Genomic DNA, 57,671 nt, shown 5'->3' with positions numbered 1-57,671 from the left:
TGTGACATCCCTAATTCAGCCACGCGGTTTTCTCCATACTGACGCCAGCGTGGTTCGCCGACGACGATCGCATTGAGTTCCTTGACGCTACCAAGGTTTTCGATGTAGCGGGGATACTCGCCCATGGTCTCTTCGAACCGCCAGTAAACACTTGGCTGGGAATCCAAAACCGAACGAACGTAGGCTTCGCCGATTTCCAGCGGGTCAAAGGCGAGCGACTGGGCCGAAACGAAGTTGTCCTCCGAAGCAGCAAACTTGACGATCACCAAATCACCTCCGTTCTGGGCAGTGATCCGTACCGCCTCACCGGTTTCCAAGTCGATCGGATTTGAACCGGCTCCCTCTCGATACGTTCCCACGGTCGCGCGACCACTGAAAAGATGAACTTCACTTTCACTGCCATTGGACACCAACCCGATCGAACTCAAACTATCAACAAGGACTCGACCCACCGAGGTGTGTACCATGACTCGACCGCGTCCAGAGCTGACCGATTTGATCGTCATGGATCCTTGTAGCAAGTCGAGTTGGCCATCGGCACGAATGTAAAGACTCGCCGGACCTTCGATCCTCGCCAGCGCCTCATCCGAAGTGCCGTCGCCAATCCTCAGCTCGGCGATCCCTTCGACAAGATTGAGCGAGTCGCCTGAGTCCAATGACTCACCGATGGCTGGCGTCGGGTCACTGGAAGGGCGCCACACGCACGCGGTCATGGATACCAATTGTGGGGCTATGGACTCGTGGTGATCACCGCGGGACTGCTCTTTCGTTAGATCCGGAGACGGAAGTCCCATCGTCGCTCTCTCGGTGAACTGTAGCTTAGCCAGTGACCAACCCAGCGAGGCGACGATTAAATAACTCGCCGCGACGACTAGGGGCCAATACGGTTTTGCAAGTCGCTCGGCATGCTGCGTCTCGCTTGAGTTTGGCTGCGGAAGCAAGGAGACCTCGCACCGCGTCGCCGAAACGTCAGCATAGCACGACTTGGTGCCTTTCAATTCATCTTCGAACAGACAAGACAACATTTCAGACATCGGTAGTGAGTCAAACGCTGCCGTGTCGGTGAAGGCACACAACTGATCGAGCAAGCCAGCCGTCTCCGTCGCTCCGTCTTCAGCAAAGACCAATGAGTTCAACTCCTCAATCTCCGCTTCGCTCAACTGCTCTCGTTGTGATCGCAGGATCAATGTTCGAAGTCGTTCCATCGGATCGCTCTCGGAGTTCATGTCAAGACCTCTGTAATTTTTCGTTGAACACACCGCAGTAACAAACCATGTGCTTTACTCAATTCTCGATAGATCGCATGAGACGAACGTCCCGCTGTCTCGGCGATCTGTTCGACGGTAGCACCATCGAAGTACTTTTGACGGATGATCGCGTATTGTGATTTCGGCAATTTTTCTAGGCAGTCGGCCAGTGCCGTCCGACGCTCGCTTAGTTTCGTCGAAATCGGAAGTGCCGCCTCAGCAACCAACTCTAGCGCATCATCGCTGAGAATCTTGATCCGTCCCATCGCCTCGCGATGCTTGAGCGTTTCGTAATGCGCGATGCGACACGCCCACGCGGCAAAGTCGCCCGACGGATCATACTGCGAAAACTTTTGCCACAAGATCATGCAGGTGTTCTGGAAAACTTCCTCCGCATCATCTTGTCGATTCATGGTCAAGATACGAATGAAGCCCATCACTTTGCTCGAATGCATCGCGAACAAGCGAACGAAGTCGTCTTCGGCTAACTGTTTGCTAATGGGTCGCTCCTCGGCGAGTCTACGAGTGCATCGGCTAGTGCGGCGAGAACGAATTGAGGCTGCTTGAACTAATCGTAACCCGATGCGTTAGTTTTGAAGTTGCACTTTTGCCTGTGGCATTGGTTTTTAGTAACCCGCTGCGTAAGCGAGGGATGCTTCATTATCAATTATCCCTCGCTGGCGCAGCGGGCTACCAAGCAAGGTTACTTCGTTCTCGCGGCACTAGGCGCAGTCCAAACAAATGAGATGGCCTAAAAGGATTCCCGCGTCTGATTCAAAATTTCGCGAAAATTTGCCGTGTTTTCTTCAGAAAATCGGGATCAGAAAAAATCGTTCAAAAAAAAGAGAAAGTTTCTGCGCAAAAAAAAGCATGAAAGCCGGGAATCAAACCGTAGGCGAGCGATTGTGCGCCAGACGGCCACTCCGGCTGATCGCCTGCATCGTCCCCTTTCTCTTCTCTGTTACGGAGTTATTTCAATGAAGCGTCATCGTCTTGGATTCACACTCGTCGAGCTATTGGTGGTCATTGCGATCATCGGCGTGCTCGTCGGTCTCTTGCTGCCCGCCGTCCAGGCGGCTCGCGAAGCCGCCCGGCGAATGAGTTGCAGCAACAATTTCAAGCAAATCGGCTTGGCTGTGCACAATTATCATTCGGCGTACAACATGCTGCCAACGCAGGGCACGGGCACTCATGGTCGAGGGACCTCGCCTGGTTCGCCCTCTGCTGTCGGGCTTGGCCAAAATGTTGCGGACGCTCAGCGAGCCACAAGCATCCTGGAGGTAAGCTGGCTCGTCGCGCTGACTCCGTTCATTGAGCAGCAGGCGTTGTGGGAGCAGATCAGTAATCCGTACCGTATCAATGCGACGGCTTCGTTCAACGCTATGGGGCCGACTCCTCGGCGTTCGCTAACTCACCATAACACTGTGGCTTACGATCCATGGGCAACGGACGTCCCAGGGTTTCGCTGTCCGAGCGACCCAGGCGTAGGTTTGCCGGCAAGTGGTCGGACGAATTATGGGGCAAGCATCGGAGATTCGGTGTTTTCTCAGGGTGGTCAGCTTGATGACCGTGGAAATGACGATTCAACGCGGGCCCAGAATACACGCGCTGGCTGCCGAGGATTTTTTGTTCATCGAAATCGCTCCGCTTTTCGCGATGTGCTCGACGGGTTGGCTAACACGATCATGGCCGGGGAGTTGGCGACGGACCTGGGCGACCGGGACATCCGCACTTCTCCGGCTTTGTCAACATTGGGAACGTCGCTTGGGCAAGCAGGTAGCAACCTGAGTTGCGACGGCATGATTGATACGGCCCGTCCACAGTTCTGGGGAACTGGCTATGTCGATGTGACCTACAACGCGAGTACGGGACCACAAGGAGAACAGCGGCGAGGCTTCAAGTGGGCCTATGGGCGTCCCCTGTTTTCGGGCATCACAACGATTTCTCCTCCAAATAAAGCGGTCTGTGGTAGTCGATTTTCAGTGTCCCCGATGATCGCCCCGCCAAGCAGTCGCCACCAAGGCGGTGTTCATGTGCTAATGGGTGACGGTGCTGTCAAGTTCGTCACGGATTCGATTGAAGCTGGCACGCAACCTAGTGCTCATGTCGGTAATGATGCCAACCATCTTGCACCGGGGCTGCAAAGCCCGTTTGGTCTCTGGGGGGCATTGGGTACTCGAGCCGCAAAGGAAACTGAGTCGTTGGAGAATTAATCGATAACGCTTCGGTATTTGTTTCGTTGGGGTGCCCAGTCAGGGCACCCCTTTCTGGTTGTTCCTATCGTGTATTTTTTAGGTCTGTCTTTGATGTTACGTTTTTCACTCGCTTTTTTGTTGATGTGCTGTTCGATGCCTTCGATCGGTTGTGGCTCTCAGGAAGCAACCTCTGGGTTTGACAAGGATGAGCTTGCCAAGTACGCAGAGGAGAATCCGCTTCCATACATTGGCGGCGATGGTGAGAAGGTTGAGGAAATCGAGTAGCAACGATACATTCACGTGCTAGATCTCGACGGGGCCTGGCTTGAGCTCGCAGTCTTGCAAGTGGAACGCTCCCGTGTGCGGGAGCGGATTCGCCCAGCATACGAGATTCTTCTGACCCATGCGTCTGCTCTTTCCTCGTTCTTGGTAGTTGGCATCGTGCAACGTTTCTACTTCTTGTGTTGCATCTTGGTTGTGTCTTCGGTAGCAGCCGTAGCGCAAAACGCTCCATCGGTTTCGATCAAACAACCTAATCTCGAGAGCCAGGATTATGATATCGGTGACTGGATGCGTGACCGTGGGTTCGATCCTTTGTTCAATGGCCAAGATCTCACCGGTTGGCGAAATCCGTACCCGCATGGTGAAGCGAAAGTCGTTGACGGAGAGATTCATCTGAAAGGGGACAAGAAATTCTTTTTGGTGACCGAAAAGATGTTCTCCAACTTTCGCGTCAGTGTGGAAATTCATTTGCCTGAGGGGCCAGCCAATTCGGGGGTGATGTTTCGTTGTCACGTCGATGAGGATGCCGCCAAGAAGGTCTACGGCTACCAAGCTGAGTGCGATGGTTCGGACCGTAAATGGTCAGGTGGGCTGTACGATGAATCGCGGCGAGGCTGGATCTGGCCGAGTACGAAAGGACGCTCAGAAGATCGGTTTCTGAAGCATGAAGCCGAATCCAAGGCCGCCTTTGCTGAACCAACGATCGCAGGTGCTCTGAATCGAAATGGTTGGAACCGATTCGAGATCACCTGCATCCATGACCTCATCACGATCGAACTCAACGGAGTTCAAGCGGTTCGCTTTCGTGACGCCACCGATGCGAGCGGATTCATTGGAATCCAACATCACGGCGAGCAGGGACAAACGTATCGCTTCCGCAATCTGTTCATTAAAGAATTACCTCAAATTCCTGCGGAACAACATGTCTCGCTAACCGAGCAAGAGCCGGTCTCGATCAAACAGATTAGTGACAAAGTTACCCTGATCGACTTTGGCAAAGTCGCGTTTGGAAACATTGTCATGCATGCTCCACCAGGCAACGGTAATGCAATGGTGCAATTTGGTGAGAAATTGAAGGGGGACCGCATCGACCAGATGCCACCAGGAACAGTTCGTTACGGTGCGACCCCGATTCGACTTGGTCAAGAGTTTGGAAACTGGATCGTCCCGACACCGATTGATCCTCGCAATATCCAGCAGGCCGGTTTGACAACATCGAACCCGCCCGCCGTTTTAACACCGCCACAGTGGCAAGCGGTCATGCCGTTTCGCTGGGTCGAAATCGAAGGTGTTGGCAAAGACTATCCGTATGAGTTGATCCGCAGGCGAGCTGCCTTTTCAAAGACTTGGAATGACGAAGCGAGCTCATTCGAGTGCTCGGACGAAACGCTCAATCGCATCTGGGGCCTCTGCAAATACAGCATCAAAGCGACCACGTTTGCGGGTGTGTATGTCGATGGCGATCGCGAACGGATTCCCTACGAGGCCGATGCGTATCTGAACCAGTTGAGCCACTACACAACTGATGATGATGTGAAGATGGCTGCGCGGACGTTTGATTGGTTGATGGAGAATGGGACTTGGCCCAGCGAGTGGGCACCGCACATGGTGTTCATGGCGCACGCCGAGTGGATGTACTCAGGCGACAACGATTGGCTGAAACATCGCTACGAATCTCTGAAAGCCAAAACACTGTTCCATCGCAGCGGCGAGGATGGTTTGGTTCGCAGCAACAAACTGGACCAATCCCGTCACGACATCGTCGACTGGCCGCAAAAAGAACGTGACAAGTTTGTGTTCACCGAGATCAACACGGTCGTCAACGCGTTCCACATCGTAGCGCTCGAGCAAATGGCGGTGATGGCAAGGGCGATCGGAAAGACGGATGACGCGGACGCTTTTGATGCTCGCGTCAAACTTGCAAAAACTGCTTTCCAGAAAACCTTGTTCGACGAAACCGCCGGCATCTATCGAGACGGCGTCGGTACCGACCACAGCAGCATCCACGCGAACTTTTTTCCGCTCGCGTTCGGCTTGGTCCCCGATGACAAGGTCGACGGCGTGCTGGCGTGGCTGGAAAAGAAAGGCATGGCGTGCAGCCCCTACGCGGCCCAGTACTTCATGGAAGCATTGTTCAAAAACGGCTTGGACAAAAAGGCGTTCGAGTTGATCACCGCCGACGGCGACCGCAGTTGGAAACACATGGTCGATAGCGGCACGACGATCAGCTGGGAAGCGTGGGACTTGAAATACAAACCCAACCAGGACTGGAATCACGCTTGGGGCGCGGCACCGGCGAACTTGTTTCCGCGATTCGTGCTGGGCGTGCAAGCGGCCGCGCCGGGCTGGAACACCGCCACGATCCGTCCGTGCCCGGGCGAGTTGACGTTCGCGACCGGCAAAGTTCCGACGCCCGAAGGTCCAGTAGAAGTCCAATGGAACAACAGCGACACGTTCACGGTGACGTTGAAATTGCCCGAAGGCATGTCGGGCAAATTGGAATTGCCAGCCGCCAAAGCCACATCGGGAGTGTTCGCCGACGGCAAACCGCTGGCCGCGACGCGTGTCGCCGACCGCTGGATCGTCAACGAAATGGTCACCGGCACGCTGAAATTGGAGGTCAAGTGAGTTTCGACTCGATGAGAAATCTTCATGCCGCTGGTCTACTTTGGATCGCGTTCGCTTGTTGCGGTTTGACCGCGCGGGCTGAACGTTTGCCCGACATTGTTGTTTACCTTGCCGACGATTTGTCCGCGGCCGACCTGTCGTTGCACGGCGGTGACAGCATCGAAACGCCGGCGATCGATCGCTTGGCCGCCGATGGAATGACGTTCAACCGTGCGTTCGTGGCCAGCCCGTCGTGTGCGGTCAGCCGCGCGGCGCTGTTGACCGGTTTGATGCCGGCGCGAAACGGTGCCGAGGAGAATCACAGTTATCCTCGCGATGGTGTTTTGCGGTTGCCGACGATCCTGAGCAAGCTGGGTTATCAAACGGCCGCCTTCGGCAAAGTCGCTCACTTGCGTAGCGCTCCGGACTATCACTTTGACGTGATCGATGACAAGCAAGAGATCCCGGAGCTGCGCGAATCGGTGACGAAGTTTCTGACGACGCGAACCGACAAACGACCGCTGGCACTGTTCGTCGGCGTCTCGGACCCGCACGTGCCGTGGCCCAGTGAGTCGACGGTCGATCCGCAGTCACTGAAGATGCCGCCGCAACTGCTGGACACGCCGCGCACGCGAGTCCAACGGTCACGCTACTTGCAGGAAGTGAAAGACTTGGACGCATACTTGGGCGAAGTCCGTGACTTGACGGCCGAGCATCTCTCCAAGGACACGTTGTTCGTTTTCTCTAGCGACCACGGGGCCCAGTTTCCGTTCGGCAAGTGGACGCTCTACGACGAAGGCATCCGAGTGCCATTGATCGTCGCGCAGGCCGGGCAGATTGCGGCCGGATCACGAACCGATGCGATGGTCAACTGGATCGACGTCTTTCCAACGCTGATCGACGTTGCGGGCGGCGAAGTGCCGGAAAATCTGGATGGTCGCTCGTTCGCACCGGTCCTAAGTGGCGAAACCGATTCGCATCGGACGCGGATGTTCACGACGCACAGCGGCGACTTGTTGATGAACGTCTACCTCAGCCGCAGCGTCCGAACGGATCGATACAAGTTGATTTGGAACCCGCATCCCGAGTTCGCGTTCACGTCGTACATCGATCTGCTGCTGCGAGAAACCTCGGGCGACTATTTCAAAGAATGGATGACGGCGGCCAAGACGGACGCCCACGCCGCCGACGTGCTAGCGCGGTACTACGGCCGACCGGAGTACGAACTGTTTGACTTGGAAGCTGACCCGCACGAACTCAACAACCTGGCCGGTGACGCAAAACTGGCATCGGTGCAAGCCGAACTGACGGCGGAATTGAACAAGTGGATCAGCGAACAAGGAGACGAGCTGACCGTTTTCCACGAACCGTTACTACTGGATGCACCGGAGACGTGGGTGGCGCGCAAAAAGACTCGCAATTAACACCGCTCCACCCCTCGTTCCCAGGCTCCCGCCTGGGAACGCACTGCCGCCGAGGCTCCCGCCTCGACTTTAGAGCTGACAGCAGGCGGGAGCCTGCAACGCAATGTGTTACCAGGCCTGAGCCTGGGAACAAGATACTTCGCGACACCACTGATTCCAAAATCCGAAATGATCCGCATTTTAACTTTTCGGCTGCTCTCGATTCTCTTCGTGCTGATGACCGCCGGCGTTGTTCGCGCCGACCGTCCCAACGTCGTGTTCTTATTGAGCGATGACCAAGGGTGGGACGATTATGGGTTCATGGGCCATCCGCATGTCCAGACGCCCCAGCTCGACAAACTTGCCCGTGCTGGAATGGTTTACGAACGTGGTTATGTGACCGCCCCGCTTTGTCGGCCGTCGCTTGCCAGCTTGGTCACTGGAATGTATCCGCATCAAACCGGCATCCGCGGCAACGATCCGTTGTTGCCCAGTGGCGTTAGCAGGTCAGAAGAAAAGGACAAGCCGGTCTCGACTGCGTTTCGTAATCGCATGACCGCGCCGATGCTGGATCATCCCTCGTTCGTTAAAGAGTTAAAAGACAACGGATACGCGACGCTGCAAACCGGCAAGTGGTGGGAAGGCAGTCCGCTGGATCACGGTTTCACCGACGCGATGACGCATGGCGATCACTCCCGCGGCGGACGTCACGGTGACCAAGGCTTGAAGATCGGACGCGACACGATGCAGCCGATTTATGATTTCGTGGACAAGGCAGACGCCAACGATCAACCGTTCTTCATCTGGTACGGCGTCTTCCTGCCGCACGCCCCCCACGACGCGCCGGACCGACTGTTCGACAAGTACAAAGACATCGCGCCGAACGAGTCGACCGCGCGGTACTGGGCCAACATCGAATGGCTGGACGAAGGGTGCGGCCAGATCGTCGATCACTTGAAAGAAAAAAAGCTTTACGACAACACGATCTTCGTTTTCACCTGTGACAACGGCTGGGTCGCGGACCCGAAGCGGGTCGGTGGCAGCATCCGATCCAAGCGAGATCCCGTCGAAGCCGGAATTCGCACGCCGATCTTCCTCACGCATGAAGGCACGATCGCGCCGCTGCGAGACAAAACGACGCTGGCCAGCAACATCGACATCGCGACGACGATCCTGGAAGCGTGCGGCATCGAACCGCCGGCAACGATGCAAGGCCTGGACCTTCGCGATACCGAGACGCTCAACGAACGCAACCGAGTCTTCGTCGACATCTACGAACACGACAGCGACCTGGACAAACTCGCGGATCTGGATGACGGGTTGAGGGCCCGCGTGGTGATCGACGGTTGGGACAAACTGATCGCTCGCCCCACCCGAAACGAACTCTACAACTTGGAAAACGACCCCGACGACCGCAAAGATTTGTCGGCCGAAAATCCAGCCAAAGTTGAAAAGCTAAAGAGCATGCTCGACCAATTGGTCGGTCAGGTGACGACGCCGTGAACAAGTCACGTAACCCGATGATGAACATGGACCGACGCAAATTTCTCGAATCGATGACCGCCACCTGTGCCGGCGCGTCGCTCGTTTCTGGTGGCATGCTGTTTCCATCGCTGGCCGCCGCAACCGAAACGTCGGCCGGTGCTCAACACGACAATCGCAAATTCGACGAGCTGACCAAGAGCCTGTTGGTCGATTGGTGTGACGGCATGATCCGGCAACAGATCGACGCGCCCGATGATCCGACGCTGCACGGCGCGCTGGCCTGTCCCGCTTGCACGCACATCCACGGCCGGTGCAGCGACGCACTGTACCCATTCTTGCACCTGGCCAACGTCACCGGCGACAAGAAGTATCTCGACGCTGCCGTGAAAGCCTACGACTGGGCCGAGCATAACGTCAGCCAATCGGACGGAAGCTGGACCAACGACGTCAATCCAAAAGCTTGGCGAGGCACGACGATCTTCGGGGCGATCGCACTGGCCGAGGCGCTTCACTACCACGGCAATGTGCTGGACGACCAGCGCCGTGCTGCGTGGATGAAACGTCTGGACGAAGCAGTCGGCGGTTACCTGTATCGCGACTTCAAGACGGTCGACTTCACCAACCTTAACTACGGCATGACCGGCGTTTACGGTTTTCATCTGTTCGGTGAACTGCTGGACAACCCGAAATACACCGCTCGCAGCGATCAGTTTGCAAAACGATTGAAAGAGTTCTTCACCGAACCGAACAAACTGTTGTGGGGCGAAGGCAAACCGAACAACGGTCGCAGCGGTCGCGGGCTGTTGCCGGTCGACCTCGGTTACAACGTCGAAGAATCTCTCAACGGCGTCGTCTTGTACGCGCTGGCGGTCAACGATACCGAACTGCTGGAGTTGATGACCAAGTCGCTGGCCGGGCACTTGGAATTCATGTTGCCCGACGGTGCGTGGGACAACAGCTGGGGCACGCGTTCGGCAAAGTGGAGTTACTGGGGCAGCCGCACGTCGGACGGTTGCCAACCGGGCTTCAGTTTGATGGCCGGTTACAACCCGGCATTCGGAACCGCCGCGATCCGGAACGCGGAACTGTTGCAGCGATGCACGGCAGGCGGCTTGATCCACGGCGGACCGCACTTCGTTTCGCACGGCGTCAAACCTTGCATCCACCACACGTTCGCTCACGCAAAAGTGATGGCGTTGGTGCAAGACAAAATGCACGCCATGCCCAAGGTTGACGACAGCACTCCGCTGCCCCGAGCGATCGCCAGTGGCGTGAAGCACTTCCCGGAATTGGACGTTTGGCTGGCTGCCAAAGGCCCATGGCGGGCAACCGTGTCGGCCTACGATTCGATCTACGAAACGAAAGGGTCCGGCCCGGTGCAGCAACCGACCGGCGGTTCGCTCGCGGTGCTGTATCACGTCAAAGTCGGCACGTTGCTCGCGTCCAGCATGGCTCGTTATGTCCTGGTCGAACCGCTGAACCAACAACCACAACCCGGCGAGGATTTTCCGCTGACGACGCGAATCGAAACGCGAGTCGGCGATGCTTGGTACTCGAACATTTTCGATCTCAAAGCGGACGTGAAGACGCAAGAAACCGATTCGCAAATTTCGGTCACCGTCAACGCGACTCTGCAAGACGAAGCTCGCAACGTGCTGCCCGGCGACGCTGCCAACTTCAAACTCGGCTACGCGTTCGACAAAGATCAAGTCACGATTTCGGCTGCGACCTCGGGCGAAACGGCGGCCGTCGAAGGCACGTCGCTGATCGTTCCAATCGTTTCACCCTCGGGCGAAACTGTCCGCCAGGTTTCGGATCATCGCATCGAAATCGTCAAATCCGACGGCACGGTCGTGGTGCAATCGAGCGCGGTGCTGACGATCAAAAACGGTGCGGACCATCGCATCTTCAACATGGTTCCAGGGCTGGAAGTCGTTCCGATCATCGTCGAATTTCCCGCGACGGGATCCGGCGAAGTTCGTTGTGAGATCTCGGTGGTTTAGGAACATGCAAAGAACAATACATGAATCGCATGTAGCTAGAAGGGCAGCGCATCCCTTGCCTGCGGCGTCAGCGGCCGGTGCAATGATTTTACCCTCCCTCTGGGTGGCCTGACGAATCGGTGTTAAGACGGGTCAAAAAAGTGGTCGCATCGAGATAAGGTCATAGGAACGCGTTTCAATATTGACAGACCTCAATAACACCATCCGGTATACAAATTCTAAAAATCAGAAAGTCGAAAATGATGCGAAACAAGCGACCATTTTCGCGTTCCAAATCCTTACCGGCTTTACCCAGTTCCGCACCGATTCGTCAGGCCACCCTCTGGGAGGGTCGAGCGAAGCGAGGGGAGGGCTACACGCTGGATTTAGCGCGTAACCCTCCCCGGCCCGAAGCGGGCCGACCCTCCCAGAGGGAGGGTGAAGTTAATCTGCGCGAACAACCAGAGGCTGATGCCACCAGCGGTTTCTGTTTCGTACTCTGAGTCAGTAAACAGCACAAGAAACCATATCAACGACATCCGAAAAACAAACCATGAAACTCTTCATCATCCCACTCGCGGGGATCGTTTCGATTTGGTTCGCCCACCAAGCATCCGCCCAGGACTTGTCATCACCGATCGTTGATCCTGGTCTTGTGTTTGAAGAAGTCGACGGCATCGTTGCCGTGGAAGCCGAGCACTTTGCGGCCCAGGACATTGCCGATGTGCGAGCTTGGTACCGCGTCGAAGAAAACCAAGTGCCGGACGTTCAACCCGATCCTGACGGGCCGCACTTGATGGGTGCCAGCGGTGGCAGTTACATCGAAGCCCTGCCCGACTCGCGGGCAACGCATGACGACAAGATCGTCAACGGCGAAAGCTACTTCTCGAATCCCGGCGCGGCGGGCGTGCTGACCTACAACGTCTACATCCACCATCCCGGTCGCTATCACGTTTGGGTTCGTCACTTGTCGACCGGCTCGGAAGACAACGGGCTGCATGTGGGACTCGATGGCCAGTGGCCGGAATCGGGACAACGTTGGCAAACGACTCAGAAACGCAAATGGGCTTGGGAAAGCCGCCAGCGCACTGACGAAGTCCACACCGGCGTTCGTTACAAGCTGTATCTCGACATCGATCAACCGGGCGACCATCGCATTCATTTCTCGGTCCGCGAAGACGGGTTCGAGTTCGATAAGTTTGTGCTCGCGTCCAACCGCGACTACGTCCCCGATGGCCGCGGCCCCGACCCGGTCGTCAAAACGGGTAACGCTCCCGCGCCGAAAACTCTCTCACGCGGCTACAGCGAACCGCCGATTCCCGCCGGCGAATCGAAGGTGCAAAACGCTGCCAAAGTGGGATACAAGTACCAAGCCAGCCAGTCGCCGCAACCCGCGCTGGCAATGACGCAGCCGATTGCGAATTCGGAACTGGTGTTCAACGAAGTCGGTGGCATTGTCGCGGTCGAAGCCGAACATTTTCTCAGCCAAACAAAGGACGACGTGCGTGCTTGGTTTCGCGTCGAAGAAAACGAAATCCACAACGTCCAACCCGACCTCGACACGCCGCACTTGCATGATGCCAGCGGCGGATCGTACTTGGAAGCCCTTCCCGATTCGCGTTGGTCGCACGGACAAACGCTCGTCTACAACGAAAACTTCTTTGACGACCCGGGACTCGCCGGCGTCTTGACGTACAACGTCCACTTCAGCCAGACGGGCCGTTACTACGTTTGGGTGCGTCACTACTCGACGAACTCCGAAGACAACGGCATGCACGTTGGCCTGAATGGTCAGTGGCCCGAATCCGGCCGCCGTTGGCAGACGATCATCAAACGACGTTGGGCTTGGGAAAGTCGCCAGCGAACCGAAGAGGCCCACGACGGTGTTCCGTTCGAGTTGTACTTGGACATTCCCTCAGCCGGCCAGCACCAGATCCATTTTTCGATCCGCGAAGACGGTCTTGAGTTTGACAAGTTCGTGCTGGCCCTCGATCGCGACTATCGGCCCGACGGACTCGGTCCGACATCCGCCGTCCACACCGGCACCGCGCCGCCACTGAAAACGCTGTCAGCAAGCTACGTTCAAGCCGACATGCCCGACGCCGCACCGACTCCGCTGGCCGCCTTGCCCGAAGCAACGGTGCGAGTGCCCGCGCCACAGTTCACCATTGACGGCAGTGATTTCTATGTCGATCAAAAGACGTGGCTGGCCATCAACCCGAACCAGGCCAAGACCGCGACGGCATCGGCAAAGATCACCGCTGCGGATGGAACCTACACGGTCATCTTTCACGCGGTCGGCGAGAACGATGGCGAGAGTATCTTCGACATCAAGATTGGCGATAAGACGCTTGGTTCGTTCACCTGTCCGATGAGTCTGGACACGTTTGAACTGGGCAGCAAGTTCACCAAAGCGTTCTCGAAGGTTGCGATCAAGCAAGGCGAAACGATCGAAATCACCGCAACGATCGGTTCGGCCGACGGCAGCGAATTCAGTCGCGGACGTTGGATGGGCGTGACGTTCCTTCCCGCGACGGCCAGTGCGGAACAACTCGACTCGGCGCAGCGAAGTTTTCCTGACGTAGTGGATCTTGTTAAAGATCCCCGCGCGTCAGAATCTTTAACAAGATCCACTACGCTGAAAAACACTATCCAACCGCCCGCCGGTCGCCTAGCGATCGTTGCCGATGGCAATTCGCCCGACCCCGATGACATCGGTGCGACGGCGGTGATCTTTGGGCTACTGCACGCGTCGGGGCTTAACGATCGACTGGTGCATCTTTCGCATTCGTGTGACTTGAAACCAGTCGCAAGGATCGCGCCCGCCGACGAACTGCGGCGACAAAAAGTCTTGCAGGAAATTTGTGACGACGGAGTCGCCAAGTATGGGCCGTTCGCCAACTTGGCCGACCATTTCAATTGCCGCACCGATCAACAAGCGGCCGTGGACGATCTTCGCGACGCGATCAATGCGTCGTCGAAAACCGATCCGCTGTGGATCATCGAAGCCGGCGAGCCTGACATCATCGGCTATGCACTGCAAGCCGCCGATGCCGACAAACTTGCCCACGTTCATGTCGTCTCGCACCATCCGGCCAACGACAACACGGGCGACTTTTTCTCGTGGCAACAGATCCTGGATTTCGGCGTGACCGAACATCAGATCGGCGACCAGAACGTGTACTTGAAAGCCGACATCCCGTCATGGGATTGGGCCAAGGATCATGCCGACGCACGCATCCAGTGGATCTGGAAACAACTCGCCTATGCCGAACAAGACGGCGTGGTGAAGTTTCAAACGGGCCACTTCGATTGCTCGGACGCCGGCATGGTTTACTGGTGGATCACCGGTGCCGACGGTGGCGGCAACAAAGTCGCTACGCCGGTGGAAATCAAAGCGATGCTGACCCGTAGCATTGAGTAAGCATCGCAGGAACAACAAGTGGCGAGTTTAAAAGTGGCGTAAGCTTCCAGCTTGCGAATTTTGCCGACCGCAAGCTGGAAGCTTACGCCAGTTTCTACGAGCTGGAAGCGTGTGCTGCCTACCACAAGCTGGAAGCTTATGCCACTTTTTGCAAGCTGGAAGCTTACGTAACTTTGAGACAAGAAAAGAACAACTCGAACATCGCCTTGCGAACAAGCTGACTTCAACAACATGCACAACCTACGAAACCTTCTCGCCATCATCCTGCTCGCTGCCGCCGCGCCCGGCCTCTCAGCCCAGGACGACCTCAAGCAGAACTTTCAATCACCGCCCAATTCCGCCAAGCCGCACACTTGGTGGCACTGGATGAATGGCTACGTGTCGGCCGAAGGCATTACCGCCGACTTGGAAGCGATGCAGCGCAGCGGCATCGGTGGCTTTCAAGCGTTTCAAATCGAACGCAACATGTCGCCGGGCCCCGTCAAATACTTGGGCCCGCAGTGGCGTCGGCTGATGAAACACACGCTCGAGGAAGCTGATCGGCTTGGCTTGGAAGTGTGCTATCACAACTGTGCCGGTTGGTCCAGCAGCGGCGGCCCTTGGATCACTCCCGAATATGCGATGCAGAATGTTGTCTGGACAGAACAGCAAGTGGCCGGGCCGACCAAGCTTGATGTCAAACTGCAACGTCCTAAGGATCTGCGAGATGACTATTTCCAAGACATCGCCGTCTTGGCATTTCCAACCCCGAAATCAGAACTCGGTGACAAAACCGGTTTCCGTGTGGACAACTGGAAAGCGAAAGCCGGTTATGAGCGTGACAACCAAATCACGCCGGACACTCGCGACGTAAGCTCCGACGATTCGATTGAACTCGGGAAAGGCTCGCGCCGGGGTCAGGCTTGGTTTTCGGTTTTGACTAGCGTAGAATCTGAATGACTCACTTCGGATTCCTCTTGGAGCTTGTTCCATGGCTCGCCAGCTTCGCGTTCAATTCCCCGGTGCGATTTACCATTTGGTCACCAGAGGTGATGGACGCAAACCGATCTTTCACGACCAAGGCCACTACGAACGCTTGACCAGCGGGCTGAAGGATGAAGTCACGCGGAGCGGCTGGAAGGTATTCGCGTTTTGTTGGATGCCCAATCATATCCACGTCCTGTTACAAACCCCGGAGCCGAATCTGAGCCGGGGAATGCAACACTGGCTCTCGGGATACGCCAACTGGTACGCCAAGCGGAACCGCCGGGTGGGTCATCTCTTTCAAGGTCGATACAAGGCATTCTTGGTCGAAGATGCCGGTTATTTCTGGAGTCTCAGTCGCTACATTCACCTCAATCCCTGCTCAGGAACTCGCCCGCTGGCTGCCATGCCCGATCAGTGGAAGCACAGCAGTTATCCCGGCTACGCACGCAAAGCCGCGCGAGTCGATTGGATCCATTACGATGAGCTTCACGCCTACTGGGCTGCCGCCAACGGCGGTAAGGATGCCAGCATCGCGTACCGCAGGTACGTGAAAGCCGGGCTGGAGATCCCCGAAAATCCCCTTGCCGGTGCTCTGCGAGGCTGGGTGTTAGGGAGCGAAGCGTTCTTGAAGCGGATGGTTGTTTTGGCGGAGACAGAAGATGAACGGCGTCGCCAACGCACCAGTCGACGCATGAAAGCGACGACGCCCGATGAGATCATTTTGGCGACCGCTGCCTACCATGACGTGGACCCCGAAGAATACGTAGGGTTTCGCAGTCAGGCACCTGGGAGGGAGAAAGCGGCTCTCTTGTGTCATCGTTGGACGGGCGAGCCGCTGTCGCGTCTTTCGGCACGCTTCGGGTTGTCGCATCCGGACAGCTCGTCCAACTTGATCCGCCGAGCGACGCAGCGGATGGCCGAATCGAAGAGATACAGGGATTCGATCAACGACATCGAATGCATCCTGGGCCTGAAAACCGAAAACCCAATCTGACCCCGGCGACGCCACTCAGCCCGGCGACGCCACTCAGAACTACTTCTATCACGTTGTTCCGCTCTACACCGAAGAACGCGACTTCGAATTAGCTAATGGAATGCAGCCGTTGCTCGAGGCGATGGCTGCCAAGGGTCTTGATTCACTGGTCATCCGCCCCAACCGAGAGCATTTCGTGTGATACGGTCGACTTGGGTCATTCGCATTCGATTCCGTTATCCGCATCGCCACTCGTCGTTGTGTCGGGAAAACCGGGGCTAACGCCCGTCGGCTGATTGAAACAGCTGGTTTGCGGATCGTTTCTTGGAACGCAGATCAAACTCGTGGACGCTGGGCGATTAGTTCACAATCGCTGAATACAGCACTGTCAATCGATTCATTTAACGAAACCGCACGTCTTGATTCGGCTATTGTCTATCCGTCCGTTGGTGTCTTTGGATCAAGTTGAAGAAAGTGCCTCAAAGCGTCATTTACCGCCACGGATGTTGGAAAACGTTTTGCGAGATCGGGATCCAGGAGCACCACATTCGTTCCTTGTTCGTAGCGTCTGGCATATTTCCCCTGAACCGGCTTGGCGCCAGGACCGAATTCGTGGTGATCAAGCATTTCAGATGGTTCAGGATCGAGCATCATGGTAAGCCTGGATCTCGAGTTTGTTAGCAGTTCGCGAACCGATGATCCGTGTCACGGCGTCGCGGTCAGTGTGCGAAACGACGAAGGGCCGAAGGTTCCGCCGTTTACTAGCGACATGAGCAAACGGTCGGACCGTTGGTCCTTCATGATAACGTGCTATCCATCACCCAGTCCTTCGGACTGGGCTAGGCAAACGGATGGGCCGTTGGCCCGAAAGCCGCACGGACCTCGACCTGCATCGCCAGGCGAGCTGGTACACAAATCGCGCGACCGAGATTCGCCACACTACCAAAATTTTGACGATGAAGTTTTATTTCGCAATCGCTGAATACAGCACCTTCACTCGAATGGCGTTTGGGTCGCCGTTGTTCTTCGAGGTCGGCACGTAGGCTCCATGGTCGATGATGCGGCCGGAGGGTTGTTGCGATTGGCCGTCTTTTTCGACGACGCAGAAATCGTCGCTCCAGGCGGCTCCCAGTTCCGCCGGTTCGTCGATTTTGCCGTTGCCGTTGTCGTCCCAGGTTGCCCAGCCGGGTTGTTGGTCGTTACCGGGCGTGATCCAAATCGCCGCGCCGGGATCCCAAATCATCTGCCCGGTTTGCTGAAGCTGAAAGGGTTCGTCGAAACCCAGTGGCAGCTCGGCGAAGGAAATCCGGAAAGCGTTCGCGGCAGGTTCTTGGGTCGCTAAGTTCAACGCGCCCAGTTCTCGGGTCGCCAAATCTCGGGCCGTATCGGCTTGAGCGGTCGAGTCGGGGACGCCGGCAAACAACCAGGCCGCCCGCCATGTGACCAACGCGAGCAGGATGATGGCGACGGCGACGGAAAGGTTCGAAGGTCGCGAGCGCACTGGGTTAGGATCCTTCGCGGAGTCGATCGAAGTATTGGCGTGTTTGTTCGCGTTCTTCGCGGGGCAAGACTTGGTCTTCGAGCGGATCGCTGTCTTCACTGATTGCCGCTTCGATCACGCTTTGAATTTCTTCGCGGGTGACGCCTTTGCGGTTGGGCCCGTCGGCGAATCCGGCGATGATCGCTTTGCCCCGTTTGACGTCACCACGAACCTGCGTGTCGTAGGCGTTGGTGTCGGTCTCCTCTTCGGGGCGATCGCCTTTGCCGGCTCCCTTGCCCATTCCGTTGCCCGGTTTGTCGCCTTCGCCTTGGCCGTTGCCCATGCAGTTTTGGCAGCCGTCGCCGTTGCAGCTTTTGCAGCCCATTTGGTTCTTGGATTGCGAGAGGTCATCGAGGGCGGATTGCAAGTCTTCCAGTTCGCTCATCGCGGCCTGCATGTCGCCCAGCTCGTCGGACATTTCCGATAACGCGTCGGCGGCGGCTTGCGAGTCGCCTTGTTGCATCGCGTCGGCGGCCGACTGCATCGCTTGCGACATCTGCTGCATTTGTTTCATCTGCGCGTCGGCGGCTTCGGCTTGATTGAGTTTTTGTTGCATCTTCGCGGCGTCTTCGCTGCGACCTTCCTTTTTGGCTTGTTCGATCTTTTCACGCAGTTCCTGTTTGGCCTGCTCGTGTTGTTCGGTGGCTTTCTTGAGTTGGTCGCCGAGTTTTTCGATTTGCTCGGCGAGCTTCTTTTTCTCTTGGTCGCTCAGTTCGCCTTTCTTGATCTTGTCGGCGAGTCTCTTCATTTCCTCGGCGGCTTTGCCGAAGTCTCCTTTTTGAATTTGGTCGGCGATCTTTTCGGCCGGGCCACCTTCAATCCCTTTCATTTGGGAGAGCATTTGCTTGAGTTGCTCGGGCGATCCGATCCGGTCTTTGCGTTCTTGGATTTGATCTTTGAGTTCGTTGAGTTGAATCAGGGCGTCCTTGCGACTGAGCGATTGGCTCTTGGTGATTTGGTCGAGCTGGCGTTCCATTTTCTGGAACAGTTCGGAGGCTTCCTTGAGTCCTTTCTCGTCGGCGGCTTTGCGTTGTTGTTCCAAACGTTTCTTCAAATCGGCTGCGGCGGTTTTGACTTGGCGGACTTCGGAAGCGTCGACGTTCGCGGCGGCCGGTTGGTCGACGAGCGATGCCGGTTCGACGACCAAGATCATGGCGGCCAGGATCGGGACGAGCGACAAGGGCATCCAAGCGTTCTTGGTCGCCCGCAGGGGGAACTGATCGGCGATGTGCAGTTTCGCGGCGCGGCTCGACGCGTCGGCGGTGAGGGCATCGGCGAACGGCGAGGGGCTCAGCGGAGATTTGGCTGAACGAGAGTCCGCAGCGGAGGAGTCCGCTTGGGTGACCGCCAACGTGCTGCTGAGTCGTTCCCGCAATCCGAACCGCCGGTCGACTTCGGCGGCGACGTCCAGACGGCTCGGGGCGTGGTACCAAGTGTCGAGTACGGAAAAGAGCAAGGCGATCGCGAGCGTACCGATCAACCAAAACGCGATCCAGTTTTGCGGCGTAACCCCGCCGGATTCCATTTGCATGAATCCGGTGAGTCGCTCCAGCGGCACGACGGCCATGGCGGCGATCGCGACGGTGCTGACGAGCATCGCGACGAAGGCGGTGATCGCGAATGTACGTCCGAAACGGCCCAAGATCAGCCGGCGTCGGGCCGAATCGACTTTGGCGAGGATTTCCGATGTCATGACAAAGCCTTGGGGGGGTCGTGAAGTCGTTGTCGGCGGCTTATTGTCGCCGGTTGATTATAGTGTAGCAGCCAGGGCTTGTTCGCAAACAAACTTGTTGCATCAGTTCTCGTCGCGGATAACGTTATCCTAGCGACCTTGATACAAGCCCGACGCGCAAGCGAGCGGATTCGGTCCATTTGCACGTGGATCCGCTCGCTTACCAACGTGTTGATTTAGTTCGCATCGCAACCCGAAGCGTGCTAGGGATACATGCAGAGGATTAAATGGCGTTGAATCCCTCGCTCACGCTTCGGGTTACGATTAGATCAACACGCCGTTGCGCGTCGGGCTTGTAAGTTCGCGGCGTTGCCGCTCTACGATTTACCAACCTCTCATTGGAGTTCCTTTTGCCGGACGGCGAACCCACTTATCGCGAAACAACCGAGCACGGGTTGCCGGATCCAGATGCTCACTCGGGCTCGGGGGTGGACCGGGATGTCGTGATATACGACGGGGATTGTGCGTTTTGCACCGCTCAGGTCCAGCGACTCCATGGGCTCGATTGGGGGCGGGGGAGGTTGGCGTTTTTGTCACTGCATGATCCCCGGGTGGCCGAGCGGTACGGGGATTTGACGCGTGAGCAGTTGATGAACCAAATGTTCGTTATTGATACCGATGGCAATCGTCACGGTGGTGCCGACGCGGTGCGCTACCTTAGTCGCCGGTTGCCGGCGATTTGGTGGGCTGCGCCAGTTTTGCACCTGCCTGGGTCGGCGAAGTTGTGGCGATGGATGTATCACCAAGTGGCCAAGCGGCGGTATTGGATCTCGACGAAATTCTTTGGCGGAAAGCCGAAATGCGAGACCGATTCGTGCTCGATCCATTTCGACAAGTGACGTGGACGTGACACGATCGACGCACGCCATTAAAACTTGCGTCATGAATGTCATTCCCACCGCCGAGTCGCCGTCCCCGATCATGCCCACGGTCGACGAAGCGGCCACGATGTTACAGGCTGCCATCGGTCAGATCGAATGGGCCCGGGCGTACACGTTAGAACTGCTCGCCGCGACGCCCCGCGAGTTGTGGTGTCAATCGCCGGCGGGTCTTCCCACCCACGTCGCGTGGCAGGTCGGTCACCTCGCCGTCAGCCAGTACGGGTTGTTGATGTTTCGCATGCGCGGCCGGCGGCCCGAAGACCTCGAGTTGATCCCCGGCAAACTTCGCAAAACCTATGGTCGCGGCGGGACTCCGCCGGCGGGCGGCGACGGGGCGTTTTCGCCCGACGAGTTGTTCGACAAGCTCGCCGAGGTCCATCGACTCGCGATGGATGAGATCACGATGATCGAACCGCAGATGCTGCTCGAACCGGTCGACATGCCGTACGCAGTTTATCCGTGCAAGCTCGGCGCGGTGCTGTTTTGCCCGATGCACGAGAGTCTCCACGCCGGACAGATCGGGGTGTTGCGTCGTGGCCTGGGATTGGAACCGATCCGATGAGAACGATCGACGAATCGATCTACGATCACCCCAAGTATTACGACTTGGTCTTCGGCGCGGACGTGGCGGCGGAAACCAAGTTCATTTTGACATGCGAGGAAGCGTTCGTGACCAAGTCGCAGGACCAAGCGAAGCAGTGGTTCTTTGAACCCGCCTGCGGGACAGGTCGATTGATGTACGCGTTGTTGCGAAAGGGATACCCGGTTTGCGGATTGGACTTGAATCCCAAGGCGGTCGCGTTTTGCAACGAGCGATTGGTCAGACACGGTTATTCGGGGTCGGCGATCGTGGCAGACATGTGCGACTTCGGCGTCAAGGATTTCAAAGGCGTCCTGCCGCCATCGCGTCGCAAGGACGGACCGGTCAAGGTCGCCTTCAACACGATCAACAGTTTCCGTCACGTCGGCAGCGAAGCGGAAGCACGTCGTCACCTCGAATGCATGGCCGAGATCGTGCGGCCGGGCGGCATCTATTTGTTAGGCGTTCATTTAACACCGACGAGTGTGCCGCCCAGTGAAACGGAATCTTGGTCGGCCCGCCGCGGTCACTTGGCGATCAATACGCACATGTGGACGGTCTCGCGAGACAAAAAGAAACGCTTGGAATGTTTCGGCATTCGGTTCGATGTTCACACGCCGCGGGATAGTTTTCGCATCAACGACGAGTTGCGACTGCGGAGTTACACGCCGGCCCAAATGAAGGCGCTGATCGGCGCGAGCGGAAAGTGGGAGAGCGTCGCGACATACGACTTCGCTTACGACATGAACGACCCGATCGAAGTCGACTCGTCGACCGAAGACGTCGTGTATGTCTTGCGTCGCAAGTGAGAGTCGAGTCCGAAGATTCGATCTGACCAAGTGTCCGCGTTCGAGAGACAGAAAAAACGCGACAACTTCATAAAAAATTGAGGTTCCCTTCAGGGAGCCACGGTTCAGTCTGCCGCCGGGCTGGCGATTTAATCGTAACCCGAAGCGTGAGCGAGGGATCCAACGCCATTAAATCCTCTTTATATATCCCTCGCTGACGCTTCGGGTAACGAGGCAAACTAAGTCAACACGCCGCTGGCTGACGTCCGGCGGCCGACGAAGACGCTCAGTACCGCCGCGAGCAACCCGGCGGCGGCGAACGCCATGGCTTTGTTGCCCCAGGCTTGTTTCCGCAGCTCGATCATTCGATAGGGGTATGGATGAGGCACATCGACTCCAAATTCGGTGATGTCTTGGTATTCGCGGATCAGTCGGGCGGCGCTGAGTTGTTGGTAGGTTTCTTTCAGGCCTTCCAGATGGGTTTGCGAAGTGGCGGGTACTTCGATCGTCGCCCAATTAATGCCGCAGAACGCGGCCCCGAGAAAACACAGCAAACTGACCGCCCCGAGGGCCGCGAAAGCCATCGAGCGACCGCCCGATAAACCTCGTGGGGCGACGTCCGCCGACGCCGCACCGGCATCTTGGACTTGGGGGAGCGTTTTGAGTTCGCCAAGTTTCGGTACCGCGATGGATCGGTCGCACTGTGGGCAGGGCACTTCGCCACCGGCCTTGGCCGGGGTGACGGGAACCTTGGACTGGCACTCGGGACAGGTCAATTCGAACATCAAAACCACTTACTGAAAAACGAAACAAAAAACCGAATCCACTCGTAATTCAGGGCATGCACGGGTGGACCCGTCTTTCCCGGTGACTAAGATTACGAAGTGCCGAAGTTAACCCGACAGGTTAGCACACAAACCGTCGCTCCCATCAGGTGCATTCACACCCGAGCGGACATCTTGATCGATGATTCGCGACAAACCAACAACGAACTGTCGTTCGTCTTCGCAGCCCGATGGATTTGGGTTCGCGCCCACCACCCGGTTTGTGGTCACTCGGTCATGCCAAGATGGCTTGCGCAGCGCAGGCGATGGGCCCGCCCATCGGTCGGTGTTTGCGTTTTTGCTAGTTCGTCTGAAAAGGGCCGATGCCTCGGATGACGTTCGTTTTTGAAGGATTGATGCCGTGTCCGGATGAGGCCCGAGTCTTCTTTGGCCACACCTGAGCGGATCAACTCACCGAGACGAAAATGACTAGCTAGTCGGAAAATTTTTCCAAATTCACTGGGAATCTCATTTGGCACTTTACGGGTGGTAAGTTGACTGTACATGAAGAATCGACGATCCATTTACGGACTTTTTCTCGGTGGCGGAGTCGAGACCGCTCGAACTGCCCCGAATTAGGACTCGTTTTGCATTTCACAGCAACTAGACTCGGAAGGCTTCATCCGCTTTTCACAAAGCCGACCCCTGATTTTCGAAAAACCGACCACTGATCATTGACCCGCTAGGTTTCGTAGTGCACGAGCCTTCGCATCACCAAGACCTTCGCATCGCACGAACGAGGGATCTCGATGCGAGACTTCAGATCAAACCATCTTTCCGGCGAGTTCACTCGCTCGAAAGCCCGCCGCGACGGACGCCGGCAACCAACCAGACACCAGACCCTTTGAAGGAGTTAATATTTTGTTCGATCCGATGATGGATGATTTTGACGACGTTTCCGCCCAAAGTGCGGACGTGGTCACCGGTAACTTCCGGAAGTTGCCAGTCGATGATGGCGAAGACGATAACGGCGGCGTTCCCGACGTGGTCGATGGTCAGGTGCAACTGGAAAGTCCCGATGAATTGATCGCGATCGACGAATCCGATACCTGGTCGGACGACCCCGTGCGGATGTACCTGACGCAAATGGGCGAAATCCCGTTGCTGACCCGTCGTGAAGAAATCGAATTGGCCAAGCGGATCGAAGAAACACGTCGCCGCTTTCGCACCAAGTTGCTCGAAAACCACTACGTCCTCGTCGAAGCCTACAAGACGCTCAAGAAGGTCTACCGCGGTCAGTTGCCGTTCGACCGGACCGTTCAAGTCAGCGTGACCGATCGACTCGAGAAAGAACAAATCGTCGGCCGTCTGCCGCACAACCTTCGTACGCTGCAAACCCTACTCAGCCGTAACCGTCACGACTGGAAGGTCGCGATGAGCAAGAGCACTCCGGCACGTCGCCGCGCCGAGGCGTGGCGTGCGCTGGGGCGCCGTCGCCGCCGTGCGGTGCGTTTGATCGAAGAACTCGGCTTGCGAACCCAACGGATCGAAACCCGCATCGCATTGCTCGAGAAGTTTTCACGTCGCTTGGACGAAATCGACGAACTGATCCACAACCAGAAACGCACCAAGCATGGTCGTGAAGTTCGCGAACAACTGCTGCACGAACGTCGCCAAATCTTGACCGCGTGCCAAGAAACCCCGACGTCGTTGCGGAACCGCGTCGACATGCTCGGCCGCGTTTACAGCGAATACCAACAGGCCAAGCGTGAGTTGTCCGAAGGCAACCTGCGATTGGTCGTTTCGATCGCCAAGAAATACCGCAACCGTGGACTGTCGTTCTTGGACTTGATCCAAGAGGGCAACGCGGGTTTGATGCGGGCGGTCGATAAGTTCGAGTACCGCCGTGGCTTCAAGTTCTGCACCTATGCAACATGGTGGATCCGTCAAGCGATCACCCGTGCCGTCGCCGATCAAAGTCGAACGATCCGGATTCCGGTTCACATGGTCGAAACGATGAGCCGCGTTCGCAACGTCGCCCGCGCCTTGCTGCAAGAACTCGGCCGGGAACCCTCGATCGAAGAAACCGCCCGACGCGCTGACGTGACAATCGAAGAAGCTCGCCGTGTCTTGACGATGAGCCGTTTCCCGATCTCGCTGGATCGGCCGGTCGGTAATAGCGAAGACAGTCAGTTCGGCGACTTGTTGCCCGACGGAACCGCCGAAAGCCCGCAAATCGGGGCGACCCAAGAGATGTTGCGCCAGCGGATTACCGGTGTGTTGAAGTCGTTGTCGTATCGCGAACGTGAGATCATCAAACTGCGTTACGGTCTCGGCGATGGTTACAGCTACACGCTCGAAGAAGTCGGCCACATATTCAAAGTGACGCGAGAGCGGATTCGCCAGATCGAAGCCAAAGCCGTCCGCAAGTTGCAGCAACCCAGCCGCAGTCAAGACTTGGTCGGATTCTTGGATTAAAATCACCTTCACGGGATCCAAAAGTCCAGTCCGATTGACCATAGCCCGACTTTCAAAGTCGGGCTATTTTTTATGGAGACAAGATGGCCAGCATCGGCGAAGTTCTCACTCACGCGTGGAAGATTCACCAGTCCGGGAACATCGATGCAGCCATGAAGTTGTATCGCGGCGTGCTCGAACAGATCCCGGATTCCGCCGAAGCGTGGGTTTATCTGGGGATCGGTCAATTCGACCAACGCGATTTTGTCGGCAGTGTTGCGTCGTATCGCCGAGCTCTGAAGATCCGTGATCGTTTCCCGATCGCTTGGAACAATCTCGGCAATTCGTTGCGGATGCTCGGCGAGATCGACGAAGCCGAAAGGTGTTTCGAGAAGGCGTTGTCGCAGCAACCGGATTATCTATCCGCACTGAAAAATCGTGGCACGTTGTGGGTTTGGAACGGTGACGTCGAGCGGGGTTTGAAGTGGTATCAGCGTGGCCTACAAATCGATCCGAACAATGCCGAGTTGCACCGCAACCTAGGTGTGATCTCCCTGTTGATGGGGGATTACGCCCGCGGTTTCGATGAATTTCGTTGGCGGTGGCGGATGCCCGGCGTCGCTCGACCCCCGGTCTCTGCCTGGTGGCAGTCGGCTGGCATTCACGTTCCCGTTTGGTCCGGCCAACCGCTCGAGAACCGAAAGATTATCATCTATCCCGAGCAAGGACTCGGCGACGCGATCCATTTCATCCGCGTCGCGTCGGCGCTGCACCAAAGTGGTGCGTCCGTGATCGTTGTCTGCCAAGCATCGATGTTGCCGCTGTTCGCCAGCGTTCCTGGGATCGACGAACTCGTTGCCGATGATCAATCAGGCGGCGTGGTGCATCCGTCATTAATGCAGGCGGACTATCAAGGTTCATTCATAGAAATTCTAGATGGCTTGTTTCAACGTGACGGGCAGATCTATTTCGGCGAAGAGTTATTCGAATCGCCGGGATCGGCGACGCCACACGGCAAGGGTTACTTGCGCGTCGATGACGCCGCGGTTGAACGTTGGTCAGCTTGGATGGACCGAACACTCGCCAGCTCGGAAACGGGTGGGGCGGAAGTGGGCGGATTGGTAGTGAGCGGATCGCCAACTCGTTTGCCCCGAATCGGGATCAATTGGCAAGGCAACCGCGAGCATCACGCCGACGTCTATCGCAGCGTTCGTTTGGAAGTGTTTCGCCCGTTAATCGAGTCCGACCGATTTCAATTGATCAACATGCAGTTTGGTCACGGGATTGAGCAACTGGAATCGGCGGACTATCGCGACAAGGTGTTACGTTTGCCGGCGACACTCGATCAATCGGTCGGACGGTTTGTCGATACGGCGGCGGTTCTGCGCGGTCTCGATGCTCTCGTGACGACCGACACGGCGATCGCCCATTTAGCCGGGGCTCTTGGCGTGCGAACGCATCTGTTGCTCGGGCGGGTTCCCGATTGGCGATGGTTGATGAACGGCACATCGACGCGATGGTATCCCAACACCCGCATCACCCGGCAATCGGAGTTCGGACAGTGGGACGAACCGGTATCCGAGATCATCGAGCAGGTGATCCGCTTTTAAACTCGTTCCCAAGCTCCCGCCCTCTTAATACTGCACATCTTTTTGACCCCCACGAGCTCGTCTCGTGGGTGAATAAGGTTTGCAAGCTAGACACCGACCCCCCCAACCTTCCGAGTTTAACTTGTGCTCGCCGCTTGAAGCGGCGAGCACAAGTTAAACTCGGAAAGTTGGGAAAACTGCTGCTTGTGTCTAGCTTGCCAACCTCGGCTTCCTGCCAGACGAGCTGGCAGGGGAGCAATACATAATGACTTGTGTAGGATAAAGAGAGCGGGAGCCTGGGAACCTGTCTATCGCGTTGCGGCTGATCCGTTGAACCTACGAGAGTTCGATGCCCTTATCATTGATGACGTAGGGAACGATCGATTCGTCGCAGGCGCTGCCTCGATGCTTAGCGACATGCAAGGCGCGGCCCATGCGGTTTCCGTCGCGAGTTTTGCCCATCAAGATGATGGTGTTGGCACCGGACATCACATCACCGCTTTCGATCGGGCGGGCGATCAAGTCGTCGAGCATCACTTCGTGACTCGTTGCGAGTAACAAACATCCCACCTCGGATCGGTCATACGCGTCAGCGGTGACTCGCTCCGCGTTGGCCCGGTAGCCGACGCGAAACAAATCGCGGGCTACCCAGTCGCTGTCTTTCATCAAAATTTGATGGTAGACGTATTCGAACATCTCATATTGGATCGATTCGGCCGCCCGCTCGACCGGTTCAACCCCGTCGACGACGAGCCGGCGGACGCCATGGATGAAATTGCCATACAAGAACGCAATCGTGTGATCCAGCTTTCTGGATTGCTCCACCTTCCACGCCCGCCATCCGTCCGAATCCAAATCGCCTGCGGTAACGCGGCGGCCGGAATGTTCAAACAGATGCAAGTAGTCCCGACGGGCACGTTCGGCATCCCAAACCGATTCGGCGTCGACCCGATCATGGGCGTCGTACGATGTCATCGACCAATCGCGAAGGCTCGCCGCGTACTCAAAATGGTTTTGCGAATCGCCCCGGGCGGTCATGTCGAACACGATGCCTCGCTGGCCTTCCTGCAAGCGTCCTTGGTCGGCGAAGGCGACTCCGAGTTGCGTCTTGCCGATACCGGTGGCACCCAACACGACGGTCAGTTTGCCGGGCAACAATCCACCGCCTAGCAGTTCATCGAGTCCGGAAATTCCGGATTGCAGTCGCTGATTCATCTCGATCAGTTGTTCAGTTGGGGGGATTCTCAAAGAAATTAGGGTAGCCGGAGTCAAAAGACTTCGGTATCCGTCAGGCAACCGTTTGAACTCTTGCGAGTCCAGCTACCACGAACACCCGAACATCTTGATCCTGCCGAGGCACTAGATCGCTTCGCCGCCGCGTTCGCCGGTGCGGATGCGGACGCAATCTTCCATGGGAAGCACGAAGATTTTCCCGTCGCCGACTTCCCCTTGGTCGCTGCTGCGGCCGCCTTCGAGGATGGCATCGATGGTGGGCTGGACGAATTCTTCGTTCACGCCGATTTGAAGCTGGACTTTGCGAAGCAGGTTGACGCCGTAGTCGCGGCCGCGAATGCCGCTGGTTTGTCCCCGTTGCCGTCCGAAACCTTGGCAATCGACGACCGTCAAACGGTGAACTTCCACGCGGGTGAGAGCCTCTTTGACGGCGTCAAGCCGTGAGGGCTGAATGATGGCAATGATCAATTTCATCTTACGTCAACAATCCAATTCGAGCCGCCTAACTACGAACCACTCAATGCCACACGATCAATCTCGGCCAACGGACCGCAGAGGGATATCCGACGGGTCCCGCTTCATCCGTCATCGCGGCAGTTTTGAGCAAGCCTGGAGAATAGCTGATCGGAGCGATCCGGCGAAGATGAGGCAGCCTGCCACGCCACGATCGCTATCTGATCTTAAAAAACCCCGACCCGCGACGAGTGAGGCGGACACTCGCCACGGGCCATTGGGGCCTTCTTCTGGCCCAGGCAAGAGCCGAGAAGATCGATAGTGTCAACAGAATGCTGACGATAGACGGGTCAACCGGCTGCAACGCCGCCGGACGTCCCGAAGGTCATCCGGCGGCGAAGCCGCGGTGGGTAGACTGTCCAACCTAAGCGATCGCTCCACCGGCGATGGCGTCTGATGGATAAGCGTGCATTCCGTGCTCGCTGATATCCAAACCGGCCTGTTCTTCTTCGGGCGAAACTCGCAGCATTCCCATCGCCTTGAGCACTCCGAACACGATTGACATCGTGATAAATGCCCATGCACAGATAATCAACGTGCTTAGACACTGGACCCCGATGTATCCACCACGGGTCATGCCCTCGGGAATTCCGGTGCCGAACAAGCCCGTCGCGATTCCGCCCCACACGCCGCACACGCCGTGCACGGGGAAGGCTCCGACCGGGTCGTCGATCTTAAGCTTATCCAACAGGGTCACGCTCAAGACAACAAGAGCACCACCGACGGCACCGATCAGGACTGCGGAAATTTGAGAAACTTGGTCGCAGTTCGCAGTGATCCCGACAAGACCACCAAGGACGCCGTTAAGAGCCATGGTCAAATCGGGTTTACCGTACATTCCCCAAGCACAGACCAAAGCAACGACTGCACCGGCTGCAGCGGCGATCGTTGTGGTCAGAGCGATATAAGTAGTTGCCTCGGCATTGGTCACACCATCATAGGTCAATTGGCTGCCCGGATTGAATCCGTACCACCCCACCCAGAGGATGAACACACCCAGTGCAGCGAAAGCCACGTTGTGTCCGGGAAGTGGAACACTCTTGCCGTCAGCAGTGTAACGACCCAAACGTGGGCCCAGGAAAATTGCCCCCGCCAAGCCGGCGAAACCGCCGACCGCGTGAACGACGACACTACCGGCGAAGTCGGCAAAGCCCATATCGGCCAAGAAACCTCCACCCCACTTCCAAGATCCACTGATCGGATAAATCAAACCGGTCAAAATGGCGCTGTAAACCAAGTAAGCACCGAACTTCATTCGACCAGCAACCGCACCTGATACGATCGTTGCAGCGGTGGCAGCAAACGCGACTTGGAACAAAAAGTCAGCCGAGTTGCTCCATCCGGCACTCGAAGGTGCTTCCGAGAATGCACCTGTGTCGTCAACTTGTGCGTCTCTCGTGACGAGAGAACTAAAGTTCCCGAGGTACTTATCGACAGTCCAGCTGTCGCCCGGATACATCAACGCGTAACCGACAAACAGGAAAAGCAGGACGCCAACGCTCAAGTCCATCACGTTCTTAGCGAGAATGTTGACCGTGTTCTTGGCACTGTTCAGGCCGACTTCGACCATCGCGAAACCTGCCTGCATGAAAATCACTAGCACCGCACAGATGAACATGATTAACGTGTTAATCGTGTAGGTGAATGAGGTCGCCGCATCGACATCCTCTGGGGATGCGAATACTACCGCTTCGGCCTCGGCTTCCTCAGCCGGGGCAGCCTCGACATCACCACTCGCGTCGGCAACCTCTGCGGTTTCCGTTGCGGCAGCCGGCTCTTCCTGAGCCGAAGCTACCGACGCGAGTGATGCGCCGATCCCCATCATCCCCACAAGGAGAACCATTACCAGCCAGGAGGGACGGATGCCCAAACCTAGCCATTGCCCGCTCGGGCCCATCGAAAAGCCGCTCGGGCTAGTCAAACTGCTAAACATGTAGTTTTTCCTTCTCATAGGACGAAATTGCAGCCCGCACGCGGTCTCGCTCAAGAAGCAACAACCACGAAACGCACGGGTCTCAATCGCAACCCACTTCCGCCTTTTTCACCGTCCAACTCCTGCCCGGGCCATCCGTAATCGCTCGTGAGTGGTTGGTTGATCATTTTGGAAGCAAGCTGCTTCGTGAGCGACCTAAAGCACAAGTGATGCCAATCACATCAAAGGCGAGCCGGACATAGCTCACAAAGCACGCTCAGTCCAAGACTTAATTGAAAATAAAATTTTTCCGCGGATGCCGATTAGGCGAGTGAACAGGGAATCTGCCTAAGATCGAGGCGAACGATGCCAATGAAACTGGCATCCCTGTAGGCTGGGTGGAGGAGGCTCGGCGACGAACACCCGGCAAGCCGTCGTTAGCGGTTGGTTGACTTAAATCGAAACCCGACGCGTCAGCGAGGGATGCATACAAAGGACCTAATGGTGATGAATCCCTCGCTCACGCTTCGGGTTACAATTAAATCGACACGCCCCAAGCCGCGGGCTTTACGGCAAACAAGCTACCATTCGGAACCCGTGGCTAGCGGGCTGTTGATTTAGTCCTCATCGAAACCCGAAGCGTGAGCGAGGGATACATACAAGGGACTTAATGGCGATGAATCCCTCGCTCACGCTTCGGGTTACGATTAAATCAACAGACCGCTAGCGCCATCGGCTCACAAAAACTGACGAACGCGCTAAATCAACAGCCCGTGACGCATCGGGTTGCGACGGAAATAGAATCAACGGGCGGCTAGCTCTTTTCGTTTCGGCCATCAGCCGCGAAACCCTGCCGGGTCTCCGCGGAAGCGGCTCCGAGCCAGCCTACCTCGAACTTACGAATGTTCGGGTAGGGGTGCGTCGTCGAGGCGGTAAAAAATCGCGACGGGCAAAAACAGCAATCCCATCGCGGCGAACACCGCGCTGCGGGGCCAATCGGCGGCGATGATCAGCCGGTCCAAGGCGAAGTAGACCGCTCCGGACATCACGATCGCAAAGAAGTTCGCTTGGTTCATGACCGCGATCATCCGGCCCTTGTACGCTTCGGGAGGACGGGATTGCAGGAACACCTGAATCGGGATGGCAAAGAATGCCGCCGCGCCTCCGGTCAAAATTAGCACCGGGATGCTGCCATAGAACCCTAGCAAGTGCTGGCCACCAGGAAGCGTAATCGAGAACACGAAACACAGAACCACCGTCGCCCACATGCCGATTTGCACCACCGCGTTGTCTGAGACCCGGCGGCTGATTTGTCCGGCGATCAAACCGCCGGCCGCGATTCCCACACTGATCAGCGATACCATCAAGCTCGTCACGGTATCACTGAGTCCGAGTTGAACCTTACCGAGCGAATTGACCGCTTGGATCGTCAAACCGGCAATCAGCCAAAAAATGCACGACGCTAAAAGGGCAAGCATCAATGGTTTGTCGCGACGCAGCAACGTCCGGATTTCTTTGGGGACGGCGAGATTCTCCGGTTTCAGTTTGAGCGTCGGTTCGGCCGAGGGCAGGCGAGCGATGAACAGACTCGCGATCGTGCCGATGACCGCGATTCCGATGCAAACGAGCGACCCGATCCACAATCCGGCTGCGGCTTGCTCCCGCGGCAAATCCGGTGAAACGACGGCGTCTTTGAGAGGGCCCGCCAGCGCCGTGCCGATGATGATGGCGATGAAGGTGGTCATCATCACCAAACCGTTGGCCCGACCGAGTTGCTCGCGCGGGAGCATCTCAGGAAGGATTCCGTATTTGCCCGGGCCAAAGAACGTGCTCTGCAATCCCATCAAAAACAACACGATCCACAAGCCGGTAAAACCGATCAACGGTGTTGCCAAGAATGCCACCAGCCCTGCGGCCATGATGGCGATCTCGGCGACTTTGCTGCCGACGATGATCGAACGCTTGCTATACCGATCCGCCATATACCCGGCCAGCCCGCCGAAGATCACGAACGGCAAACCGAACAGCATCGTCGCGAGGCCTTGCAAATCGGCTGCTTTGGCGGGTTCTTCCCCGGCGACGGCAACGACGGCGGTGGGAACGGCGAGCAGCAGCAACAGTTGCTTAAACAGGTTATCGTTGAACGCTCCGAAAAACTGCGTGCCCAAGAATCCGAGAAATGCGCGGTGCGAAAGTCGATCGATGGGAGCAGGTTGAGTGGGAGCCATGATCGGTTCGCGGGTAAGATGGGAACGATAGTTTTGACGCAGATGCTAATCGATGGAGCGATCGCGGAGATCAGCGGGCAAGATTACCTGCCCTGCAGAACCAGAGCCCGCCGATCGGTGTGACTTTCGCCGGGCGAGCCGAAAATTATTCAGATGAATCCAAATTACGAAAATCCCAGGCGACGAAATGATTCCAGGCTACCATGCCGGCGAGATGTGGTTGCACGAGCCGTCCCGAGCGATCCGACATTTAGCCGAAATGGGTTATCGCAGCGTCGCGATCCGATCGCGGCAAGGAATCTGCGTGCCCGGCGAAGCTGGGTTCGACGCTCAATGGCGTTTGGTACTCGAAACGGCGATTTCGAGCGAGATCGGTTTGGTGATCGACACCGAAGCCCCTTTCGTTTTAGGCGATGAGGCTTGCGCGATGCCGTCACTGGCCGATCCCGACCAGACCGCCGCTTCGCCGTTGATCGAGTGGATCGAACGTTGGATCGACGCCGCCGCGATGCGACCGGGAACGATCGTCAGTCTCGCCAGCGGTCCGCCTCGACCAGGCATGAATCCTGAATCAGCCTTGGAAGTCTTGGCTGAACGTTTACAACGATTATCGGCTCGGGCCGATTCGGCGGGCGTGTTTCTAACGATCCGGCCGGCGGTTTCGCACGTCATCGGCAGCGTGGCCCAGTTCGAACGGTTTCGCCAATGGCTTCGATCGGGCGTATCGCTGGGTTTGGCGGCCGACGTGGGCGAGATGATTCACGCCGGCGAGATGCCTTTGGTTGCTCGCTTGCATCGGCTGGTCGATGATTTGCGACTGGTGTACCTGTGTGACGTGGCGGGCTCAGCCCACGACTCCGACCGTTTTGATAGAAAAGTCCAACGCGACGAAAACGACTGTGTTCCCGGCTCGACCGTCGGGCGGATGGACGTGCCGATCGGATCGGGCGAGGTGGCCGTGCAGCGGGTTGTGGGCGAATTGGCGAAGTTCACCACCGGGGTTCCGATCATCGTGCGGGTCGCCAATCAATCCAACGCCGGATTGGCCGTTCCCCGCCACGCGATGCGTGAATTGAAGTGGTAAAACATCTCCGGTTGGCGAAACGCGTGAAACACGAAACTCCGAGATTTCCCGCTGAAAATTGGTGGACCGTGATATGTCCACCCGCCTATCATGTCGGTGTGACCTGAGGAACGATTGACCAACGATTATGTCAGATATATTCACAAGTACACCCGTGCAGCTTAGTCTCGGGATAACGATCATAGCCGTCGTGATTGCAGTAGCATTTTGGCTATTGAGAAGATTGCGCGACTACACCACCCAAGACCGTCCCGAGCCCGCGTTGAGCCTATCAAACCTCGAAGAAATGCTTCGCAAAGGTGACATCAGCGAAGAAGAATACCGAACTATAAAGGCATCGGCCCACGCTCGGTTTGCGTCCTCCGATTCCGCCAACACCTCAGCCGCTCCGGCGACCAGGGGCGATGGCGGGAAACGGGACCAACAACCTAGTGTGACGTCGTGACCAATCCAGTCGGTGGTTCGCCCTCCCAATTCATTTTGGTTCAAAATTTTTGAGCCGGGCATACCTACCACCGACATAGCCCTAACCCATTACCAAACCACGAATGGCTCGAGCTTAGAGGACACGGATGTTCCTCCAAGACCTGCGTCGATCCGATCCCATCGGTCCGGCACAACGTATTGGAAAGCATTCGAGTCGTGGCTGAACCGTTCGATGTGTCGAGTTCCTGTTGAGTGGAACCAGACGAACGAAGATCGACGCGAACACGTTGCCCGTCACCGGATCTCCCATCCTTCGACGAGCCGCTAAGTTCAAGAACGTCGCCGGTCTTCAATGTTCTGGTCTCCAAGCGATAGTGCTCTTTTAAGTAAGGAGTCGTGTATGCCCACTAAGGAATCTTCGAACTCTCGCCGCGGCGGCGCGGCGACTAAGAAGAATGCGTTCTGTAGTTTCTGCCGCAAGAGTTATCGTGACGTCGGCCCGTTGGTCGAAGGTCCCGGCGACGTGTATATCTGTGCCGAGTGCATCGAACTTTGCCAATCCATCCTCGATCAAGAACAACGCCGACGTGGACCGTCGAAGACGCTGTTCAGTGACATCCCCGCCCCACGAACCATTGTCGAGCATCTTGATAATTACGTGATCGGCCAAACCTCCGCGAAGCGAGTCCTCGCCGTCGCCGTTCACAATCATTACAAACGTTTAACAAGCAGCCTCGAAGACAACGGCGACGTTGAAATCGAGAAAAGCAACATCCTGCTCGCCGGCCCGACCGGTAGTGGCAAAACGTTGCTCGCCCGATCCCTCGCCCGCATGCTCAACGTGCCGTTCGCCATCGGCGACGCGACCACGCTGACCGAAGCGGGTTACGTCGGCGAAGACGTCGAAAACCTGTTGCTCAAACTCCTCCACGCAGCCGACTTCGACGTCGAAGCGGCCCAGCGGGGCATCCTTTATATCGACGAAGTCGATAAGATCGGACGCACCAACGGAAACGTCTCGATCACCCGAGACGTCTCCGGTGAAGGCGTGCAACAAAGCCTACTGAAAATGCTCGAAGGCACGATCGCCAACGTTCCACCGCAAGGCGGACGCAAGCATCCCGAACAACAATACATCCAGATGGACACGAGCAATATCTTGTTCATCTGCGGCGGAACGTTCGTCGGGATCGAAGAGATCATTCGCCGTCGACTCGGTCACCGAACGCTCGGTTTCGGCGAAGCGGCCTCGATGCGGAACGAACAAAGCGAATCGGACTTGCTCGCTCAGGTGCAGACCGAGGATATCCTGAAGTTCGGCTTGATCCCCGAGCTCGTCGGACGGATGCCCGTGGTCACCTACTTGCAACCGCTCGATATGGAAGGCTTGATCCAAGTCCTCACCGAACCGAAGAACTCGCTCGTCAAACAGTACCAAGCGTTGTTCGCGATGGAAAACTGTGAACTCAACTTCACCGAGGGTGCCCTCAAAGCGATCGCCGCCAAGGCAATCAACAAAGGCGTCGGGGCTCGCGGTTTGCGTGGGATCATGGAAGACGTGATGCTCGACATCATGTACGACCTGCCCGAGCAAGAAGACGGACGGGTTTACACGATCGACGAAACCATCGTCGCCGGCCAACGACAACTATTCCAAATGCCAACCACCAAAAGTGCCTGATTTCTTCATGTGAAACTGGATGAAGGGCTTTCCAAGACCCTTCGACGGAGTCGGTTCCGTCGAAGGGTTTTTTCGTATCGTCGCATCAGTTAACCCAGCCCCGCTGGCTGAGTTCGGTAAGTGTCCATTTACGACTTGCTCAGATAAACCGCTGCTTTCGTTCAGGCGATTGATCACGATCAGTGCGTCCGGTGCCGTGACGGTGTTGTCGCGATTGACGTTTAACTAGCTTCCAGCGTGTGTATTTGTTTCCACAGGCTGGAAGCCTATGCCACTTATTGTTCACGCATGCCTCGAGAATCCCTCACGTACCACGCGTAGCCACTACAATCCGAGAACAACCTTATCTGCCGCGAATACTGATTTGCCGTCTATCCTACTGTCTATTCGTTGGATGAGTCAGCTTCTTCGGGAGCACGCAGTGAGAGCAAGAAAGCGAGTAGATTTTTCTTGTCGGGCTCACTCAAAGCGACAAATCTATCTCGTGAGGACTTTGCTTCACCACCATGCCAACGAATGGCTTCGTCCAGTGTAGAGGCTCGGCCATCGTGCAGGTAAGGCGCGGTGTCGGCAATTCCCCACAGCGGCGGCGTCCGCCATTCACGCTGCAGTTCGTCCCAAGTCGCGAAATGCGATCGGCCGTTGTTGTCAGCCACTGAATGTGAATAACCAGCTTTACTTTTAACCGACGTGGGTCGTGGTCCGCGTGGGAATTGCGGCTGTTCGGGGGCCTTAATGGCCTCAGCCTGCGGCAAAGTTTGAGAGCTCGAGCCGCTGTAGTATGCAGGCGTGGTTCCACTGATCGGGCCCTGGACCGGATAGGGTTGTGGACGACTCATTGCGACCGATAGCAAGGATCCAACCGGAGCAGGAGACGGTGCCTGCAGCGCTTCACCCATGTCGTGAAGCAACAGATCACTAAATACATCCAGCGCAGGGTAAACGTCTGGCACATGGCAGCTTGCGCAGCCAATGGAGTTGAACGTTGACTCACCTTGGAACACTTGCTGCGAAGTGTGGCCCGCAGGTGTCGTTTCAATCGGGGAAGAGATGGAAGCAACGTGAGCTGTCAATCGCATCACGTCTTGACTCGACATATCAATACCAGGAGGTTGATACGTTAAGTTGACGGGATCGCCAGGTTGCGGCGTTGTTACTTGAGTCAGCCCCAGTTCTCCGGCGCATGCCTGTGAGACAAACGCCGACACCGATCCGACCTGACCTCTCCAACCAAATTTCATCACCACTCGACCGCTGATTTCTCCACCGGACTCCTCCGCCTGTTTTTCCGCCAGGGTGGCCAAGCGATTGGGCGAGATGCGATCAATTAATCCGAGGCCGAATAGCGGTGGTGCGTTTCGTTGGCTTAAGTAGAAATCGATATCACCATGTCGTCCGGCGACCACCGGCTGACTCGCAATTGCCTCGGACGTTCGATTGTTTGGCTCGAACCAATTACGATCGATACCACCAGGAACGTAACTTGATAGCCGATTCCGGATTTCATCGTAGCCTTCGCGGGTCGAGTGATCGTGGACCACGGTTTCGATCGAAAGGGTCCCTCGTTCATTCAGCAGAGAAGGAAACAAATCCAATAGCTGTTGCCCATGTTCCTTGTTGATCTCTTCGAGGGCAAGTGAACGCGGATCGATCGTGATTAGCGTGACATTGTGTTCCACACCCGAGCCACCACCATTGCGATGGCAATCAGCACACGATGTTGCATTGTGAAGGGGACCCAGTCCATCTCCGACTCGGTCCTGGATCATTGGGATCAAGGAGTTGCCGCTCGCGCCGGGTTGCAAGGCCATACGTCGAGCTTCGATCGACGCCAAGCGTGCTGCCGTTAACTCCATTCGTGTGGGCTGTCGAGGCGGCGTTGGATTAATCCTGGCGTCAGATGATAGAGCATTCGCTGAAACGTCGCCCTGTATTGTCCGTATTGAACCGCTTACGAGCTGCCCAATTTTGGAGGGTTCGGTCGGTTGCCAGCGATGCTCGAACAATTCTGCTCCGGTCCGTGTCGCAACCAACAACTCCTTGGCGACGGGCGATTTGTCTTCTGGATCGTTACTATCCGGTGGCGAAAAAGATTCCGTCTGAGCGGTCGCCGAAAGCGCGAACGCAAAGATCGTCAATATTGCCGCCACGCCGCGTCGACCGTATTTCGTGAACCGCATCTTAAACTCCCTCTCGCTTGATTACACGTTTAATGGATGCTAGAGCGATTAACGAATTATGATCGCCGCATCCTTTCGACCTGTCATTGTATGGGATGCCGGGGGGGCATGGACCCCAAAATTGGGCGAAGACGTTTCAAATTACGATTCTACAAGCGGACGCAAGCGATACCGAAATTTTTCGAGCTGTGCTTAGTTCAACTCGTGAGGTCGATCGGGACGTTTTGGTCACTCTCGAAACCTGACCTTTTCGGTTACTGCACCAACATTCTCTTGTCGACTGATACCGGTAGGTCACCCTCAAGATCACCATCAACGAAAGCGAAATCATGGATCTGCGGTTCCGTTGCCGTAAGCGGTTGGGCCAGACTTTCAATCGGATTATCGAACTTACCAAACGGTTGTGGAGTGCTTCCGACGTCGTTGAATAGTTCGTTCACGGCCCGATCGTGTCGTGTGTATTCCTGTTCTCGACTAGCTAAATAAGAATCGACATTCGATGCCGGAGCTGGAGCCACGACGATCGGTTCGCCTTGACTTACGACTTGTTCAGATAAACCGCTGCTTTCGTTCAGGCGATTGATAACGATCAGTGCGTCCAGTGCCGTGACGGTGTTGTCGCGATTGACGTCCAAGTAGTAATCGTCATTGGCGGCCCCATTGAGGGTGCCGCTGCCGAACTCATTGAGATAATTGATCACGACCAACGCATCCAATGCGGTCACCGAACCATCCGCCGTGCTGTCGGTGGGCGAGAATAAATTGCTGTAGGCCTGTGTCGTGACAGCGCCGGATCCCGAGGATGATTCAATTGAATATTGACGCTGGATAGACTGAGACGGAAAGACGACCGCGTAAGTTTGTCCATTGATTAAACCGGCCGTCGTCAGATCTCCCGTTTGCGAACCAATGGAATTGTTATCCGCATCGAGGATTCGAATCATACCGTCGTCAAGATTAAATCCGAGCGGCTCAACCGAAAGGGTTGTACCCTGGAGTGCTCGAAAGATAATTGCGTTGGCAAAGTTGGATGCCGGAACAATGTGATTTTGTACGACTGAATTCGGATGAATGATGTTGACGTCGGAATTTCCCGGTGTGCTGTCGTCGTCGTCGCGGATGATGCCGGTCGCGTCTGCGTCAACAATCGTCGCTCCGCCCGTGGGATTGCCGAGCGTGACTAAGAATGATTCATCGAACTCATTGGTCCCGTCACCAAGAACGGGAATGCTAATCGACTTAGATACTTCACCGTCGTTGAATTGCACGTTTCCCGAGGGAAAGATTCCTTGGAAAAAGTCATTCGGATCGGCCGGGTTCGAACCGGTACTCGAGACCGCATAACTGACAAGGGTGATCCCCGAGGTCAGTCCCGAGCGAGTGACGTTGAATGTATAGAGGGTGGTCCCGAAATCGCCTTCGGGTCGATCCGCGTTCACCGGAGCGATCGCAAGTTGAGCAACCGCAGCGGAATCATCATTTCGAATAATGCCATTGGCGGAAGCGGAGGAGATCGACGCACCCGCAGTGGGATTCGACAACGCCACAAGAAAAGTTTCGTCTGGTTCGAGGCTCAAGTCGCCTCGGACCGGGATTGAAATGGTTTGGGTTGACTCACCGTCGGCAAATACCACAGAGCCGGAAGGTAACGAACCTTCCGAGAAGTCAGCGGCGTTGGCCGGATTGGTTCCTGAACCGATCACGTCGTAGCTTGCCAAGACGACACCCGATGTGTCGCCATCACGGGTCACCGTGAACTGAAAATTGATGATGCCGTCGTCGCCTTCGTCGCGGTCCGCATTCGTCGCCACGATCGCCAGCGACGGCGGCGCTGTTTGATCATCGTTTCGAATCGTTCCCGTCGCAGTGCCATTTGCAATGTCAGCTTGACCGGAAGGGTTGCTCAACATCACGGTGAAGGTCTCGTCGGATTCGTTAATTAAGTCACCCGTCACGTTGATCGTGATAGTTTGCGAAACTTGTCCACTGAAGAATGTCACCTGTCCGTTCGGTAGGACGCTGCCGTTGAAGTCATCGATGTTCGCCGGGTTCGAACCGGTGCCGACGACCGAATAGTCAACTGTCGTGGAATTGGTGGTGTTGCCATCCCTGGTCACGGTAAAAATGAACGGTGTGAACCCAGTATCACCTTCCTGCCGATCCGCATTGGTGGAAACGATTTCCAAGCTCGCCGCGAGTGGTTGATCATCATCGCGAATGATTCCGGTCGCCGATTCATCTTCGATGATCGCGGATCCAGAAGGATTGCTCAACGTCACGATGAATGATTCGTCATCCTCAACGATCGAGTCGCCGGAAACATTGATGGTAACTGTCCTGGAAGCTTGTCCGGCGAAAAAGACGACTTGCCCGGACGGCAATGCGTTTCCATTGAAGTCATCGACGTTGGCCGGTTGCGAACCGCTTCCGAGGACGTCGTATTCGACCGTGGTAGATCCTGAAAGATCTCCGGTGCGAGCAACGGTAAACGTAAATGGAGTGATACCGCTGACACCTTCATTGCGATCCGCATTGTCAGCGACGATGGAGAGGGTCGATGGCGGCGGGGCATCGTCATCGCGGATCGTGCCGATCGCCGATGCCGTGGCGAAGGTCGAATCGTCCGACGGATTGCTCAAGTTGACCGTGAACGTTTCGTCGCTCTCGATGATCCGGTCACCCGAGATGTTGACGGTGAGCGTTCGGGAAGACTGACCGGCGAAAAAGATGATCTGCCCGGTCGGCAATACGTTGCCGTTAAAGTCGACCACGTTGGCGGGATTTTGACCGCTGCCAAAAACCGAGTAGTCCACCGTGGCAGAGTTCGTCGTGTCACCGATGCGGCTTATTTCAAAAGTAAAGGGAGTCACGCCGCTATCCTCCTCGTCGCGATCCGCATTATCGGCGGCGATCGAAATAACCGCCAACAGGCGGCGCGTTTCGAGACACTCGGCTGAGAGGCGACGCACGTGGATTGGTTGTCGTGCTCGCTTCCGAGTAAGTCGCCCGTGTTGGGCACGATGTGGTTCGACCGCCCCCCGACATTGTCGCAGTGCCCAAAGTGCGAATTGATTGATCGGCCATACTCCGAATGCTATTGACTTCATGATTTTGACCAGTGGTGCGGTATCGATTGCCCTCAATGGAAGGCATTTCGCGTGCCGAACCGGCCTTTTCAACAGGTCTGTCTAGTGGCGTAGGAGCTGGCGACTGGTTTCGGCCGGGCGAAAATCAATGCTTTTGGTAAAGCTTGCCGGTTATGACGGTCGATGCAAATAGCAGGGCGTCGCGCTGCGCATGGGTTCGGAGCGGCGATCGATTACCGCCAACGAAGCCATCACCATGGGTCTTTTCGGAACCATTCAACAATCCGCCGGTGCGCTCAATGCGGCCCAGATCGGGTTGCAGGTGGTCGGCAACAACATTGCCAACGCCAACACCGAAGGCTACATTCGGACCCGTCTGGAACAATCGCCCGCGACGGCGTTTCGCCAGGGTGGATTGATCAAAGGCCAAGGCGTTCGTGCGACGGGCGTCAAGCAGATCATCGATCAAGCGCTCGCCGAGCGAATGTTCAATGCCAAGACCGCTGTGGATGGCTCCCAAGCTTTGCAATCCGCCTACAACCAACTCGAAGAACTCGCTTCGGACCTTGATGGCGGTGGGCTCAACGAGCAGTACTCGCTGTTCAACAACGCGTTGCATGATCTATCGACCCAGCCCAATGATTCGGCGATGAGGGAGTTCGTCATCATCCAAGCGGAAAGCTTGGCGGCGAGTCTGCAAAATTCGCGAAAAAAGGTCGGCGACCTGGCCGAATCCCAAAACGGTGGCCTATCCGACATGGCTACGCAGATCAATCGATTGACCGAACGCATCGCACGATTGAACCTTGAGATTACTTCGATCGAAGGTGGCAAGTTGCTCGGCAGCGACGCGACCGGATTGCGGGACCAACGTTATCGAGATCTTGAAGAGCTTGCCGGATACATCGATATCAATTGGCAGGAACAGGACAACGGAAACGTTTCTGTATTTGTCGGCGGGGATTACTTGATTAACAACCGCAATCATCGCGAAGTGTACGCCGCGTTCGATGAATCCGCAGGCGGTATCCAGGTTCGGATCAAAGAGACCGATGCGGCGCTGCAGGTCAAAGGCGGTAAGTTGGGTGCCGCCATCGAAGCTCGAGACAATGTGTTCGGAAAATACATCGATGGGCTCGATCAGATGGCGTCTGAGTTGATTCGGAGCATCAACGAAGTCCACTCGCAAGGGCAAGGCCGACGCGGATTCGAATCCGTCATCGCCGCCAACCCGAGTGATCCCGGCTCTCCGATCAGCCAAGCAGGACTCATCCCTGAACCTCGCAACGGGACCTTTGACATCAACGTCGTCGACAACCAAGGCGAGCTTCTATCGACGACACGGATCTCGGTTCGCAACCTCGGGCAACTCGGTGATGCGACAGTTTCATCGATCGCGAACGAAATCAACCAAATCGACGGCCTGACCGCGTCGGTTTCCGCCGACGGACGTTTGCAGATCGAAAGTGATTCGCCGACCGCCCAGTTCACGTTCGGTGAAGACACCAGCGGTTTCCTTTCGGCGGCGGGGATCAATACGTTTTTTGTCGGAACGTCGGCCAAGGATATCGCGGTCAATCCGGTGATTCAAAACGACATTGATTTGTTGGCGATCTCGCGCACCGGGATCGGACAAGACACCGATACGCTATATGAGATGCTCGACTTGGTCGACAAGCCGCAAGAGTCGTTGGACGGACGTTCGGTCCGAGGTTTGTACGAGAACATGTTGGCGAGACTCGGCCGCGAAAGCAATCTGCAAGCCAGTGCGAGTGAGGGACTCGATGACTTCTACGCGACGCTCAAGAGCCAACACTTGGCGATCACGGGTGTGAACATTGACGAGGAATCGATTAAGATGATTTCTTACCAAAGAGCGTTCCAAGCTTCTTCGCGAGTGATTTCCACCGCCACGGAAATGCTCGAAATCCTCATGGCACTATGAGCCTATCCGAAAAGGGGTCTGACCCTCTCCGGCGAGACCAACTAGACACAAAAATTAACTCGCCTCCAAAGGGTCAGACCCCTTTTCGGATAGGCTCGGTGATATGAGCGGATACCTGCAGGAACTGACCCTTCGACTCGCGTTGGGCGCTTCGCAGTTGGAACCCTTGCTCAAGCAACGCCATGGCGCGTGGTTGCAAAGCTGCCAACATGCCGACGGCGGCTTCGCCGGACGGGAGGGCCAGAGCGATCCGTACTACACCGCGTTTGCTCTGCGATCGTTATGGATTCTCGGTGAATTGAACGAATCGGTCGCGGGTCGGGCGGGACGATTTCTGCGTGATCGATTGCAGCGACGTGATTCCGTGATCGATTTAATTTCATTAATCTTTGCCGCTGCGATTCTCGAGATGGCGACCGGTGAGGTCGTGATCTCGGACGACGATACGCGATGGCGCGACAATGTTGCTGACTTGCTGTCGACGCTACGTTGTGGCGACGGCGGGTTTGCCAAAACACCCGAAGGTCGCGCCGGAAGCACTTACCAGACGTTCTTGTCGGTGCTTTGTTTTGAGTTGATGGACGTGCCCGTTCCCGAGCCCGATCGCATCGCTGAATTTTTGGAATCGCAACGACACGACGAAGGCGGCTATTTGGAAATTCGCGTTGCCAAACGAGCCGGCGTGAACCCGACGGCGGCCGCGATCGGCACGCTGAAAACGCTTGGTTATCTTGATGTCGCCGACCAAACCGATACGATCGAGTTTCTACTCGAGATGCAAAGCGACGAAGGTGGATTGACGGCCAACACTCGCATCCCTTTCGCTGATTTGTTGAGCAGTTTTACCGGCTTGACGACGCTCGTTGATCTGGAGGCGGCCGATCAAATCTCGCTGGCGAGACTCCGATCGTACGTTCAGTCCATGCAAAGTCCCAGCGGCGGATTTGTTGGTTTTGCCCTCGATCAAACGGCGGACGTGGAGTACACGTTCTATGGACTAGCGGGTCTGGCGATGATCGCCACGATACCACCCGACCTTCCCACCGTGGACATCCGAACGTAGCTTTAAGCGGATGAGCATTTTCCAAACCATTGCAGATATCGACCGCGAGCTATTGTCGCTGTTGGAAAAACGATGCCAACTCGTCGCCGACGAGTTGTCCGTGACGGACGTATCCTTGCCCGAAGCGATCCGGCGAACCGAAGCGGTGATTGAGGCCGAGGCGGCCTCGCGTTCGCTTTCGCAATCGACCCGCCGTGCCATTTTGCGTCACGTCGTTTCAGCCTGCTATCAGGTCGCTCGTCCGTCTCGCGTCGCGTTCTTGGGACCGGTTGATAGTTATAGCCACCTCGCGACGATCGCTTATTTCGGCGACTGCGTGGAGTACTCGCCCGTGGCCTCGATTAAAGCCGTGTTCGAAGCGGTTGCCGCCGGCCAAGAGAATGAAAACGGCGGCTGTGAATTCGGCGTCGTGCCGATCGAAAACAGCACCGACGGACGTGTCGTCGATACGCTCGGTCGCTTGGCCATCGGCGAAGTCAACCTGACCGGCGAAGTCTTGATGTCGATTCATCACAACTTGCTGTCGATCGGCAAGTTAGACGAAATCATCGAAGTTCACAGCAAGCCGCAAGCCCTGTCGCAGTGCCGTCGGTGGTTGGCCGATCATTTGCCCGAAGCGACGCTCGTCGAGACCGCGTCCACTACCGCCGCAGCGGCTGCGGCGGCAGCCTCGCCGACGATCGCCGCGATCGCCAGCCTACCCGCCGCGACGCGGTACGGTCTGGGGGTTTTGGAAGCATCGATCGAAGATAATCGCGACAACGTCACGCGTTTCGCCGTGCTCGGTTCGCAAAAGCCCGCCCCGACCGGCAACGACAAAACAACCTTGTTGTTCCAAGTCGAACACCGACCAGGCGCGTTGGCCGATGTGATGGGGATCTTTAAACAGGCTCAACTGAATCTGACTTGGATCGAATCGTTCCCTCAACCAGGGCGTCCTAACGAGTATTTTTTTGTCGTCGAGTTTCCGGGCCACCGTGATGCGGCCAACGTGTCCGGTGCGATCGAAACACTCGTCAAAGAAACCCGCCAAGTCCGCGTCCTGGGAAGCTATCCGTGTGGCAGACGTATTTAAAACCAATCCGAAACATTGTCGCACCAACGATCCGATAGGCTCTAACGGGAGCGGCAAGTAGAGAAACTTCGACTAATTGCCAGAATAATCGGTTTCCAAGACTCAGGGCCGGTAAGGTCATGGTGCTGTTCTCGTTGTCGAACCATTTTTGTCGAACAATGGACAGGCAGCTCTCGACTTCCGATGCTCGCGGAGGTTCTGCGGTCTTCGACGGGCGATCGCAGGGAAATCAAGATGTCTTCTTCGAATCAGGTCCCCGATAAAAGCCTTTTGCAGAGTGTGCAGCGAAAGCTATCGCAAAAATGTGCCGGAGGGAAAATGATCACGTCGGTTCGTAGCGGCGTCGCTACCGTCAGCGGAGTGATCAAGAATGAGCACGAACGCAAACCGATCCTCCGCACGATCACGGGCGTGCAAGGCATTCGTCGTGTGATCGATCAGTTGCGAGTTGAAAAACGCAAGCAAGTCGTCTTCCAGCCTCGAGAGATCGACAACGCCGAATCCGCTGAACCGTCCGACAACGACACCACCGCGTCCGAGATATCCACCGAGCCTCCTCTGACAAACTCCGCGACGCCGGATTCAATGCCTGACTGAATTGGCAATTATTCTTCGCTCGGCATACGAAAGATTTCGACAAGTTTACCAATGGGTGCACCGATCGCCGCGAAATGGAGTCCGTCTGGGGAAAAGGCAACGTATTTGACATAACCGCTGTCGCCCATTTCAAAACTCCGCACCGGCATCCCTGTTTCGACATTCCATAGTTTGACTTTGGATAGCCCGCCACTAACCAGACGCTTTCCGTCGGGCGAATACGCGGCACTCCAGTGCGTCTCGGTGCCTTTGCTGATCACGACCGGCGATACCGTCTGCGTTTCAATGGTATGGAAATCGTAGGTACGGTCGACGGAAATCGCATTCCCATCGGGCGCGATCACCGCAACTTGGCCACTTCCGTTGGTCAGTGGCATTCGTTGAATGATCTTCCTCGATGGGATGTCGATCACGGCGGCGATTCGACCATCGGTTATCATTGCCTGGCCGCCTTGGCGGCTGAACCGTGCATGACTGCAGGAGCTGAACTTGAAATCACGAAACCGAGCATACACTTCACCCGATGAAGCATTCCAAAGGCATGCCGTTCCGGTCGAATGCATTGTCAGCACATGTTGGTTGTCCGGCGAAACCACCACGGATTTGATTTCTCCGGCATCGACGGGAAATTCAATGTCAGGTTTGAGAGTACCCTCGCCGTCAAACTGCCAAATCAACGCGCGTCCGTCGTATCCTCCCACGATCAACCGTTTTCCATCGGGCGTGAACGTCAACGCAGAACGATTACCGCTATGGATACGATAAGTCGTCTTGGTCGACGCTTTGATATTGATGACGGTCACGTTATCACTGCCGAGTGTGACCAGAAACGCTCCATCGTTCGAGAATGCGAGTCCGTTGTAGCCCCACGAGTCGGAACGGAACTGTCGAATCGATCCCGATGCGGAGGGTGTGTCGACCTGGTTGGGTTCTATCTTCGGCGAGGGCAAAGCGGGTTCTGGCGAACGATCACTCTCTTGCAACAGTGGTTTGACGAGTGCTGCGTATTGAGGTATCGAGGCAATGAATTTGAGGTCTTCCACACTCAAACGTTTTAGTGGAACAGTATTGACTCTACCGTCAGGCCGCTCCAAGTAGGCTTTCCCATCACGAACCGCGACGAGCTCCGCTTCGGCTTTGAATGTACCGGTAGCGTCAGTCCATGTTCGAGCCTGGACTACGGCGTGGTCGAGAACAACAAGCATGCAGCCTAGACAGAACGTTCGGAGAATTTTTGGAACAATCATTGGTCGAAATCGAATTGATTCAAACTGGATGACTCGGGAATTTCCTTGACACTTTCGGTTTTGGCATCGTCGTTGGACGCACGTTCCGGAGGTTCTAATGAGCGAAATCCAGAAGCCCGTGCGGAATCTTGCTGTTGTTTCTTTTTCAATGCCTCGGCGTCGATTCGTTCTTTCTCCAACATCGCATCGTCGAGGAGCCTGTAAGTCATCGAGATCGGAATTCGCAGCGTGAGATTGTCTTGATGAACTTTGATGGTCATTTCATAGTCCATGTTTTTCATCCGACGAGCGATCGGATCAAACATTCCCTTCCCCGATCCGGTGACATTCAGTGGCGAGGTATCCTTGGTTTCGCCCTCAACGTGGATGGAATACGTCTTGTTGACTTCAATGCCCTCGGGGGATGGTTCGCCAAGCACAATAGTGGTCGTTTCGGTTCCGAAGATTGCGTTGGATGTTCGCGGCGGAACTTGTTGGCGTATCCATGGTGCACGGTGTCTCGATGCGAATCGATCAAAACCGTAGGGATCCCGTTCCATGTTGCGTTGCCGAGCGTTTATCTCCGGGAACACGAGTAAACTTGTTGAGACCGTGCGACCAGGGCTCGAATTGGGCAGCATTTCGATCCCGACTCGGCTGACATTGCCGAGTAGCAAAGGGAGCATCGCCTGCTCATCGTCTCGAATCGTTTTACCGGAAGAATCGATTTGGATTGTGCCGTTGTGGTGCTCATGCTGCGGAGTCTTGAGGTAGATCGACGCGGATGCTGACGAGGACGAAGTGTACCAATAGCTGGAGTACGTTAGCTCATGTGGGCGTTCTATCCCTAAACCCTTGGGCCCCATTTGAACTTTCAACAAAACCGTCGCGGCACTGATACGATCGATCGCATCGGGAGCGGACAATACTTTTGGTTCGGTTTGCTTTTCAATCGGAATGTCCAACTTGTTTACCATTTCGATCACTTTGTTCGACGGAATGGCAAAGCCGACTTCGGAGATTCCAGTGCCGGCAAGCATCGAGTTGGTAACACCGATGAGGCGAGCCGAATCGTCGACGAGAGGTCCTCCGCTGTTGCCAGGATTGATTGTCGCATCGATTTGTAACGCATCGGTCCCCAATAGCCCACCGCGACCTGAGATCTCACCCTTGCTGACCTTGATCGTTTCTCCCAATACATCCGAGAGCGGATAGCCGATCGCTCGGACTTCTTCACCCAAACGCACATCATCCGAGTCGGCAAACTTCACATATGGCAGATCCTGTCCGTCCAGACGAAGCACCGCGAGATCGTTTGCGAAGTCCAGTTGAATCACCGTCGCATCGAACTGCGTTTCGCCGACGGTTGCCCGAATGCTTGTCGCCCCTTTCACCACATGAGCGCAAGTCACGACGACGCCTTCGGGATGAATCACAAAACCGGAACCACTGCCCTCTCCGGTTTCCTCCTCTGTCGCGATCACGATCGGTTGATGAACCGTCGGCCGAATCGAATTTCGACCGCGGTAACTCACGCTGTGCGATCCGACTTCGGCTTCGATTTCAAACTCATAAACCAACCGCTGATCAGGTTCCCACAAATACGTTACAGCAGACTCAATTGGATCGAGTGACTTGGGAACCTCGGGTCCTAAAGCAGGCGGACCTGCGATCAATTGAAGTTCGGGAGCGATCGAGAAAGATCCGAGACCGAATACGATCAGCAGGAACAACAACGGCATCACAAGCGCAAGTCTCCAGCGTCCCGGGTCGATGATTAGGGAGGTCATTAGAATTGCCTATCGATTGATGGCTCGAATCAGGGAATCGTCCGGACGTGATTACAGACAAAGAATACCAAAACTAGCTTGCTTTTGCCGCCAAGAGCTGACTCTACCCGCGATGTTGAAAGGAAGTCGGCAAACCATTCCTTGAAATTCTGCCGACGGCGAGGGCCCCAGGATTGGTCTACAATGCGTTCTTTGTCCCCTTCGAAATAAATCGGTGAAACGTCATGAGAGTTGCAAATCTGGTTCTGGTTATCGTTTTGCTTGGTATGGGCGATCTTTTCGCGTCGCCAAGTTTGCCAAGTTTCTTCAGCGACCACATGGTTTTGCAACGTGATCGCGACGTTGCGATTTGGGGCACCGCATCGCCGAACGCAGAGGTTACCGTCGCATTCAAAGGCGAATCGACCACCATTCGCGCGGATGCCGACGGGAAATGGCGGACGACCATTTCAAGCGGCCAAGCCGATGCCGTCGGAGCGGAGCTGACCGTCATTTCCGATGGCGAAACGCTGACGCTCGAGGATGTTTTGGTGGGTGAAGTTTGGTTCGCGTCAGGCCAATCGAACATGTACTTTACGATGAACCGAGTCCCGGCTTATGAGGACTTGATAGCGAAGACCGATCATCCGAGCATCCGGATGTTCAACGCTCCCTTGGTGACCGCCGTCGAACCACAGGATGACATTGATGGCGAATGGACGATGTGTCGTCCCGAGACGATTCCCGGCTATTCGGCCGTCGCGTTTTTCTTTGCCCGGAAACTGCATCAAGAATTAGGAATCCCGATCGGAGTGATCAAATCGGCTTGGGGCGGTAAGCCGGTCGAGACGTTCACCAGTCGTCAGGCACTTGGCACGTTGCCGGGAACGAAAGCATTGGTCGACGCAGTCCTCACGAACGATCAAAACTTTGATCCACAACAATCTCAAACGCAGTTCGAAACACGGTTGAAACAATGGGAAGCCGCTCTTGACGCTTGGAAGGCCAAACCAGCCGCCGAGCGAGGACGTTCGCCGCAACGACCGTCGGTGCCCAAGCGTCCGCTCGATACCGAAGGCCAACCCGGTGTGCTTTTTAACTCGATGATTCACCCTTTTGCCGGTTACACGATGCGAGGTGCGATCTGGTACCAAGGCGAAGGCAACGCCAAACCGGGAGCGGTACCCTACGATCAAACGCTACCACTGATGATCAACGATTGGCGAACGCGGTGGGACGACGATTTCTCGTTCTACTTCGTACAACTGGCCAACTACCGCGAACCGACGACCGAACCAGGTAACAACGATCCCTGGCCACTTTTGCAAGACCGGATGCGACGGGTTCTCTCATCGACACCCAAAACCGGGATGGCGATCATCAACGACATCGGTGAAGCGAACGACATTCATCCCAAGAACAAGCATGACGTCGGCGAGCGTTTGGCGTTATGGGCGTTAGCCCAAGACTACGACCGAGACCTTGTTTACTCCGGGCCGCTGTTCCGATCCACCGAGGTTCAGGGCGATGCGATGCACGTGACGTTCGAACATATCGGTTCAGGGCTGAGATCTCGCGACGGTTCCGACCTCACAAGGTTTGAAATCGCCGGCGACGATCGCGCGTGGCATTGGGCCGAAGCCAAAGTCATCGACAAGAACACCGTCGCGGTGAGCAGCGAAAAAGTGACCGCGCCGGTCGCCGTCCGATACGCTTGGGCGGCCAATCCTTCCGGTGCCAACCTGATCAATAGCGAAGGACTTCCCGCCTCGGTTTTCCGCACCGACGATTGGGACGATGTCGAAACGCCGACGGACCCTACCGCGCAGAACAACCTTCAGCAACGTCGGGCGCTCGCCGTTGAAATTCAAACGCTGAAAGCCGAGAGGGCGAAACTCGAACCCGGCAGCGAAGAATTTCAAGCAATTTCGAACAAACAACGCAAGTTGATGGAGAAATTCAAAACGATGACTCAAAACCGGAAGTGAACCATTGGTTTGCTCGGAACCACACGACCCTCGGTCCGTTTGGACCGATTGTAGCAATCAGAAGGAACTCTCGGATCGTGATCCTGTTTCTCGGCACGTTTGTATAGGTAGCCGCGACCACGATTACCGATGCATGTGTGCAGAGGGATGACGAGAACTCCGTGACCATTCCATTCGCGTGCATTGATCGATTGAACGGCAAGGATGCCAACCAGAACGAATCAAGCGATAACCGACTGCCGCCGAAAGTCGACTGATACTTTCGTCAGGTTCGTTCGTTGCATTACCCGCCCGAACGCAACCGGCCGGTTTCGCTTCGTCACCACCGGCGGTTCGCGATATGCCATTGCTCTCTTAGCGATCGCTTCGATAGGGATGGGCATGTTGGGGCTTTTCCGTTCGGATCCGGTGCGAACGCCGATTCTGCGTCCGACGACATCCTTGGTCGTCACACCACCTCCCACGTATGATCCAACTGCGGAAACGGTTGGTCAGGCCGAGAGCGAGCCCAAATCGAAAGCGGTCGCCGTCCGCATGGTCGCCCATCGCAGCACGCCGAAACGTCTAACCGTTTCGTCGAATCAAATTCAGATGCAACCGTATGGCGCTCCCACCTTCGACGGGGTGGTCGTTGAAAAAGGACAATCCATCGAACTTGAGAACGTGAAAATGAAGTTCGACGGGAAGAACACGGTCGTCGAAACCGACGAGTACACGATGGTCTTCATGTCCAGAACCGCAGCGAATATCCCGTACTTCGACGTGAAGTTCATCCCGACGACACCGTTCGCGGATTCAGTCGCGCCACACGGATTGTGGGGACTGACCGTGGACGCGGGTAACGAAGCTCGCAACGGCGACGCGGGTCGAGGTACTCAAGGTGGTGGGGCGATCGACTCCGTCAATCAGGACGGAACGATCCAACGCACCCAGCGAGGTGATCGAACATCGGTCGAACTCTATGAGGCCGACAGTCTGTTTGCCACCCAGGCCAAGAATGAAGCCGGTGCCTCGTTCTTCCGCTTCGCAGCCGAACGTGGAACCGGACTGGTTTAACCTGATGATGGGAATTGAATGAGGTTCACGGACGCATCCAATCGCATGACGCATTTTGGTATCTTCGAAAGAAAGACCAAGATCGAACATGATGCGACGAATCGTCCGATGAACCCATGAATCCCGTGCCCCCAAACCAACCGCAGCGTGTCGGCGTGTTCCGATCTCACACTCGACGCGAATGCGTCGAGATGCGGTTGGTGCTCGACGCGATGGGGATGGATGCGACGATCAGTCGGCAGACCACCGGACACGATGCCGGCGACTGGGAATTGCAAGTTTGGCCGCGAGATGTCGCGGCGGCGAAACAGGAACTCGATGCGTATCAAGCCGAACGTGCCGTCGACATCACCCCAACGGTCGAGCCTATCGCACTATTCGAAGGTGCCGGGTGGGGCATCTTGATCTATGTCCTCTTCTTGATATCCATCGAGATCCTTTCGCGTGCCGACGGTTACGGTTGGGGTTGGACAACCGTCGGGCCGCTGCGGGCAGGCGAAGTGACAAACGGACGCTGGTGGCAAACGATCACCGCCCTGACGCTCCACGCGGACCTTGCTCACTTGTCGTCAAACCTGTTGTTCGGTTCGCTGTTCGGGTTTCTCGCCGGACGTGTGTTGGGCGGCGGAGTGGCTTGGTTGATCATCATCGTCGCCGGATCGATCGGCAACGGATTCAATGCGATGGTGCGCAGTCCCGATCACATTTCGATCGGGGCGTCGACGGCCGTGTTTGCGGCACTTGGGATCTTGGTCGCCCACGCGCTCTATCCTCGCGCCGCCCAACGCGATACGGCTTTCCAACGATACAGTCCCCTGATTGCAGGGGTCGTGATGTTGGCGTTTCTAGGAACCGAAGGCGAACGGACCGACGTCCTGGCTCACGTGACCGGTTTCACGGCCGGTTTGGTGATCGGATCGATCGGGCGATACTTTCCACGCCGATGGCTCGAAAATCCCCAGCTTCAACTCGTCGCCGGCGGTGTCGCAATCGCCCTTATCGTCATTGCTTGGTCGGTCGCAATCGCGACCCGGACGTGAACTCGGAACGCGGTTTAACAAGTCCAATAGTAGGCTGGGTGGAGGAGGCTCGGCGACGAACACCCGGCGTTTGAATACTAAGGTTTTAATATTGGCGTTTGAATATTGGCGTTTGGCGAAAACCTTGTGCCCAATGCCGGGTCTTCGCCGAAGCGGCTACGACCCAGCCTAATTCTAGTTCAATCTTCGCTCGACAACTTTCAGGAAGACTTGCCATCTCCGGTCGCTTTTTTGGCCGGCTTGCTGCTGGAGGATTCGGACTTGGGGGAATCTTTCTTGCCCGACGAGTCGCCTTTGGATTCGCTCTTCGATTCGCCGGCTTTCTTATCCGCCTGAGCACCTTTCTTGTAACTATCGCTGCGATAGTCGGTTTGATAAAAGCCGCTGCCTTTGAAAACGATCGCGGCACCGGTGCCGAACTGGCGTTTGAGTTTATTCTTCTTACATTCGGGACACTTCTTCACCGGGTCATCGTTGATGCCCTGAAAAATTTCCAATTCATGTCCGCAAGCTTCGCACAAATAATCGTAAGTTGGCATCGAAGTCAAAAGTAAAGAGTAAAGAGTGAACAACAAAAGTAGGCTGGGTCGCAGCCGCTTTGGCGGAGACCCGGCAGTCCACAGCTAATAGCTAACCGCCAATAGCCAACCGCTACTTAACCTCCGCTTCCCATGCTAACGACGACTTGGGCGGGGCGAAGGACTCTCCCATGCATTCGGAAACCGGTGACAGCGACGTGGGCGACTTTGCCTTCATCGATGTCAGGGGTGGGCATTTGCGAAATCGCTTCGTGGACGTTCGGGTCGAACACTTCGCCTTCAGCGGGAATCGGCTCGACGCCGTGTTTGGCCAGTGCGTCGTCGAGTTGCTTCGCGACCATCGCCACGCCTTCACGCAAACTTTCCGATTCGGAACTAGCTGACGCCGCTTCGATCGCCCGGATCAAGTTATCGCGGACTTGCAAGACGTCGGCGACGACCGCCATCGGGGCGAATTTGAGTTGGTCTTCGTAGTCTCGTCGCATTCGCTTACGGAAGTTCTCCGCGTCGGCCTGTGCCTGCAACACTCGTTTGTCCGCCGCGACGACTTCGCCCCGCAAGCGTTCCATCTCCTCATCTCGAGTCTCCGGTGCACTGTCTTGCAATTCCGATTCATCGAACGATTCATACGCTTGATCGGTGGCCGCTCGAACGTCGAGCTGATCGCTGTCGAAGTGGGAGCCAGACTGAGATGCCTGATTGGGATCTTGTTCGTTTTCGTCGTTGTGGTGATTCATCAAGTGGATTCTTCGGGTTCAGGGTCAAAGAACTGTTTGAGTTTATCCAGGAACGAGGTTCGTTCAGGCAGAACGGCTTCGTGATCGAGGTCCGCGAGTTGCCGCAGCAATTTTTCCTGCTCACTGTTGAGTTTCTTGGGGACCTCGATGTAGACCTGAACGAGTAAATCGCCGTTGCGTCCGGTTCGGTGGTCGACGATGCCCTGTCCTCGAACCGTGAACACGTTCCCGCTTTGTGTCCCCGCCGGGACCGTCAACTGATGGGGTCCGTTGAGGGTGGGGACTTCGATCTCGGCTCCCAAGGCCGCCTGCGGGTACGAGATCGGCAATTGCAGGATTAGGTGTTTGCCGTCGCGTTTGAACAGGTTGTGAGGTTGAACACTGATGAAGCAGTAACAATCACCGGCGGGGCCGCCGTCGGGACTCGGTTCACCTTCGCCGGACAGACGCACTCGCATTCCATCATCGACGCCCGCCGGAATTTCGACGTTCATCTCGGCTTTCTCGTTTTGCAAACCGGTTCCGCGGCACTTGTTGCACGGCTGGCTGATCTGCTTACCCGCGCCTTGGCACGTCGGGCACGTCGTTTGGACTCGCAGGATGCCGGCGGACTGGATCACTTGGCCTTGGCCGCCGCACATGGTGCAGGTCACCGGTTCACTGCCGGGCGCGGCACCACTTCCGGAGCAGGTGTCACACGCGACACGGCGTCGAAACGCGATGTCTTTATGGCAACCTCGGGCGGCCTCTTCGAGTGTCAGCGTCACGTCGCAGCGGATGTCTGCGCCTTTGCGGACGCGTCGACGACCTCCGCCGCCACGGCGACCTCCGCCGAAGAAATCGCCGAAACCGCCACCAAACAAATCACCGAACGCTTCGAAGATGTCTTCGACGTCGCCGTATTGTTGCGTGGCACCCTCAACGCCGGCGTGGCCGTACTGGTCGTAGCGGGCTCGTTTTTGTTCGTCGCTGAGGACTTCGTAGGCCTCGGTGGCTTCCTTGAACTTGGCAACCGCGTCGTCACCTTTGTTCGTGTCGGGGTGATACTTTATAGCCAGTTTACGGTAGGCGCGATCGATTTGTTGTTTCGTCGCGGTCCGCTCGACCGTGAGTACCTCGTAATAACACGTCTTGGTTGCCATCAAACCGGATCAAAAGTTGGAGTATCATCGAAACAGGCCGCTCGCCGATGGCGAACGGCCTGGTTGAATTATTAGTTGCGACTCGCTAGCGGTCCCATCGGGAGACTGCTGATCGAATCAGCAGTCCCCACGGGAATCGAAAAACCTAGCTTACTGAACTTAACTCACGACGCCTTCAACGGGTCGTTTGTTCTTGTCTTCCTTCTCGAAATTGGTGACCAATGCTTCGGTCGTCAACATCAATCCGGCGATGCTTCCAGCGTTGATGAGGGCCGTGCGGGTGACCTTGACCGGGTCAATGATGCCAGCCTTGATCAAGTCGCAATATTGGCCCGTGTTGGCATTGAAGCCAATTTTGGGGTCGTTCTTTTGCAAGACTTCGTCGACCACGACGCTGCCGTCGATGCCGCCGTTGTCGGCGATTTGACGCATCGGCGCATCCAACGCATTGAGGACAATCTCGATGCCGATTTTCTCGTCGCCCTTGGCCTTCTTCTTGGCCTCTTCGAGCGCACCGCGGCAATGAACCAACGCCACACCACCGCCGGGCAGAATGCCTTCTTCGACGGCCGCACGGGTTGCGTGCAAGGCGTCTTCGAGGCGAGCCTTGGTTTGCTTCATCTCGGCTTCGGTTTCGGCACCGACGCTGATCACGGCAACACCGCCGGCGAGTTTGGCAAGCCGCTCTTGGTATTTTTCTTTGTCGTAATCGCTGTCGGTTTGCTCGATCTGGGCACGGATTTGGCCGACTCGTTTGTCGATGTCCTCGCGGTTGCCGGCACCTTCGACGATGGTCGTGTGACCCTTGTCGACGGTGACCTTCTTCGCACGACCGAGGTGCTCGAGGGTGACGTTCTCGAGCTGAATACCGAGGTCTTCGCTGATCAACGTACCGCCGGTCAGCGTCGCGATGTCGCCGAGCATCGCCTTGCGACGATCGCCGAACCCAGGTGCCTTGACGGCACAAACGTTGAGCGTACCGCGGAGCTTGTTGACGACCAAAAGCGTCAAAGCTTCGGCGTCGACGTCTTCGGCGATGATCAACAACGGTTGGCCGGTTTGAGCGGTCTTCTCGAGCAACGGAACGAGGTCGCGGATGTTGCTGATTTTCTTTTCATACAACAACACGAGTGCGTTATCGAGACTCGCTTCCATCGTGCCCGGATCGTTGATGAAATACGGCGAGATGTAGCCTTTGTCGAACTGCATGCCGTCGACGTACTCGACTTCCATGATTCGGCTCTTGCCTTCTTCGACGGTGATCACGCCGTCTTTGCCGACTCGCTCGAGGGCGTCGGCGAGCATGTTGCCGATTTCATGATCGTTGTTTGCCGAAATCGCACCGACGTGAGCAACTTCTTCTTTACCACTGACCGGGCGTCCCATTTCGACGAGTTTTTCACAAGCCGCTTCGACACCCTTTTCGATCCCGCGACGGATCGCGGTCGGGTTGCTGCCGGCGACGATGTTACGCAAACCTTCCTTGAAGATCGCGCGGGCCAAAACGGTCGCGGTGGTGGTTCCATCACCGGCCAAGTCGCTGGTTTTTTGTGCGACTTCGATGACGAGTTTCGCGCCCATGTTTTCGAACCGGTCTTCCAGTTCGACTTCTTTAGCGACGGTCACGCCGTCCTTGGTGACGGTCGGGCCACCGAACGACTTGTCGATGATCACGTTGCGACCGGTCGGGCCCATCGTGACCGCGACGGCATTGGCGAGTTTATCCACGCCGGCGAGCATGCGGGCTCGTGCGTGATCGTCAAATAGCAATTGTTTTGCCATGACTGAGGTTCCTGTTAGGTTGGTGATTGAGGACGGATGCTGAAACCGGACGGCCGGGGCCGAGCCGCTGAATCGAAGACCAAACTCCGGGGCAACGAATGGTTACCCCGAAATTTTGTCATGAAAGAACTAGCCGATCTTGGCAAGGATGTCGCTTTCGCGAAGGATCTTCATCTCTTCGCCGTCGACTTCGATTTCGCTTCCGCCGTACTTGCCGTAGATCACCACGTCGCCGACGGCAACGCTCAGTTCGCCACGGGCACCGCTATCGAGCAACTTGCCGGGGCCGACGGCCACGACGGTTCCGCGTTGGGGTTTTTCCTTGGCCGAATCGGGAAGGACGATTCCGCCCGCCGTGGTCGATTCCGCTTCGGTGGGTTGAACAACGACACGGTCATCGAGAGGACGCAAGTTGATGGTTTTGCTTTTGGTAGCAGCCATGAGGGATTTCCTGATTGAAGATTAAAGTTTGAT

42 protein-coding genes and 1 pseudogene (1 of these 43 only partly in view) are annotated in these 57,671 nt (G+C 56.3%); 24 read left to right on the top strand and 19 right to left on the bottom strand.

Annotated elements, in window-relative coordinates; all coding sequences use genetic code 11:
• Both Pla100_RS06305 and Pla100_RS06300 read right to left on the bottom strand, forming a co-directional pair.
• Positions 1-1,226 carry the 5' portion of a LamG-like jellyroll fold domain-containing protein gene (locus Pla100_RS06305; protein ID WP_146576842.1) on the bottom strand. 568 nt of this gene lie to the left of the window's left edge, so 1,226 of the gene's 1,794 nt are visible here — the first part of the coding sequence; the start codon lies at positions 1,224-1,226; its stop codon lies beyond the left edge, outside the window.
• Positions 1,223-1,711 (bottom strand): sigma-70 family RNA polymerase sigma factor, encoded by a 489-nt coding sequence (locus Pla100_RS06300; RefSeq protein ID WP_261344778.1) that lies wholly within the window; start codon positions 1,709-1,711, stop codon positions 1,223-1,225. Before Pla100_RS06300 ends, Pla100_RS06305 begins: the two co-directional genes overlap by 4 nt.
• Before the next feature lie 513 nt (positions 1,712-2,224).
• Between Pla100_RS06300 and Pla100_RS06295 the strand changes: the two genes are divergently transcribed.
• The 10 genes and pseudogenes from Pla100_RS06295 to Pla100_RS32390 all read left to right on the top strand — a co-directional run.
• Complete coding sequence (locus tag Pla100_RS06295) at positions 2,225-3,460, top strand: DUF1559 domain-containing protein (protein ID WP_146576840.1); 1,236 nt, start codon at positions 2,225-2,227, stop codon at positions 3,458-3,460.
• Between the two features lie 93 nt (positions 3,461-3,553).
• A complete protein-coding gene (locus Pla100_RS30375; protein WP_197167738.1) occupies positions 3,554-3,727 on the top strand; it encodes a hypothetical protein in 174 nt (57 codons plus the stop codon).
• A gap of 285 nt (positions 3,728-4,012) precedes the next feature.
• On the top strand, positions 4,013-6,352 hold the full coding sequence (locus Pla100_RS06290) for a family 78 glycoside hydrolase catalytic domain (RefSeq protein WP_146577307.1): 2,340 nt from the start codon (positions 4,013-4,015) through the stop codon (positions 6,350-6,352).
• Positions 6,353-6,363: 11 nt separating this feature from the next.
• Entirely contained in the window at positions 6,364-7,755 is a 1,392-nt protein-coding gene (locus Pla100_RS06285; RefSeq protein WP_146576839.1) for a sulfatase family protein, read from the top strand.
• A gap of 168 nt (positions 7,756-7,923) precedes the next feature.
• Complete coding sequence (locus Pla100_RS06280; protein ID WP_146576838.1) at positions 7,924-9,237, top strand: sulfatase-like hydrolase/transferase; 1,314 nt, start codon at positions 7,924-7,926, stop codon at positions 9,235-9,237.
• Positions 9,238-9,263: 26 nt separating this feature from the next.
• Positions 9,264-11,222 carry a glycoside hydrolase family protein gene (locus Pla100_RS06275; RefSeq protein WP_146576837.1) on the top strand — a complete coding sequence of 653 codons (1,959 nt, stop codon included), beginning with the start codon at positions 9,264-9,266 and terminating at the stop codon, positions 11,220-11,222.
• A gap of 532 nt (positions 11,223-11,754) precedes the next feature.
• Positions 11,755-14,625, top strand: a complete 2,871-nt coding sequence (locus tag Pla100_RS30370) for a hypothetical protein (RefSeq protein WP_197167737.1) — start codon at positions 11,755-11,757, stop codon at positions 14,623-14,625.
• Positions 14,626-14,856: 231 nt separating this feature from the next.
• On the top strand, positions 14,857-15,564 hold the full coding sequence (locus Pla100_RS06260) for a glycosyl hydrolase (protein ID WP_146576836.1): 708 nt from the start codon (positions 14,857-14,859) through the stop codon (positions 15,562-15,564).
• A gap of 31 nt (positions 15,565-15,595) precedes the next feature.
• The gene (locus Pla100_RS06255) at positions 15,596-16,585 is read left to right on the top strand and encodes a transposase (RefSeq protein ID WP_146576835.1); all 990 of its coding nucleotides are present in this window, start codon (positions 15,596-15,598) and stop codon (positions 16,583-16,585) included.
• A 52-nt stretch (positions 16,586-16,637) separates the two neighbouring features.
• Positions 16,638-16,766, top strand: a pseudogene (locus Pla100_RS32390) (hypothetical protein); the annotation flags it as partial.
• Positions 16,767-16,999: 233 nt separating this feature from the next.
• Here Pla100_RS32390 and Pla100_RS06245 read toward each other — a convergent pair.
• The 3 genes from Pla100_RS06245 to Pla100_RS06235 form a co-directional block, all read right to left on the bottom strand.
• Positions 17,000-17,218 (bottom strand): hypothetical protein, encoded by a 219-nt coding sequence (locus Pla100_RS06245; RefSeq protein WP_197167736.1) that lies wholly within the window; start codon positions 17,216-17,218, stop codon positions 17,000-17,002.
• 310 nt (positions 17,219-17,528) lie between these two features.
• Positions 17,529-18,065 carry a hypothetical protein gene (locus tag Pla100_RS06240; RefSeq protein ID WP_146576834.1) on the bottom strand — a complete coding sequence of 179 codons (537 nt, stop codon included), beginning with the start codon at positions 18,063-18,065 and terminating at the stop codon, positions 17,529-17,531.
• A 4-nt stretch (positions 18,066-18,069) separates the two neighbouring features.
• Positions 18,070-19,797: a hypothetical protein gene (locus tag Pla100_RS06235; RefSeq protein ID WP_146576833.1), complete on the bottom strand. Its 1,728-nt coding sequence runs from the start codon at positions 19,795-19,797 to the stop codon at positions 18,070-18,072.
• Positions 19,798-20,174: 377 nt separating this feature from the next.
• Between Pla100_RS06235 and Pla100_RS06230 the strand changes: the two genes are divergently transcribed.
• The 3 genes from Pla100_RS06230 to Pla100_RS06220 are packed head-to-tail and all read left to right on the top strand — an operon-like array spanning position 20,175 to position 22,106.
• Complete coding sequence (locus Pla100_RS06230) at positions 20,175-20,675, top strand: thiol-disulfide oxidoreductase DCC family protein (RefSeq protein WP_146576832.1); 501 nt, start codon at positions 20,175-20,177, stop codon at positions 20,673-20,675.
• Between the two features lie 43 nt (positions 20,676-20,718).
• On the top strand, positions 20,719-21,279 hold the full coding sequence (locus Pla100_RS06225; protein ID WP_146576831.1) for a DinB family protein: 561 nt from the start codon (positions 20,719-20,721) through the stop codon (positions 21,277-21,279).
• The gene (locus tag Pla100_RS06220) at positions 21,276-22,106 is read left to right on the top strand and encodes a class I SAM-dependent methyltransferase (RefSeq protein ID WP_146576830.1); all 831 of its coding nucleotides are present in this window, start codon (positions 21,276-21,278) and stop codon (positions 22,104-22,106) included. The genes Pla100_RS06225 and Pla100_RS06220 overlap by 4 nt, the downstream gene beginning before the upstream one ends.
• A 218-nt stretch (positions 22,107-22,324) precedes the next feature.
• Here Pla100_RS06220 and Pla100_RS06215 read toward each other — a convergent pair whose 3' ends face one another.
• Positions 22,325-22,870: a hypothetical protein gene (locus Pla100_RS06215; RefSeq protein ID WP_146576829.1), complete on the bottom strand. Its 546-nt coding sequence runs from the start codon at positions 22,868-22,870 to the stop codon at positions 22,325-22,327.
• A 900-nt stretch (positions 22,871-23,770) separates the two neighbouring features.
• Here Pla100_RS06215 and Pla100_RS06210 point away from each other — a divergent pair.
• Positions 23,771-25,327 (top strand): sigma-70 family RNA polymerase sigma factor, encoded by a 1,557-nt coding sequence (locus Pla100_RS06210; protein ID WP_146576828.1) that lies wholly within the window; start codon positions 23,771-23,773, stop codon positions 25,325-25,327.
• A gap of 83 nt (positions 25,328-25,410) precedes the next feature.
• Positions 25,411-26,916, top strand: a complete 1,506-nt coding sequence (locus tag Pla100_RS06205) for a tetratricopeptide repeat protein (RefSeq protein ID WP_146576827.1) — start codon at positions 25,411-25,413, stop codon at positions 26,914-26,916.
• A 315-nt stretch (positions 26,917-27,231) separates the two neighbouring features.
• Here the strand turns inward: Pla100_RS06205 and Pla100_RS06200 are convergent, their stop codons facing one another.
• The 4 genes from Pla100_RS06200 to Pla100_RS06185 form a co-directional block, all read right to left on the bottom strand.
• Positions 27,232-28,110 (bottom strand): RAD55 family ATPase, encoded by an 879-nt coding sequence (locus tag Pla100_RS06200; protein ID WP_146576826.1) that lies wholly within the window; start codon positions 28,108-28,110, stop codon positions 27,232-27,234.
• A gap of 144 nt (positions 28,111-28,254) precedes the next feature.
• Positions 28,255-28,602 carry a P-II family nitrogen regulator gene (locus Pla100_RS06195; protein WP_146576825.1) on the bottom strand — a complete coding sequence of 116 codons (348 nt, stop codon included), beginning with the start codon at positions 28,600-28,602 and terminating at the stop codon, positions 28,255-28,257.
• Between the two features lie 403 nt (positions 28,603-29,005).
• A complete protein-coding gene (locus Pla100_RS06190; RefSeq protein ID WP_146577304.1) occupies positions 29,006-30,466 on the bottom strand; it encodes an ammonium transporter in 1,461 nt (486 codons plus the stop codon).
• A 983-nt stretch (positions 30,467-31,449) separates the two neighbouring features.
• The gene (locus Pla100_RS06185; protein WP_146576824.1) at positions 31,450-32,781 is read right to left on the bottom strand and encodes an MFS transporter; all 1,332 of its coding nucleotides are present in this window, start codon (positions 32,779-32,781) and stop codon (positions 31,450-31,452) included.
• 187 nt (positions 32,782-32,968) lie between these two features.
• Between Pla100_RS06185 and Pla100_RS06180 the strand changes: the two genes are divergently transcribed.
• Positions 32,969-33,865 carry a sugar phosphate isomerase/epimerase family protein gene (locus Pla100_RS06180; protein WP_146576823.1) on the top strand — a complete coding sequence of 299 codons (897 nt, stop codon included), beginning with the start codon at positions 32,969-32,971 and terminating at the stop codon, positions 33,863-33,865.
• A gap of 826 nt (positions 33,866-34,691) precedes the next feature.
• Positions 34,692-35,972, top strand: coding sequence for an ATP-dependent Clp protease ATP-binding subunit ClpX (gene clpX, locus Pla100_RS06170; RefSeq protein ID WP_146576822.1), 1,281 nt, complete (start codon positions 34,692-34,694; stop codon positions 35,970-35,972).
• Positions 35,973-36,355: 383 nt separating this feature from the next.
• Here the strand turns inward: clpX and Pla100_RS06160 are convergent, their stop codons facing one another.
• Complete coding sequence (locus tag Pla100_RS06160; protein ID WP_146576821.1) at positions 36,356-38,152, bottom strand: di-heme oxidoredictase family protein; 1,797 nt, start codon at positions 38,150-38,152, stop codon at positions 36,356-36,358.
• A 254-nt stretch (positions 38,153-38,406) separates the two neighbouring features.
• A complete protein-coding gene (locus Pla100_RS06155) occupies positions 38,407-41,121 on the bottom strand; it encodes a Calx-beta domain-containing protein (protein ID WP_197167734.1) in 2,715 nt (904 codons plus the stop codon).
• Between the two features lie 373 nt (positions 41,122-41,494).
• Here Pla100_RS06155 and flgK point away from each other — a divergent pair, with 373 nt between their 5' ends.
• The 4 genes from flgK (at position 41,495) to Pla100_RS06135 (ending at position 45,918) form a co-directional block, all read left to right on the top strand.
• Positions 41,495-43,183 carry a flagellar hook-associated protein FlgK gene (flgK, locus tag Pla100_RS06150; RefSeq protein WP_146576819.1) on the top strand — a complete coding sequence of 563 codons (1,689 nt, stop codon included), beginning with the start codon at positions 41,495-41,497 and terminating at the stop codon, positions 43,181-43,183.
• A 103-nt stretch (positions 43,184-43,286) separates the two neighbouring features.
• Positions 43,287-44,246 (top strand): prenyltransferase/squalene oxidase repeat-containing protein, encoded by a 960-nt coding sequence (locus Pla100_RS06145; RefSeq protein WP_146576818.1) that lies wholly within the window; start codon positions 43,287-43,289, stop codon positions 44,244-44,246.
• 10 nt (positions 44,247-44,256) lie between these two features.
• On the top strand, positions 44,257-45,321 hold the full coding sequence (gene pheA / locus Pla100_RS06140; protein WP_146576817.1) for a prephenate dehydratase: 1,065 nt from the start codon (positions 44,257-44,259) through the stop codon (positions 45,319-45,321).
• Between the two features lie 234 nt (positions 45,322-45,555).
• Entirely contained in the window at positions 45,556-45,918 is a 363-nt protein-coding gene (locus tag Pla100_RS06135) for a BON domain-containing protein (protein ID WP_146576816.1), read from the top strand.
• 8 nt (positions 45,919-45,926) lie between these two features.
• Here Pla100_RS06135 and Pla100_RS06130 read toward each other — a convergent pair whose 3' ends face one another.
• Together Pla100_RS06130 and Pla100_RS06125 are read right to left on the bottom strand one after the other, a co-directional pair.
• Positions 45,927-47,165: an SHD1 domain-containing protein gene (locus tag Pla100_RS06130; protein ID WP_146576815.1), complete on the bottom strand. Its 1,239-nt coding sequence runs from the start codon at positions 47,163-47,165 to the stop codon at positions 45,927-45,929.
• Positions 47,162-48,934, bottom strand: coding sequence for a S1C family serine protease (locus tag Pla100_RS06125; protein WP_146576814.1), 1,773 nt, complete (start codon positions 48,932-48,934; stop codon positions 47,162-47,164). Before Pla100_RS06125 ends, Pla100_RS06130 begins: the two co-directional genes overlap by 4 nt.
• 224 nt (positions 48,935-49,158) lie before the next feature.
• On the opposite strand from Pla100_RS06125, the gene Pla100_RS06120 reads away from it, so the two are divergent.
• The 3 genes from Pla100_RS06120 to Pla100_RS06110 all read left to right on the top strand — a co-directional run bounded on the left by Pla100_RS06120 (position 49,159) and on the right by Pla100_RS06110 (position 52,997).
• Positions 49,159-50,901, top strand: coding sequence for a sialate O-acetylesterase family protein (locus Pla100_RS06120; protein WP_146576813.1), 1,743 nt, complete (start codon positions 49,159-49,161; stop codon positions 50,899-50,901).
• A gap of 204 nt (positions 50,902-51,105) precedes the next feature.
• Positions 51,106-51,957, top strand: coding sequence for a hypothetical protein (locus Pla100_RS06115; protein ID WP_146576812.1), 852 nt, complete (start codon positions 51,106-51,108; stop codon positions 51,955-51,957).
• Between the two features lie 116 nt (positions 51,958-52,073).
• Positions 52,074-52,997, top strand: coding sequence for a rhomboid family intramembrane serine protease (locus tag Pla100_RS06110; protein ID WP_146576811.1), 924 nt, complete (start codon positions 52,074-52,076; stop codon positions 52,995-52,997).
• A gap of 200 nt (positions 52,998-53,197) precedes the next feature.
• Here the strand turns inward: Pla100_RS06110 and Pla100_RS06105 are convergent, their stop codons facing one another.
• From Pla100_RS06105 to groES, 5 genes are all read right to left on the bottom strand, one after another.
• Complete coding sequence (locus tag Pla100_RS06105; protein ID WP_146576810.1) at positions 53,198-53,536, bottom strand: FmdB family zinc ribbon protein; 339 nt, start codon at positions 53,534-53,536, stop codon at positions 53,198-53,200.
• A gap of 116 nt (positions 53,537-53,652) precedes the next feature.
• Entirely contained in the window at positions 53,653-54,273 is a 621-nt protein-coding gene (locus Pla100_RS06100) for a nucleotide exchange factor GrpE (protein WP_146576809.1), read from the bottom strand.
• Positions 54,273-55,415 (bottom strand): molecular chaperone DnaJ, encoded by a 1,143-nt coding sequence (dnaJ, locus tag Pla100_RS06095; RefSeq protein WP_146576808.1) that lies wholly within the window; start codon positions 55,413-55,415, stop codon positions 54,273-54,275. The genes Pla100_RS06100 and dnaJ overlap by 1 nt, the downstream gene beginning before the upstream one ends.
• Positions 55,416-55,574: 159 nt before the next feature.
• A complete protein-coding gene (gene groL / locus Pla100_RS06090) occupies positions 55,575-57,197 on the bottom strand; it encodes a chaperonin GroEL (RefSeq protein WP_146576807.1) in 1,623 nt (540 codons plus the stop codon).
• A gap of 129 nt (positions 57,198-57,326) precedes the next feature.
• On the bottom strand, positions 57,327-57,638 hold the full coding sequence (groES, locus tag Pla100_RS06085) for a co-chaperone GroES (RefSeq protein WP_146576806.1): 312 nt from the start codon (positions 57,636-57,638) through the stop codon (positions 57,327-57,329).
• Positions 57,639-57,671 lie beyond the last annotated feature (33 nt).

It is taken from the genome of Neorhodopirellula pilleata (assembly GCF_007859915.1).
GTDB lineage: Bacteria > Planctomycetota > Planctomycetia > Pirellulales > Pirellulaceae > Rhodopirellula > Rhodopirellula pilleata.
This window is presented reverse-complemented; position numbering and strand designations above follow the sequence as displayed.

Coding starts and splice junctions, on each gene's coding strand:
- flgK (WP_146576819.1), top strand. CDS start 41,495: ATGGGTCTTTTCGGAACCATTCAACAATCCGCCGGTGCGCTCAATGCG.
- groES (WP_146576806.1), bottom strand. CDS start 57,638: ATGGCTGCTACCAAAAGCAAAACCATCAACTTGCGTCCTCTCGATGAC.
- Pla100_RS06145 (WP_146576818.1), top strand. CDS start 43,287: ATGAGCGGATACCTGCAGGAACTGACCCTTCGACTCGCGTTGGGCGCT.
- groL (WP_146576807.1), bottom strand. CDS start 57,197: ATGGCAAAACAATTGCTATTTGACGATCACGCACGAGCCCGCATGCTC.
- Pla100_RS06115 (WP_146576812.1), top strand. CDS start 51,106: ATGCCAACCAGAACGAATCAAGCGATAACCGACTGCCGCCGAAAGTCG.
- Pla100_RS06105 (WP_146576810.1), bottom strand. CDS start 53,536: ATGCCAACTTACGATTATTTGTGCGAAGCTTGCGGACATGAATTGGAA.
- Pla100_RS06205 (WP_146576827.1), top strand. CDS start 25,411: ATGGCCAGCATCGGCGAAGTTCTCACTCACGCGTGGAAGATTCACCAG.
- pheA (WP_146576817.1), top strand. CDS start 44,257: ATGAGCATTTTCCAAACCATTGCAGATATCGACCGCGAGCTATTGTCG.
- Pla100_RS06275 (WP_146576837.1), top strand. CDS start 9,264: ATGGACCGACGCAAATTTCTCGAATCGATGACCGCCACCTGTGCCGGC.
- Pla100_RS06130 (WP_146576815.1), bottom strand. CDS start 47,165: ATGATTGTTCCAAAAATTCTCCGAACGTTCTGTCTAGGCTGCATGCTT.
- Pla100_RS06185 (WP_146576824.1), bottom strand. CDS start 32,781: ATGGCTCCCACTCAACCTGCTCCCATCGATCGACTTTCGCACCGCGCA.
- Pla100_RS06195 (WP_146576825.1), bottom strand. CDS start 28,602: ATGAAATTGATCATTGCCATCATTCAGCCCTCACGGCTTGACGCCGTC.
- Pla100_RS06135 (WP_146576816.1), top strand. CDS start 45,556: ATGTCTTCTTCGAATCAGGTCCCCGATAAAAGCCTTTTGCAGAGTGTG.
- Pla100_RS06260 (WP_146576836.1), top strand. CDS start 14,857: ATGCACAACCTACGAAACCTTCTCGCCATCATCCTGCTCGCTGCCGCC.
- Pla100_RS06295 (WP_146576840.1), top strand. CDS start 2,225: ATGAAGCGTCATCGTCTTGGATTCACACTCGTCGAGCTATTGGTGGTC.
- clpX (WP_146576822.1), top strand. CDS start 34,692: ATGCCCACTAAGGAATCTTCGAACTCTCGCCGCGGCGGCGCGGCGACT.
- Pla100_RS06225 (WP_146576831.1), top strand. CDS start 20,719: ATGAATGTCATTCCCACCGCCGAGTCGCCGTCCCCGATCATGCCCACG.
- Pla100_RS06125 (WP_146576814.1), bottom strand. CDS start 48,934: ATGACCTCCCTAATCATCGACCCGGGACGCTGGAGACTTGCGCTTGTG.
- Pla100_RS06220 (WP_146576830.1), top strand. CDS start 21,276: ATGAGAACGATCGACGAATCGATCTACGATCACCCCAAGTATTACGAC.
- Pla100_RS06160 (WP_146576821.1), bottom strand. CDS start 38,152: ATGCGGTTCACGAAATACGGTCGACGCGGCGTGGCGGCAATATTGACG.
- Pla100_RS06245 (WP_197167736.1), bottom strand. CDS start 17,218: ATGATGCTCGATCCTGAACCATCTGAAATGCTTGATCACCACGAATTC.
- Pla100_RS06235 (WP_146576833.1), bottom strand. CDS start 19,797: ATGACATCGGAAATCCTCGCCAAAGTCGATTCGGCCCGACGCCGGCTG.
- Pla100_RS06120 (WP_146576813.1), top strand. CDS start 49,159: ATGAGAGTTGCAAATCTGGTTCTGGTTATCGTTTTGCTTGGTATGGGC.
- Pla100_RS06100 (WP_146576809.1), bottom strand. CDS start 54,273: ATGAATCACCACAACGACGAAAACGAACAAGATCCCAATCAGGCATCT.
- Pla100_RS06190 (WP_146577304.1), bottom strand. CDS start 30,466: ATGATGGGGATCGGCGCATCACTCGCGTCGGTAGCTTCGGCTCAGGAA.
- Pla100_RS06280 (WP_146576838.1), top strand. CDS start 7,924: ATGATCCGCATTTTAACTTTTCGGCTGCTCTCGATTCTCTTCGTGCTG.
- Pla100_RS30370 (WP_197167737.1), top strand. CDS start 11,755: ATGAAACTCTTCATCATCCCACTCGCGGGGATCGTTTCGATTTGGTTC.
- Pla100_RS06200 (WP_146576826.1), bottom strand. CDS start 28,110: ATGAATCAGCGACTGCAATCCGGAATTTCCGGACTCGATGAACTGCTA.
- Pla100_RS06290 (WP_146577307.1), top strand. CDS start 4,013: ATGCGTGACCGTGGGTTCGATCCTTTGTTCAATGGCCAAGATCTCACC.
- Pla100_RS06285 (WP_146576839.1), top strand. CDS start 6,364: ATGAGAAATCTTCATGCCGCTGGTCTACTTTGGATCGCGTTCGCTTGT.
- dnaJ (WP_146576808.1), bottom strand. CDS start 55,415: ATGGCAACCAAGACGTGTTATTACGAGGTACTCACGGTCGAGCGGACC.
- Pla100_RS06215 (WP_146576829.1), bottom strand. CDS start 22,870: ATGTTCGAATTGACCTGTCCCGAGTGCCAGTCCAAGGTTCCCGTCACC.
- Pla100_RS30375 (WP_197167738.1), top strand. CDS start 3,554: ATGTTACGTTTTTCACTCGCTTTTTTGTTGATGTGCTGTTCGATGCCT.
- Pla100_RS06255 (WP_146576835.1), top strand. CDS start 15,596: ATGGCTCGCCAGCTTCGCGTTCAATTCCCCGGTGCGATTTACCATTTG.
- Pla100_RS06180 (WP_146576823.1), top strand. CDS start 32,969: ATGATTCCAGGCTACCATGCCGGCGAGATGTGGTTGCACGAGCCGTCC.
- Pla100_RS06110 (WP_146576811.1), top strand. CDS start 52,074: ATGAATCCCGTGCCCCCAAACCAACCGCAGCGTGTCGGCGTGTTCCGA.